Raw genomic sequence first — 55,240 nt, 5'->3', positions numbered from 1 at the left:
GTCCGCGTCGAGGACGGGCCGAAGGGACTTGCGCTCACCGTCGACGTCACGCCGCGCTACTGCGAGGCCGATCCGTTCGAGGGCGGCAAGCAGGCGGTGGCCGAAGCCTGGCGCAACATCACCGCGGTCGGCGGCCGGCCGCTCGCGATCACCGACAATCTCAATTTCGGCAACCCTGAGCGGCCCGAGATCATGGGCCAGTTCGTCGGCTGCCTGAAGGGTATTGCGGAAGCCTGCATTGCACTGGACTTTCCGGTCGTGTCCGGCAACGTCTCGCTCTACAACGAGACCAACGGCCGCGGCATCCTGCCGACGCCCTCGATCGGCGGCGTCGGCGTGCTCGACGACTTCACCAAGTCCGCGACGCTGGCGTTCAAGGCGGCGGGCGAGGCGATCCTGTTGGTCGGCGATACGCAAGGCTGGCTCGGCCAGTCGGTCTATCTGCGCGATGTCTGTGGCCGCGAGGAGGGCGCTCCGCCGCCGGTCGATCTCGCCACCGAGAAGCGCAATGGCGACGTGGTGCGCGGCATGATCCGCGCCGGCACCGCGACCGCGGTACACGACGTCTCCGACGGCGGGCTTTTGATCGCGCTGGCCGAGATGGCGATCGCAAGCGGCATCGGCGCGCAGCTCCTGGCGGCGCCGTCCTCGATCGTGCCGCATGCCTATTGGTATGGCGAGGATCAGGCCCGCTACATCGTCACCGTGCCGGCCGCCGACGCAGGCCTCGTGCTGGCGAAGATGAAGGGCGCCGGCGTGCCCTGCGCACGGATCGGCACCACCGGCGGCGATGCGATTGCGGTTGCGGGCGAGGCGCCGGTGGCGGTCGAAAGCCTGTCCAATGCCTTCGAGCACTGGCTGCCGAACTACATGCACGGCACGGCCGCCTGATCCGGCGGGATCAGGCGCTGCAACGTCGAGCGAATCTCAATAGCGCGATGACCCGTCATCGCGCTATTTCCTTTTGTTCTAGCCGGATCGCGTCAGGTCGCGCCGCGGACCGCGCGCCACGCAAAGATGATGACGCAGGCACCGACGAAGCCGGCAATGAGATAGCTGAGCCATCCTCCGCCGAGCGACACGCCGAGCAGACCCAACAGCCAGTTCGCGAGCGCCGCGCCGACGATGCCGAGGATGATGTTCATGAAGATGCCGGTTCCGGACTTCATGAACATCTCGGCGAGCCAGCCGGCCAATCCGCCGACGATGATGGCGGCGATCCATCCAACTTGAGGGTCGTTCATCTCAGGACTCCTAGGGTCAAGCAGTCCGGCCAGCATACCCGAGAATCACCCGGTGGCATGTGACCAATGGCAGGTTGTGCGCAACTTGTCGGTCGCGGTCCTGCCGTCAGCCTTGCCGCTTGGAGCGCTGTCATTGATCAGCCTGTCGCGGCAGATGTGGGAGTGCCGCCGCGAAGGGAAGCTAGAGCACGTATTTGGCGCCCGGCAGCTTGCGCAGCAGGGTGGTGAGGGCCCAGCTCAGTGCCACGGTGGCGAAGAACGCGATCGCGGCCTTTGCGATCGCCGGCAGCTCCATGTCGAACAGCCAGTATTGCAGCCACAGCACGATCGGATAGTGCACCAGGAACATGCCGTAGGCGTCGCTCTGCATGCGGTCGAGCAGCGTCGGCCCCGGCGCCTTCGATTGTACGAAGTAGGCCAGGATCGCGAACAGGATCGAGGCGCTGAACAGCACGTAGAAGCTGCCGTAGATCGCGAGATACCAGGCGGGCAGCGGATCCGGGTTACCGATGATCCCTCGCTTGATGTAGATCATCACCCACATCATCGCGTAGGGGATCAGCGTGATGCCGGTCCAGAACCAGCGCCGCTCGGTCAACCGTCCATGCGCGCTGAGCACGCCGCTCTCGAAGTTTGCCGCCCCGACGCCCGCACCAACGAAGAAATAGCACGCATACAGCAGCACGCGGCTGGCCTGCACCGAGAACGGTCCGAACTCGAACCAGTAGTTCTGGCCATAGGTGACCAGCATCGGCAGGTAGGCGGCGGCACTGACCACGACCAGGAACAGCCAGAACTTCGAGGGACGTTCAAATCCCTTGATCGACAGACGGTTGATCGGATCGAGCAGACGCGACGACACCCGGTACAGCAGGCTCGCGGTGAGGTCGAAGGTCATCAGGACATAGACGAACCAGATCGGGCCGCTCGGCCACGGCCCGGCCGTCATGGTCTTCCACCAGAATTCGGAGAAGGTCAGATCCGGCGTCGAGCGCAGCGCGATCGCGTAATAGGCGATCGGGATCACGGTGACCGCGCAGACGACGAAGGGCAGGCCGAGCCGCAGCAGCCGGTCGCGCAGGAAGATCAGCCACGGCTTGTTGCCGAGCCCGGGCCAGACGAACAGCCCCGACAGGAAGAAGAACATCGCCATGAAGAAGCTGTCGGTGGCGAGCACCACGCAGTCGAAGCCGATCCACGACGTCGGGTCGGTGTGCCCGAAATGGGTGTAGGGGATCACGGCGTGATGCAGCAGCACGACCAGCGTCAGGAAGGTGCGTGCGCGGTCGAGGGCGACATTGCGCTTGTGGAGCTTCGGTGCTGCCTGGACGTCGACGGCCGGAGCCGCGTGAGCAATCGATTTCATGGTGCCCCCAGCCGGATCTGCAGCCTGATGTTGCAGTCGGGAACTCGATTCAGCAAGGCCAAATCGGCCCGTTTCCGTGGTGTCGAGGTCGGCCATCTCAGCGTTTTTGTTTCGTTTTGGAACCGGGTTCGGGAGCCGGCGTTATCGGCGGACGCGCAAAGCGCGCGCGGTTGGTGGAGCAAGCAATGACATTGCTGAAATGGGCGTTGATCTTCCTGGTCGTCTCGATCATCGCGGGCTTGCTCGGCTTCACCGGCATCTCAGCCGCCTCCGCCGATATCGCGCGCTTCCTGTTCTACGTGTTCGTCGTGATCTTCCTGGTGCTCCTGATCCTCGGGCTCACAGTCTTCAGGGTGTAGGTGCGCGATCGGCTCGCCGAAAATGCCCGGGCCTGGCTCGGGCATTTGCGTGCTTCAGGCGGGGTAAGCCTCGCGGCAGGCGCGGTGGTCTAGGCGACTTCCTCGATCTTCACCTTGTCCGGATAGAAGGCGAGGTGGCCTGTGATCTCGGTCATGGCCGGGAACGGCTCCTCATAGGTCCAGATCGCATTGTCCAGCGTCTTGCCGTTGGCCTTGATGCTGAAATAGCTCGCATCCCCCTTATAGGGGCAATGCGTGGTCCGCTCGGTACGGGTCAAAAGCGCCATGTTGGCGTCCTGCCGGGGGACATATTGCACGGCCGGATAGCTCGCTTCCTTCAGGGTCAGCGCATGGCTGGTCTCGGCGATCACGACGCCGTCGGCGGTGACGCGGACGCGCTTGGCATTTGGCGTGATCGTGATCGGATGGTCGGGGCCGGGGAGCTTCATGATTCTGCGCCTCTTCTGGTCATTTCGGCGTGATGGCTTGTGACCGATTGATGCAGGTTTAAATCGCTGGGAATGGGAATATAGTGTGCGGCAGGATGACCTAGAAGACCTCAGGCGCTAGGTTTTACCTGCATGGCTGCCAAGCCAGCCATGATTCGAACGACCCTGACGGAGGTGGACTGGGATGCCGATGGACGCCCGTGATATCGAATCGATGATCAAGGCAGCGATCCCCGATGCCGAGGTGACGATCCGCGATCTGGCCGGCGACGGCGACCACTACGCGGCCACTGTCATATCCGAGTCATTCCGCGGCAAGTCCCGCGTCCAGCAGCATCAGATCGTCTATCAGTCGCTGAAGGGCCAGATGGGCGGCGTGCTGCATGCGCTGGCGCTGCAGACCGGGGTGCCGGGCGGCTAGGCCCTCAAGGCCGGCGGGCGGGGGCCTCGGGCGATGACAGACAATCCGCGCGGCGCGATGTTTCGCGTCATCGTGCCGAACCAGCACAGCCGCGTCACCAATGCCGAGCTGTTCTTCGACCTCGTCTTCGTCTTCGCCGTCACGCAGCTGTCGCACACGCTGCTGCACCACTTCACCCCGCTGGGCGCGGTGCAGGTCACGCTGCTGTTCCTCGCGGTGTGGTGGGTGTGGGTCTACACCACCTGGGTCACCAACTGGCTCAATCCCGAGCTGACGCCGGTCCGCCTGCTGCTGTTCGTGCTGATGCTGGGCGGGCTGTTGCTGTCGACCTCGATCCCGACCGCCTTCGAGGGGCGCGGGCTGTGGTTCGCCGGGACCTATGCCGCGATGCAGGTCGGCCGCACCGCGTTCTGGCTGCTGGCGACACCGCGGCGCCGAACGGCGGTGCGCCACAATGCGATTCGCATCCTGACCTGGCTGTCCGGCTCGGCCGTGCTGTGGGTTCTCGGCGGCTTCGCCGAGCACGAGACGCGGATGTGGCTCTGGATCGCGGCGCTGGCCATCGAATATGTCGCGCCGGCGCTGCGGTTCTGGACCCCAGGACTGGGCTTCTCCTCGATGGAGGCGTGGTCGGTCGAGGGCGGCCATATGGCCGAGCGCTGTGCCGGCTTCATCATCATTGCGCTCGGCGAGGCGATCGTGGTCGACGGCGCGACCTTTGCCGAGCTGACCTGGACCCCGGAGAATGTCGCAGCCTTCCTCTCGGCGCTGATCGGCAGCATCGCGATGTGGTGGATCTATTTCCACAAGGGCGCCGAGGCCGGCTCGGAGATGATCTCCAAGTCCGACGAGTCCGGCCGCGTGGCGCGGATCGCCTACACCTATCTGCACATGCCGATTGTCGGTGGCATCATCCTGACCGCGGTCGCCGACGAGCTGGTGCTGAAGCACCCTGGCGGCCATACCGATCTCAAGACGATCGTGAGCTCGGTCGGCGGCCCGGCGCTGTTCCTGGTCGGGACCATCCTGTTCAAATATGTGATCCGCAACTTCCTGCAGCTCTCCCACGGCGTCGGCATCGTCGCGCTGGCGATCACAGCGTACTTTGCCCGTGACATGTCGCCGCTGGTGCTCTCGATCGTCACCACCGCGATCATGATCATGGTCGCGGCATGGGAGTCGATCTCGCTGCGGTCGACCGGGGAAGAGGACTAGCGGCGGCCGCTACCCGTGTCCCGCCGTTGCCACGCGGTGCTGCCAATACACGAACAGCGGCGCGCCGATCACTTCGAGCGCGGTGAAGCCCACGAAGGGCAGCGGCGGGGTGCCTACCATCACCATCGACAGCAGCCTGCCGATGCCGCCGAGGAAGATGCCGCCCCAGACCACGCGAAACAGCACACTCTCGCTTTCGATGCGCGGCACCAGCCAGAGCAGAGCGAGGCCGAGGCCGAGCCAGACCCCGCCGAAGAAGCGCAGATTGCTGTCCAGCACCGGCAGCGCCGGCACACCAGACGAGGCATAAAGCGGATCGCTGACGCCGAGCATGGTGATGATGCCCGTCAGGATGGGCACCAGAGCCAGCACCGCTGTCGCAATCTGCAGCGCGCGCCGGGTCATGATCGTGCCCCGTCCTGGTCAGGTGCTAGTCGGCGACCAGCGCGTGCACCGAGAACATCGTGTTGGCGTCGGTCCAGCTGTTGCGCACCTTCCAGCCCGCGCTGCGGGCCAGCGCGGTGAAACGCTCGAGCGAGTATTTGTAGCTGTTCTCGGTGTGAATGCTCTCGCCCGGACGAAACGCGAAGGTGTTGCCGAGGATCCGTACGGTCTGCGCCTTGCGGCTGATCAAATGCATCTCGATGCGATGGCGATCGCGGTTGTAGATCGAGCGATGGGTGAAGCCCGAGAGATCAAAATTGCCTCCGAGCTCGCGGTTGATGCGCACCAGCACATTGAGGTTGAAACGCGCGGTGACGCCGGCCGCATCGTTATAGGCATCGTACAGCACGCGCTCGTCCTTCTCGAGGTCGACGCCGATGATCATCTGCGCGCCGTGGCCGAGGATCTGGCGTGCGCTGCGCAGGAAGGCCAGGGCCTCGCTCGGCTCGAAATTGCCGAGCGTCGAGCCGGGGAAGAAGCCGACCTTCGGCATCGCGGCGACGGCCTCCGGCAACGCGAACGGCGTGGTGAAGTCGGCCGCGACCGGATAGATGCCGAGACCGGGGAAATCCTTGCGCAAGCCGTCGGCTTGCGCTTTCAGGAAATCGCCGGATATGTCGACCGGCACATAGGCTGCGAATTGGCAATGCTCGAGCAGCAGGCGCACCTTGGTGGTGGCGCCGGCGCCGAACTCGACCAGCGCCGCACCGTCCGGGATCGTCGCGGCGATCTCGTCGCCGCGATCGCGCAGGATGCCGAGCTCGGTGCGCGTCGGATAATATTCCGGCAGCACCGTGATCTGCTCGAACAGCTCCGAGCCGGTGGCGTCATAGAAATATTTCGGCGACAGCCGTTTCGGGTGACGGGCGAGGTTGCCGATCACGTCGCCGGCAAATGCCGAGGTCGCTTCGTCGAACGGATACGCTTTGGCCAAAGCGGCGGCATGCACATTCATGATACTCTCCTGAACGCGCTTACCGGCGCGCACTTGATGTCGACAGGATTAGATCAGGCGTAGTCGGCGAGGCGTAACCCCGTGAATTGCCAGCGATGGTGTGGATAGAAGAAGTTGCGGTAGGTGACACGGCTGTGACCTGATGGCGTCGCCAGCGATGAGCCGCGCAGCACCAGCTGGTTGACCATGAACTTGCCGTTGTATTCACCGAGCGCGCCTTCGATCGCGCGGTAGCCCGGGTAGGGTGAATAGGCGCTGCGGGTCCATTGCCAGACGATGCCGTAGGCGTCGTTGAGCAGGCCGGCGCGCGCCGCGACCTCCCATTCCATCTCGGTCGGCAGATGCTTGCCGGCCCAGCGGGCGAAGGCGTCGGCTTCGTAGTAGCTGACGTGGCAGACGGGAGCGCGCGGATCGATGGCTTGCAGGCCGCCGAGCGTCATGATCTTCCACTCGCCGTCGATCTCGCGCCAGTGACCGGGCGCCTGCCAGCCCTCATTGCTCACCGTGCCGAAGCCATCCATCAGCCACAGCGTGGCGGTGGAATAGCCGCCGTCCTTCATGAAGGCGAGCCAGTCGGCATTGGTGACGAGGTTCTTCGCAAGCTTGACCGGACCGACCAGCGCGCGATGCGCGGGCTTCTCATTGTCGAAATGGAAGCTGTCATCGGCGTGCCCCACCGTGTGGATGCCTTCGTTGAGCGTCACCCATTCGTCCGCGCCGCGATGCGACGCCGGGAAGTGCCAGGCCGGATCGTAGGCCGGCGGGATCGGGTTCTGCGCGAACGCGTGCAGGATGTCGGTGTACATCAGCTCCTGATGCTGCTGCTCGTGATTGAGGCCGACCTCGACCAGCGGCACCAGCGCTGCGAGCTTTTCAGGTGCGGCGGTCTGGAAGAACTTCACCACCTCGGCGTCGACATGGCGGCGATAGGCGGTGACTTCGTCGGCGGTCGGGCGGGTCAGATGACCGCGCTGGTGGCGGGCATGCCGGGGGCCGGCGGTGACGTAATAGGAATTGAACAGATAGGCGTAGTCCGGGTGGAACGGCGTGTAGCCTTTGACATGCTCGCCGAGCAGAAACTGCTCGAAGAACCAGGTCGTATGGGCGCGGTGCCACTTGGCGGGGCTCGCATCCGGCATCGACTGGATTAGCTGGTCTTCGGGGGATAGCGGCGCGACCCGGCGCTCGGTCTCGTCGCGGACCGTGCGATAGGCGTCGACCAGGCGCTGGGCAAGCGGCCCGGATTCGGAGGAAAGTGACGGGGAGGCCGCGGAATGGGCTGCGGCCGCGGCAGAGGCTGGTTTCGTCACGAGGGTCTCCGATTCGAGGGAGAGAACGTTGCTTCGGCAATCTGGTTCCTGACGGACAGTTCGTCCTAGATAGGGGCTCCGTTACGGGAAAAAAGCCTCCCCTCCGATGATATTGGGCCCGTCAGATAATCCCGGCGCCTTTTGGGGCCCCGTCCAGCCCCCGCCGCATGCCAGATTTCCGCCATTTTGCTTTGGATGCACAATGGTTTGAGCTACATATATAGCCAGTCACGGGTTAGAAGGGCGGGCCGGCCCGTTAAGGCCTGAGAGCGCCGCCTACGCAAGGAAGCGAAAATGAGCATCGAGCAATTCATCGACAACGAAGTGAAGTCGAACGACGTCGTGCTGTTCATGAAGGGCACGCCGCAATTCCCGCAGTGCGGGTTTTCCGGACAGGTCGTGCAGATCCTCGATCACATCGGTGTCGGCTACAAAGGTCTCAACGTTCTCGAATCCGCCGAGCTGCGCAACGGCATCAAGGTCTATTCGAACTGGCCGACGATCCCGCAGCTCTATGTGAAGGGCGAGTTCGTCGGCGGTTGCGACATCATCCGCGAGATGTTCCAGGCCGGTGAATTGCAGCAGCTGTTTGCCGACAAGGGTATCCCGGTCGACGTGGCTGCCTGACCTTGACCGCGCGCCGGATCGGCAAGGCGCGGCTCGACGTCATCGTTACCGACATCACAACCTTACGCGTTGACGCCATCGTCAACGCGGCCAATTTATCGCTGCTCGGTGGCGGCGGCGTCGATGGCGCGATCCATCGCGCCGCGGGCCCCGAGTTGCTCGCCGAGTGCCGCACGCTCCATGGCTGCGCGACGGGCGATGCCAAGATCACCGGGGGTTATCGGCTTCCCGCAGGGCATGTGATCCACGCGGTTGGCCCGATCTGGCACGGTGGCACCCAGAACGAGGATGCGCTGCTCGCGTCCTGTTATCGTCGCGGCATCGAGCTTTGCCACGCTAACCAACTCGCTTCCATTGCATTTCCCGCCATTTCGACCGGCGTCTATCGCTTCCCGGCAGACCGTGCTGCGGGCATTGCGATCAAGGCCGTGGTCGATGCCCTGGCGGCCGCACCCGGCGTCACGCGGGTGACTTTCTGCTGCTTTTCGGCCCCGAGTGGCGAGCTTCATCAGAAGGTCCTAGACGGCCTCGGGAGCCCTTGTGCCTGATGATACCGCCGCTACACTTCTCCGTGATTTCCGGAGAGGGATAGCTCGAATGCATTCATTTCGTTTGATGTGCGCGGCCGCGGTCGCGGCCGTGGTGCTTGCGGCGCCGGCGTTCTCGCACACCGAGGGCACCTATGAGATCCCGGCGGGTGCACATTTCAACCCAGACAAGCTCGCCAAGATCAGCGAGTTCTTCAAGAACGAGGTCGCGACCGGAAAGATTCCGGGCGCCATCGTCCTGATCCAGCAGCACGGCAAGCCGGTCTATCACGAGGCCTTCGGCGTGCAGGACGTGGTCAGCAAGGTGCCGATCACGGACAAGACCATCTTCCGCCTGGCGTCGATGTCCAAGTCGATCACCGCTGTGGCCTCGATGCAGCTGCTGGAGGAGGGCAAATACAAGCTCGACGATCCCGTCTCGAAATACATTCCCTCCTTTGCCAACATGAAGGTCGGGGTCGAGAAGAAGGCCGAGGACGGTACCAAGACACTCGAGCTGGTGCCGTTGAAGCGACCGATCACGATCCTCGATCTGATGACGCATACGTCCGGCATCACCTACGGCTTCTATGGCGACAGCCTGGTCCGCAAGGCCTACAAGGCGGCCGATATCTATGGCGGCGATTTCGATCTCGCTGAATTCGCCGAGCGGATCGCCAAGTTGCCGCTGCACAACCAGCCAGGCGAGCTCTGGCAATACGGTCATTCCACCGACATCCTGGCGCGCGTGATGGAAGTGGCCACCGGCGAGAAGCTCTCGACGATCGAGCAGGAAAGGCTGCTTGGCCCGCTCGGCATGAAAGACACCGGCTTCTTCGTCACCGATCCCGAGAAGCAGAAGCTGATGGCCGAGCCGATGCCGAACGACAGCGATTTCCGGGTCGGCCGGGTCAACGATCCGACCAAGGTCAAGAAATGGGAATCCGCCAGCGGCGGCATGGTCTCGACCATGGCGGATTATTCGCGCTTCGCCCAGATGCTGCTCAATGGCGGGACGTTCGACGGCAAGACCATCATGAAGCCGGAAACGTTCAAGGAATTGACGACGGATCGCGTCGGCCCGAACTCCGGCGTCGCGCGCGACTTTTTCTATTTCCCTGGCGACGGCTTTGGCTTCGGGCTGGGGATTGCGGTGCGCACCGATCCGGGCACTGCGAAGCCGCCGCCGCCCGGCGATCTCGGCGAGCTGAAATGGGATGGAGCGAGCGGTTGCTATTATGTCATCGATCGCAAGCAGGACTTCTTCTTCGTCCTCCTGGAGCAGACGCCGACCGAGCGCCAGCGCATCCAGCGGACGTTGAAGCAGCTCGTCTATGAAGCGATGGAGAACTGACATGCGTGGGTGCCGCGCATTTGTCGCGGCACTGGTGCTCGCGCTGATCGCAACGAGTGCGAGGGCCGGCTCCGCGGGGCCGGCCGCGCACAGCTTCTCGGCGGAAGGCCTCGCCAAGGTCTCCGACTATGTCAGGAACGAGATCGCGGCCGGAAAGATTCCCGGCGCGATCCTGCTGCTGCAGCAGCACGGCAAGCCGGTCTACTACCAGAATTTCGGAGTTCGCGACCTCGCAACCGAATTCTCGATGAGCGCGGACACCATCTTCCGCCTCTATTCGATGTCGAAGCCGATCACGACTGTTATCGCGATGATGCTGGTGGAGGACGGCAAGCTCGCCCTCAGCGATCCCGTGGCGAAATACATCCCGGCCTTTGCCGATATGAAGGTCGGCGTGGAGAAGCGTGGCGACGAAGGCAAGGCGACGATGATGCTGGAGCCGCTCAAGCGGCCCGTCACCATCGAGGATCTGATGCGCCACACCGCAGGCCTGCCCTACGGCTATTACGGCGGCGGGATCGTGAACAAGGACTATGCCGATGCCGGCCTGTTCGACAACGACCCCGACAATGCCGAGTTCGTGGCGCGGCTTACGGCGCTGCCGCTTGCCGAACAACCCGGCACGCAATGGGATTACGGCCATTCCACCGACGTGCTCGGCCGCATCATCGAGGTGATCACAGGAAAGTCCCTGTTTCAGGTCGAGAAGGAGCGGCTGCTCGGCCCGCTCGGCATGAACGAGACCGCGTTCTACGTCGCCGACCCCGCGAAATGGCCGCTGATCGCCGAGCCGATGCCGACGGATCGCAGGATCAGTCCGGTCGCCGAGATCCGCGACCCGCGCAAGGCGCTGCGCTGGGAATCCGGCGGTGGCGGCATGGTCGGCACCGTCGGTGACTACGCGCGCTTCTCGCAGATGCTGCTGAACGGCGGCAGCTACGAGGGCAAGCGCTATCTGAAGCCGGAGACCATCGCGCTGATGGCGCGGGATGATATCGGTCCGGAAACCGCCGTTGTGCGCGACAAGAACTATTATCCCGGTCCGAACTCCGGCTTCGGCCTCGGCTTCGCGGTTCGTACCTCGGTGCCGTCGAACACGGACTGGCCATTGGGTGAGTATCGCTGGGACGGTGTCGGCGGCACGTTCTTCTTCATCGATCCCGCGGACGATCTGTTCGGGATCTTCATGGTGCAGACGCCATCACAGCGCGGCCGGATCCAGCAGGAGCTGAAGACGCTGATCTACAAGGCGATGGGGCGATAATCCGGGTAAGACTTCCTTTCGTCATTGCGAGGAGCTCGCGACAAAATTGCAAAGCAATTTTGCGCTGAAGCGACGAAGCAATCCATCGTTCCGCGTACACGGGCAGATGGATTGCTTCGCTTCGCTCGCAATGACGAACGGCTATGCCGCGCGAACGATATCCCTGACGTGGCCGATCATCTCCTCGATCATCGCTGCGGTGACGTCGAGATGCGTGCAGGCCCTGATCCGGCCGTCCATCATCGCCAGCGTTACGCCGCGCTTGCGCAGCTCGGCGACCATCTTGTCGCCCGATACGCCGGCGCCGTCAGGCTTGAAGAACACGAGGTTGGTCTCGGGTGCCTGCACCGCGATGCCGTTGATCTGCGACAGCCCGCGCGCCAGCGCCCGCGCGTTGGCGTGATCGTCGGCGAGGCGATCGACGTGATGATCGAGTGCGTAGATGCAGGCGGCGGCGCAGACGCCGGACTGCCGCATCGAGCCGCCGAGCCGCTGTTTCCAGCGCCAGACGTCGTCGATGAAGGCGCGGGTGCCGGCGATGACGCCGCCGATCGGCGCGCCGAGGCCCTTGGAGAAATCGATCCAGGCCGAATCCCAGCCTGCCGTCATGTCGCGCGGCGAGATGCCGGAGGCGACGGTGGCGTTCAGCAGCCGCGCGCCGTCCATGTGGGTCACGAGCCCATGGGCCTTGGCGATGCGCACGACCTCGTCGAGCGCGGCCTTCTTCCAGATCGTGCCGCCGCCGATATTGGCGGTCTGCTCGACGCTGACAAGCACCTGTGGCGGCTGGTAGCGGGTGCGCGGATGCAGCGCGGCGCGGAACGTCTCCGGCGTGAACTGGCCGTCGTCGCCGGCAAGCTGTGTGATCTGGAAGCCGCCCAGCGCCGCATGCGCGCCGCCCTCGCGCGCGACGATATGCGCGGTCGCATGCGCCAGGAGTTCGTCGCCGGGGCGGCAATAGGCCAAGGTCGCGGCGACGTTGCACATCGTGCCTGACGGCATGAAGACGGCCGCTTCCTTGCCGAGCAGATCGGCGACGCGGGCGTTGAGTTCATTGGTGGTCGGATCGTCGCCGACCTGCTCGTCGCCGACCTCCGCTTTGGCCATCGCCTCGCGCATCGCCGGCGTAGGCTTGGTCTGGGTGTCCGACAGCAGGTTGATGCGGACGGCGGGCGCCTTCGGATCGGGCCGGGCAGGGGTGTAGTGCATGATGTCTCTCTCGGTCGGTGCGGCGCGACATTACCCAAACAAAAAGGCCCCGGCAAAACCGGGGCCTTTCGGATCTCGCAACGCTGAACTGATCAGCGCGAATAGAATTCGACGATCAGATGGGGCTCCATCTGCACCGGGAACGGCACGTCGGTGAGGGCCGGGGTGCGGACGAACTTCGCGGTCATCTTGCCGTGATCGACCTCGAGGAAGTCAGGCACGTCGCGCTCGGGCAGCTGGGCGGCTTCCAGCACCGGGGTCAGCTGCTTGGAGGATTCCTTGACCTCGATGGTGTCGCCGATCTTCAGCTTGTAGCTGCCGATGTTGACCTTGCGGCCGTTCACCTTGATGTGGCCGTGGTTGATGAACTGGCGCGCGGCGAACATCGTGGAGACGAACTTGGCACGATAGACCACGGTGTCGAGACGACGCTCGAGCAGGCCGATCAGGTTCTCGCCGGTGTCGCCCTTCAGGCGGCTGGCTTCGACGTAAATGCCGTGGAACTGGCGCTCGGAAATGTTGGCATAGTAGCCCTTGAGCTTCTGCTTGGCGCGGAGCTGCACGCCGAAGTCGGAGAGCTTGCCCTTGCGGCGCTGGCCGTGCTGGCCGGGGCCGTATTCGCGGCGGTTCACAGGGCTCTTCGGGCGGCCCCAGATATTCTGGCCCATGCGGCGATCGATCTTGTACTTCGCCTCACTGCGCTTTGTCATCGCGTCCTCTTTGTATAGCCGTCGCTATCCAGCGCCCGGCGTTTTGTCAGTCTAGGGTTTGAGGAGACGCGCCCTCCTGTGTACCGGCCAAAAGGCCTGTACCGACAGGTCCGCCTCGAAAGCTCGGGGAGAACCACGGGTCGCGAAACGCATCGCGGGCCGAAACCGGCCCGCGAGCAAGGGTGGTCTTAAGGAGAAAGTCCGGTCCTGTCAAACAAAACGCGGGGCATTTCGGGCCGAATCGGCGCCAAAATTGGCCTGTTTTGCCACCTTACAGCCGGTTTCCGGCGGTCCGGACCGGCCGGGCGTCGGCTTGCGGCTCGATCGTGGCCAATTCCGCGGCGATTTCACCGCCCAGCACCTGCTCGAGCCGGGTCATGGTCTGGGCGATCAGGGCGGCATCACAGACCAGATGATCCCAGCGCAGCACCACGTCGACCGTGTGATCCGGCTTGATCACGCCATAGCTCAGCAGGAACGGGCCCGGGCTCAGCGCGTGCAATTCGCCCGGACCATAGGCCGCGACCGAGGTCACGCCAAAGCTGCCGCAGAAATTGGCGCGCTGCCGGCCGAAATTCATTCCGATCGCCCAGGCCAGGCGGCGCAGCGGAAACGGCAGGCGCGTCACGCAAAGCGTTTTGCGGAACGAGGGGATTTCGTGCAGCGGCGCGGTCTTGGCGCGCCGGATCAGCGCGTCGACGTCGGCGAGCGCCATCTCGTCGGCTCCCCGGACGCGCTCGAACAGCACGCAGTCCTCACCTTTCTCAACCCGCGCAATCGCCACCATGCCGACGCTGCACGGCAGCTCGTACAGGCAAGGCCACGGCCATTTGACGTGCAGCGTGCGTAGCGTCGGCTCGGTCTTGGCGACCAGCGCGAACGCCTTGACGAAGATGGCGGCCCAGCCAGGTGCCTGCGCCATGCGTGCGCGCGCCTCGACGACCGCACGAACGTTCAGTGTGCGCGTGAGGGAGACGAACGGCACGCCGGCCGACGCGTGCATGAGATCGGCGACGAGGCGGCGCGGCAATGAGATCTGACGAAATTTACCGCGCATCCGTTCGGTTCATATCCCTGCAAACAGGCAAAAAATCAAAGGCCCGGCGAACTGAAATTGTTGCTCGCCGCACCTGAAGCTCACATGAACCAAATGATCCGAGGTCCATTTGGTTCGACTCACGGCGCTGGTTTTGCCAAGGGCTCTCCGGCCTTGACCACGTAGACCCCAAGCACCTTGAGCGGCTTGTCGCCGGACGTCTTGGCGTCGTGCACCGCACCTTCCGGGATTTGGTAGGAATCGCCCGCCTTTAGCTTCAAAGGCGGCTTGCCGTCGATCAGAAGGTCGAGCTCGCCTTCGAGCACATAGCCGGTTTCGACGCCGGGATGGCTGTGGCGCCCCGACGCACCCCCGGCCGGAACCTCGGCAATCGCCGTGACCGTGTTGTAGCCCGCCGGGAAATCGACCTTCTGCAGCGGGGTTCGCTTGATGCCGCTCTGCTGCGCAACCGCAGCGCCGGCACCGGCAAAGGCAATCAGAGCAAGACCAAGCAGCAATTTCCTGAACATGCATTTCCTCCCAACCAGCGGAAGTCTAGCAGCGCGGAATCGCGGCGAAAAGCACATGATGTGTGATGTAGGCTTCCGACATTGGGATTAGTCCGTTCATCTAACAGCACAGGCTGTCGTGAAATCAGACGCGGCCCTGCTTACGCGAAGCTTACATGCTGTTTAGACAATTGCGGTCCCGAGCCGTTATTCCCCCGCGAGGGCGATAGCCGCGGTCGACGACGATGCGTGGATTTCCTGCTCGATTGTGTGCGCCGCTTTCAGCAGAATCTCGGCGATCTCCTGTTCCCGGCGGGGGCCCAGTCGCACCCGCACCGCCGACAAGGTGATGGCTGCGGCCGGGCGGCCGTCCGGAGTCTTGATCCAGGTCGAGATCGATTTCGTTCCCTGCACCAGTCCGACCTCGCGCAGATTGTAGCCACGACGCCGCGCGGCGGCGATCTGCCCCAGCACCGCCGATGCATTGGTGCGATAAGCCTTGAACCTGACTTCGTTGGCGGCGACGATTTTGCGGGCTTCATTCGGTGGCATCGCGGCGAGAATGGCAACTCCGGCGCTGCTGACCCCAAGCGGGCGTCGCGCGCCGACTTCGATCGATAGCACCTGGATCGGGTAGGAACCGATCCTGCGGTCGACGCACAGCGTGTCATTGCCGGTGCGCACGGTCAGGAACAGCGTGTCGCCGACTTGCTGCAGGGTTTGCCTCAGGATGTCGTCTGCGGCGGCCAGCAGGGGCGAGCGTGATCGACGTGCGAGCGCGAGTTCGCCGACCTGGCCGCCGATCGCGTAACGGCCGGTCTTCTGATGGCGCTCGACAATGCCTTCCTCGATCAGCACGTGGACGATCCGATGCACCGTGGGCCGTGTCATTCCGGTGGCCTGCACGACTTCGGCGAGCGGGACGCCGTTCTCGCGGCCTGCGGCCAGGATGCGCAGCACGGACAGCGCGCGGCGGATCGCCTGGGCGCCCGGCCGCGGTTCCGCCCGGCGTCGGACCGGTCTTGAGGTGGATGTCTTGTCCATAATGTGGACAAGAACCGCATGAATCGGTCGACAGGTAAAGCCCGGAATCGACAGATTGCGGTCTGGTCGGGGCAAACCTTGGCGCCACTCGACGGGTTCTCAAGAACAAGAGGGCGGAAGCGATCCGTCACTGCGGGAGGATAAATGAAATCGCTCTGGATAGCCGTAGCTGCCGTTGCGGCGGCAATAGCCGGTCCGCAATGGCCGTCCCGTGATCCTCGGTCCAAGCAGCTGGATTGAGCGGACGATGCAGATCGATCCATCCGATCTCGGCGCCGAGCGGATCTACCGTCTGATGACCGGCATCGTGGTGCCGCGTCCGATCGCCTGGGTGACGAGCCTGTCGCGCAGCGGCGTGCTCAACCTGGCGCCGTTCAGCGCCTTTACCTTCGTGTCGCAGAAGCCGCCGATGCTTGCCATCAGCGTCGGCCGCAAGGGGGCCGACTACAAGGATACGGCGCACAACATTCTCGATACCGAAGAATATGTGATCCACATCGCCGATGCCCCGCTGATGAACGCCGTGCATGAGAGCTCGGTCGAGCATCCGCCGGAGATCAGCGAGGTGGAGCAGCTCGGGCTGGAGACGGCGCCAAGCGAGCATATCAAGGTCCCACGCCTGACCGCGGCACCGGTCGCGATGGAATGCCGCTTCCGGCAATGCCTCGAATTCGGCGAGACACGCAGCCGGCTCATCGTCGGCGAAGTCGTGATGTTCCATATCCGCGATGGCCTCGTCAGCAACGGCAAGGTCGAGACCGAAGCGCTCGATCCGATCGCCCGCATCGGCGGCCCGCGCTATGCGCGGCTGGGCGAGATCGTCACGTTACGCGCCGTATTCCAGACCCCGAAGTCGCCGGAGTGACCCGCATGACCGCGACGACAACCGACATCTCAATGACCGACCAATCCCCGACCTCCAATCTCAACGGCTATTCGACCGGCGAACGCGCCGCGATCATCTTTTCATGCATGCTCGGCTTTGCGCTCGATCTCTACGACGTGCTGATCATGCCGTTCCTGATGGGCTCGATCCAGGGCTCGCTCAAGATATCGCTCACCCAGGTCGCAAGCGTCACCAGCCTGACGCTGATCGGCTCGGTGATCGGCGGCGCGCTGTTCGGCTGGCTCGGTGACCGCATCGGCCGCAAGCAGGCGCTGCAACTCACGCTCGGCGTGTTCGCCGCCGGATCGATCGCGTCGGCCTTCGCCTGGGACTATACCAGCCTCGCGATCCTCCGCTTCGTCACCGGCGTCGGCCTCGGCGGCGAGTGGGGCGCCGGCATGGTGTTGTTCAACGAAGCCTGGAACAAGGATCGCCGCGGCCTCGGCAGCGCCTTCATCCAGGGCAGTGCGGTGATCGCCAGCGCCGGCGCGTCGATCGTCGGCGTCTGGGCCACGACCTCGTTCAGCACCGAATGGGGCTGGCGCATCGCCCTGCTCACCGGCGGCACGCCGATCATCCTGATGATCTTCATCCGCTTCTTCATGCCGGAATCGAAAGCGTGGCTGCAGTTCGATCGCGCGCGCAAGAGCGGCCTGGTGGAGACCGCGAAGAGCGCCAACAAGAGCACCAACACGCTGCTGCTGATGTTCCAGGGCCGGCTGCTGCCGATCTCGATCATGTGCCTGGTGTGGATGATGGCCTACATGTTCTGCTACTACGGCATCGTCGTGTTTACGCCGACGCTGATGCAGAAGTCGCTCGGCACGCCGCCTGAAGTGGTGCGCAACATCTCGGTCATCGCATCAGTCGTGGGTGGCTGCTCCTACATCTGCATGGGCCTGCTCAACGACGCCTTCGGCCGCCGGTTCGGGGCGCTGCTGCCGGGGCTGTCCTGGGTCGCGACGGCCTGCGGGCTCTATGCGTTCGCGCATGTGAAGTACGCCGGCAACCTGTTCGGCTTCCCGATGTTCTGGGTCTACATCGCCTTCGTGATCGGCAATTCCGCGCTCGGCGTGGTCGGGACCTGGCTGTCCGAGATCTACCCGATCGAGGTGCGCTCGACCGCAGTCTCGGTGATCTACATGGCCGGCCGCGGCATCGGCAGCTTCGCACCGGTGGTGGTGCCATTGGCGGCCACAGCGTTCGGCGGTGAGTTGGCGACGGGCATGTTGATCGTGGCGCCCGCGATCGCCCTGTTCCTCACGATGACCCTGCTGCTGCCCGAGACGCGCGGCCGCGAGCTTGCGGCAGCCGGACGCGCAGCCTGACGATGTCTTGGAAAGGACGACAATGCGATTGTTGAGCTATCTGGCACATGGCGAGCCGCGCTATGGCGCGGCCGTCGAGGGCGGCGTGGTGGATCTGACGAAACGGATCGGCCGCGACTTCGCCGATCTGAAGGCGCTGATCGCGGCCGACGCGCTGGCTGCGGCGCGAAGCGCGATCGCGGCACAACAGCCGGACTACGCCCTCGACGGCGTGACCCTGCTGCCGCCGGTGCTGGCGCCCGAAAAGCTGTGGTGCATCGGCGTCAACTACGCCGAGCGCAACGCCGAATACAAGGATAGCTCGGATCTGCCTAAATATCCGAGCCTGTTCGTCCGCAGCATGTCATCGATGACAGGCTCCGGCCAGCCGATCGAGAAGCCGAAAGTCTCGGAGCAGCTCGACTATGAGGGCGAGCTCGTCATCGTGATCGGGAAGGGCGGTCGGCACATTCGGCGCGAACAGGCCTGGTCGCATATTTTCGGCATCACGCTATGCAACGAGGGCACGGTGCGGGACTGGCTGCGTCACGGCAAGTTCAACGTCACCCAGGGCAAGAATTTCGATCGCTCCGGCAGCCTCGGTCCATGGATCGTCACATCAGACGAGCTCGATCCGCGCGGCCCGCATGACATCGTCACCCGCGTCAATGGCGAGGTGCGGCAGCAGGATACGACGGAACGGCTGATGTTCCCGTTCGATATGCTGATCGCCTATCTCTCAACCTTCGCGACCCTGAAGCCCGGCGACATGATCGTGACGGGCACGCCGACCGGGGCGGGAGCGCGGTTCGATCCGCCGCGTTGGCTCAAGCCCGGCGATGTGGTCGAGGTCGAATCCGCCGGTATCGGCGTGCTGCGCAACACCGTGGTCGCGGAGCGATAGTTCATGCTCGATGCGTCAACGGTCCAACGCCTCGCGGCCAGGCTCGACGAGGCCGAGCGAACCAAGTCACTGGTCGGGATATTTTCACACGAGCATCCCGATCTCAGCATCGAGGATGCCTACGCAATCCAGCGAGCCTGGACGCGCTTGCAACTCGATCGCGGCCGCATCATCAAGGGGCACAAGATCGGCCTGACCTCGAAAGCGATGCAGAACGCGGTCGGCATCGCCGAGCCCGATTACGGCGTGCTGTTCGCCGACATGTTCTATCCCGATGCCGGTCCGATCCCGTTCGATCGCTTCCATGCACCACGGATCGAGGTCGAGCTCGCCTTCGTGCTGAAGGCGCCGCTGCGCGGGACGGACTGCACCATCTTCGACGTGCTGAACGCCACCGATTATGTGACGCCGGCGCTCGAGATCCTGGAGACCCGGATGCACCGCGTCGATCCCGAGACCGGGAAGGGGCGCAAGGTGATGGACACGATCTCGGACAACGCCGCCAACGCGGCGCTGGTGCTCGGCGGCCGGCCGTTCCGTCCGTTGGAGGCCGATCTGCGCTGGATCGGCGCGCTGCTGTTCCGCAATGGCGAGGTCGAGGAGACTGGGCTTGCCGCCGGCGTGCTCAATCATCCGGCGAACGGCATCGCCTGGCTTGCCAATCGCCTGGCGCCACATGACGAGCATCTCGCCGCCGGCGAGGTCGTGCTCGCGGGATCGTTCACCCGCCCGGTCGATATCCGCCGCGGCGACACGATTCATGCCGACTACGGCGCGTTCGGCTCGGTGTCATGCCGGTTCGTCTGATCAGCAGCAAGCCAGAAAGGACCCATTCATGACAGATCACCTCCGACGCCGAAGCATCCATATCGGCGCCTTCAAGCACGCCAATCCGATTCCGAATGCCAGCCGCATCGGCAATCTCGTGATGTCGGGCGTTATCCTCGGTCGCGATCCTGCAACCGGCGCCATGCCCGAGAGCCTGGATGCACAATGCGCCAACATGTTCGCGCACATGAAGGCGACGGTGGAGGCCGCCGGCGGCGCCACAGGCGACATCATCAAGATGACGGTGTGGCTGAAGGATCGCTCGCAACGTGCTCCGGTGAATACGGAATGGCTGAAGATGTTTCCTGACGAGCACTCACGCCCGGCGCGCCACGCGCTGCCGATGGACAACATGGAGGGCGGCGCGCTGGTGCAGTGCGATTTCACCGCCGTCATCGACTAGAAAGAGCATCATGCCGACCTATCTTCCATTCGATCCCAATCCTCGCAAGCCCGCGAAGGCGCCGCCGCCGAAGACCGTGGACAGCCAGTTTCACGTGCTGGGTCCGTTGGACAAATATCCGATCCGGCCCGGTGCTGCCTATCAGATGCCGACCGCGACCTGGGAAGCCGCGCTCCGCGTGCACAAGGCGCTCGGCATCGAGCGCGGCGTGATCGTGCAGACCACGACCTACGGCGCGGACCACGCTGTCGTGCTCGACGCCCTGGCGGCGATGGGCCCGAACTATCGCGGCTGCGCCAATGCGCTGGTGTTCGCCGAGGCCGACGATGCCTACCTTGCAAAGTTGCATGAGGCGGGCGTGCGTGGCGCGCGCTTCAGCTTCCGCCAGGAGCTCGGGGCCGTGCTGTCCGACAAGGATTTCGCGCGGGCGATCGGGCGCATCCGCGAGCTCGGCTGGTATGCGAAAATCCAGCCCGAGAAGGATGGCATCGTGTCGAGCGTCGAGAAGTACCAGTCGCTCGACGTGCCGGTGCTGATCGACCACATGGCGCGTCCTGATCCCGCCGGCGGCAAGGACGATCCCAATCTGCGCAAGATGCTCGAGCTACTGTCGAAGGGCAATTTCTGGGTGATGCTGTCGCTCGGCGAGAAGACCTCGAAGGCCGGTCCGCCCTATGACGACGTGATCCCGATCGCCCGCGCCTATATCGAGGCGGCGCCGGATCGCTGCGTGTGGGCGAGCGACTGGCCGCATCCGGTGTCGGTCAAGCAGCCGCCCAACGACGCCGATCTGATCGAGCTGATGTATCGCTACGCGCCTGACCAGGCGACCCTGGAGAAGATCCTGGTCCACAACCCGGCGAAGCTGTTCGGTTTTCCCGCCTGAGACCAGATCCAACACGTCCTCCCCGTGCGTCTCGCACGGGGAGTTCCCCGATCGCGCAGCGCCTGATCCCGGTGAATGCGGCGGCTATGCCGCGCTGAAACAACGATCAGTCGAAGCCGCGAGCGAGCGCGAGGTCGCTGCGCTCGATGATCGCATTGGCTTGCTCGGGGGGCGAGCGACGCCAACTCGTCCTTCGCTGCATCCAACGCTCGATGCATTCCGGTTTGTGCAGCGCGTTCAATTCGCGCCATCGATCGGCCGTGCCCTGCGACATCGTGCCTCGATTGATTTTGATCGGCGAGGCTGGCTCGCGGAGCGGATCTGCAAACGAGCGCAATTTCCGTTGTTTTTCCGCGAATACGATCATGGTGACGGCATCGGATTGACCTGAATTGCGACATGCTTCGTTAAGACTGCTCGCCCCGGGGTTGAAGTTGGCACAAATTGCACATTACACGCCGGGCGTGTTGCGCTATTCTTTGATCTCAAAGCGAAATAGCTCGCGACGTTCGATGGGACGGATCACGCGCCGCGGGAGCGGCTGCGCGTGTGGACGTGCGCGCGGAAAGGAACGGAGGAGAAAGGGAAGAAGGCCTGACGTGATCAAACGCTGCCGAAACGAGCAGCATCGAAAAATGGAAGGGCGCGATGATGCAATCGAGCACGACGTTCGGCCACCAACTCCCACGATAACGCGCGGACAGGTGCATGGGCATGTTCCGCGCAGAGACCACCTCCGCTGACCCAGAGCCGCACGACGGCAGCCAGACCGATGACATGGTCTGGATTCCCGGCGGCACGTTCCGCATGGGCTCGGATCATCATTATCCCGAGGAAGCGCCATCGCACCGGGCATCGGTCGATGGCTTCTGGATCGACCGCACGCCGGTCACCAACGCCCAATTCCGCGAATTCGTGCGCGACACCGGCCACATCACGGTCGCCGAGCGGCCGCCCGATCCGGCGCAATACCCGGGCGCGCTGCCGCATATGCTGTACGCCGGCTCCCTGGTGTTTTGTCCGCCGCGCCGGGTCACGACGCTGCGCGACTGGAGCCAATGGTGGACCTTCATGCGCGGCGCGAACTGGCGTCGGCCCTACGGCCCGCGCAGCAACATCAATGTGCTCGGCAGCCATCCGGTCGTTCACGTCGCCTATGCCGATGCGCTCGCCTACGCCGAATGGGCCGGCAAGGAATTGCCGACGGAGGCCGAGTGGGAATTCGCCGCGCGCGGCGGTCTCGAAGATGAGGAGTTTGCGTGGGGCAATGCCCTGACGCCGGGCGGCAAGCACATGGCCAACACCTGGCAGGGCAACTTCCCGCTGCAGAATCTCTGCGAGGACGGTTTTGACCGAACCTCGCCGGTGACCGCGTTCCCGCCGAACGGTTATGGCGTCCATGACATGATCGGCAATGTCTGGGAGTGGACCGCCGACTGGTGGTCCGCCCGGCATGAGGCCGATGCCGCAAAACCCTGCTGTATCCCGCAGAACCCGCGCGGCGGCGGCGAGAGCGCGAGCTACGACCCCGCCCAGCCCGCGATCAGGATTCCGCGCAAGGTCCTCAAGGGCGGCTCGCATCTCTGTGCGCCGAACTATTGCCGCCGCTACCGCCCCGCCGCCCGCCACGCCGAGCCGGTCGATACCTCGACCAGCCATGTCGGCTTTCGCTGCGTGGTGCGGTCGCCCATCCCTTCTCAACCACCGCAAACGCCGTCTGAAAAGTAGAGGGAGTGTTGAATGAGTAGCGACAACAACAAGACCGTCGAAACGGAGCAGGTGATCAACCGCAGGAATGTGCTGCTCGGAACCACGTCGATCGTCGCAGCGGCGGCGTTGACCTCTGAAGCTTTGGCGCAGGCGCAAAAGGCGGCGCCTGCGGCGACATCGCCCACGACATCGTCCGACAAGAAGCCGAACATCCTCGTGATCTTCGGCGACGACATCGGCCAGACCAATCTGAGCTGCTATTCGTTCGGCGTCGTCGGCTACAGGACACCGAACATCGATCGTATCGCCAAGGACGGCATGATGTTCACCGATTATTACGGGGAGAACAGCTGCACGGCCGGGCGATCCACCTTCATCACCGGCCAGGCCTGCAAGCGGACCGGCCTTTCCAAGGTCGGCGTTCCCGGTGCGACTGTCGGCTTGCAGGACCGCGACGTGACCATCGCGCAGGCGCTGAAGCCGCTCGGTTATGCCACGGGGCAATTCGGCAAGAACCATCTCGGCGACCGGGATGAATATCTGCCGACCAAGCACGGCTTCGACGAGTTCTTCGGCAACCTCTATCACCTCAACGCCGAGGAAGAGCCGGAGATGCCGACCTTCCCGAAGGAAGATCCGCTGTTCAATCAGCATCCGCGCGGCGTGCTGAAATGCAGCGCCGACGGCAAGATCGAGGATACCGGACCGCTGACGCGAAAGCGGATGGAAACGATCGACGATGAGACATCGGATGCCTGCGTCGATTTCATTCAACGCCAGGCCAAGGCGAACAAGCCGTTCTTCTGCTGGATGAACTTCACGCGGATGCATTTGTTCACGCATGTGCGCCCGTCGATGACCGGCCAAAGCGGCATGCCCGGCAACTTCTACGCCGATGGCATGATCGAGCACGACGGCGACGTCGGCAAGATCCTCAAGGCGCTGGATGACCTCGGCATCACCGAGAATACCATCGTGATCTACTCGACCGACAACGGCCCCAATCGCTGGACCTGGCCGGACGCGGCCACGTCGCCATTCCGGAACGAGAAGGACTCGAACTTCGAAGGCGCGTTTCGTGTTCCGGCCTTGATCCGTTGGCCGGGCAAGATCAAGCCAGGCTCGGTTTCCAACGACATGTTCTCCGGTCTGGACTGGTTTCCGACGCTTCTTGCAGCGGCCGGCGACACCGACATCAAGGAGCGGTTGCTGAAGGGCACGCCGATCGGTGGTAAGACCTTCAAGGTCCACCTCGATGGCTACAATCAGCTCCCCTATGTGACAGGGCAGCAGCCGAAGAGCGCACGAAACTGGTTCGCCTATTTCAACGACGATGGTGTGCTCGTCGCCTATCGTCTCGACGACTGGAAGGCCGTCTTTGTCGAGATGAAGCATCCAGGTGGCTTCGCCGTCTGGCAGGAGCCATTCACTCCGCTGCGGGTCCCCAAGCTCTATCACCTGCGCATGGATCCCTACGAGCAGGCCGACATCGTCTCGGATCAGTACTTCGATTGGCTCGCCAGGAACGACTTCAAGGTGGCGCAGCTGACGACTCACGCCGCGGTCTTTCTGCAGACCTTCATCGAGTATCCGCCGAGCCAGGAGCAGGCGAGCTTCTCGATCGACCAGATATCGCGCGAGGTCGAAGCGAAGATCAAGGCGAACGCTGCCAAGGCCGGCGCCAAGTAACACGGCCCGCCGCCCCGCTGTTGCGCGCGGTGTGACACGACAAGGCCGGGAGGCATCGGCACAAACGACGCCTCCCGAGCAAACATAAGCGGGATTTGATGGTCAGCTCCGGTTCCATTGCGTTGCGGTCTTCGCCGATGAACGAGAACACAACAGCTTCGTCGGCCCGGAATGCCGTGCTCGATCTCAAGGCGCGCATTGGCAAATCTGTGCTTGGTCAGGAGCACCTGGTCGAGAGCATGCTGATCGGGTTGCTGGCCAACGGCAATCTCCTGATCGAAAGCCTGCCGGGGCTTGCCAAGACGCGCGCAGTGAAGACGCTGGCGAAGAACCTTGCAGCGGACCTGTCGCGCGTACAGTTCACGCCGGACCTGTTGCCGTCGGACGTGACCGGCGCGGAAATCTATCTGCAAACCGAGAAGGGCGGCCAGTTTCAGTTTCAGAAGGGGCCGATCTTCGCCAACCTCGTGCTGGCCGACGAGATCAATCGTGCGCCGGCCAAGGTGCAGTCGGCGCTGCTGGAGGCGATGGAGGAGCGTCAGGTCACCGTCGCCGGCAAGACTTACAAGATGCCGGATCTGTTCATGGTGCTCGCGACCGAGAACCCGATCGAGCAGGAGGGCACCTACCCGCTGCCCGAAGCGCAGCTCGACCGCTTCCTGATGCATGTCGTGATCACCTATCCCGATGAGGCGACGGAAGCGGAGATCATCAAGCTCAATCGTGCTGAGAATGCGCAGAGGCCGGAAGCCGGCACCATCGAGCCGCCGCCGGTGCCGCAGCAGGCCATTCTCAACGCGCGCGGCGAGATCGACGGCATCTTCGTCTCCGACCTTGCGGAGAAATACATCGTCGACCTGATCTATGCGACGCGGTTTCCCGGCCGCTACGGCGAACCCCTGGGTAAGTGGATCCAGATCGGCGCCAGCCCGCGCGGCAGCCTTGCCATTGACCGCTGCGCGCGGGCGCGGGCGTGGCTCGATGGGCAGGATTTCGTCACGCCCGACCACGTGCGATCAGTCGTGCACGACTGCCTGCGGCACCGGCTGATCCTGAGTTACGAGGCGGTATCGCAGGGCATTGGCCCTGATCAGGTGATCGACAAGATCATCGAACTTGTCGCGGCTGCGTGAGGGTTGCTATGACCGAGACATCAGCCAAAATGTCCGGTGTCTATGTCGGGCTCGACGATCTGATCGCGCTTGAATATCGCAGCCGCAAGGTTTCATTTCTGCCGCGTCAGCCGGTGCACAGCCTGTTGTCGGGCCGGTTCGCCTCGCGCATGCGCGGTCGCGGGCTGAACTTCGAGGAGATCAGGGACTATCGCCCCGGCGACGACGTCAGGGAGATCGACTGGAAGGTGACCGCGCGGCTGCAGAAGCCGCATGTGCGGGTCTTCAACGAGGAGCGCGACCGCCAGGCCCTGCTGGTGGTCGATCAGCGGCTGTCGATGTTCTTCGGCAGCCGGCGCGCCATGAAGTCGGTGACCGCGGCCGAGGCCGCCGCGATCGGCGCCTGGCGTGTGCTCGGCGTCGGCGACCGGATCGGCGCGATCGTGTTCAATGACGGCGATGTCGTCGAGCTGGCGGCGCGGCGCAGTCGCGCGACGGTGCTGCAGATCTTGTCCAGCATCGTCGTACAGAACCAGGCGCTCGGCGTCGGGCGCGGCATCGTCACTGCGCCGGAGAAGCTCAACCAGGCGCTCGAATGCGCCGTGCGGCGGGCGATGCATGACGCGACCGTAATCGTCATCAGCGACTTCGACGGCGCCGATGACGCGACGCGCCGGATGATCGGGGTGATGAACCGTCACAATGACGTGGTCGCCGTGCTGGTCCACGATCCCCTGCAGAGCGACTTGCCGGCCTCGAGCCGGATGACCGTCACCGATGGCGAGCTGCAGATTCAGCTCGAAGTCGGCCGCGACAGCGTCCGCCGGAGTATCGCGCAGGCATCTCAGGAGCGGCTGCAGGGCGTCTTCGCGTGGACGCGGGAGCTTGGCGTCCCGGTGCTGCCGTTGAGCACATCAGAGGAAACGGCGCCGCAACTCCGGCGTCTGCTGGGCGGGCTGCCGGCCCGGCACGGACGCGGTGGTGGTCATGCCAAGGCGGAGGTGGCCCTTGGCTGAAACCCGCCCCCTCATCGCGGATCCCGTGGCGGGCCTCATCGATATCCCGCTGCCGCAACCGGTGAGCCTGCTTCCCGCGACCTGGGCGGCGCGGATCGTGATTGTGCTGCTTGCGGCCGGCATCGTTGTCGCGGCATGGCATCTGCTGCGGCATGTCCGCGCCAACCGCTACCGGCGTGTGGCACTCGCCGAGCTTGACCGGCTGCAGCAGACCTCTGCCGCCATTCCCGGCGGAATGGCGGCGGGCCTTGCGCTGCTGGTGCGACGCACGGCGCTCGACGCCTTTCCGCGCGAAACCATCGCGCCACTTGCCGGCGCGCACTGGCTTGCGTTCCTCGATCGCAGCTATGGCGGCGATGAATTCTCGCAAGGCGCGGGCCGGCTGCTCACAACCGCACCTTACGGGCGAACGACGGCCGATGCCGGCGAGCTCAGGTCGCTGCAGGATCTGGTGCGACGCTGGATCAGGGGGCACCATGTTTGAGCTCGCATGGCCCTGGATGCTCGCGATCCTGCCGCTGCCGATCCTGGTGTGGTGGCTGCTGCCGCCGTATCGCGCACGGCAGGCCTCGGTGATGGTTCCGTTCTTCGACCGCCTCGCGGCCGCAACCGGCCAGACGCCGCAACGCGGCGCGGTCGTGCTGCAGCGGCGGCGCATCCAGATGGTGACGGCTGCCGTGATCTGGGTGCTGGTCGTCGCGGCGCTGGCGCGGCCGCAATGGGTCGGCGATCCCGTCACGCGTGAAGTATCCGCGCGGGATCTGATGCTCGCGGTGGACATCTCCGGATCGATGGACCAGCGCGATTTCCGCGCTGGCGATGGCGCCATGCTGACGCGGCTCGACGGCGTCAAGCGCGTGATCACGGATTTCATCGCGCGGCGGCGCGGCGACCGCGTCGCGCTGGTGCTGTTCGGCACCAAGGCCTATGTCCAGGTGCCGTTCACGCAGGATCTGCAGACCGCAACCACATTGTTGGCGCAGACCGAGGTCGGCATGGCCGGCCAGCAGACCGCGATCGGCGACACCATCGGGCTTGCGATCAAGACCTTCCAGGCCAGCACGGCGCGCGAGAGGCTTCTGGTCCTGCTCACCGACGGCAATGATACCGCGAGCCGCGTCCCTCCGGAGCATGCCGCCGACATCGCCCGTCAGGACGGCGTCGTGATCGACACGATCGGCGTCGGCGATCCCGCAGCGACCGGCGAGAACCGTGTCGATCTCGGCGCGCTGCGGTCGGTTGCCGAGACGACGGGCGGTCATTTCTTCCGCGCCGAGGACGCTGCGCAGTTGCAGGCGGTCTACGCAGACATCGACCGTCTCACGCCGGCCAAGCTCGATACGTTGTCATGGCGGCCGAAGCTGCCGCTATTCCAATGGCCGCTGGGTGCCGCGGTGACGCTGTCGCTGCTGTTGTGGCTCGGTCTGTCGCTGCAAAGCGGGCTCGGACGGAGCGGAGCGCTCGGTCATGCATGACGCGGCCGCGATCCCGTTCCATCTGCTGCGGCCGCTTTGGCTGCTCGCCCTGATTCCAGTCGCTGCCGTATTCGCCTGGGTGCGCTGGCGGCAGAGCCCCCAGGCGCAATGGGGCGGGGTGATCGCGCCGCATCTGCTCGATCATCTCATCGTGCAACCCGGCGCGGGACGCGGCGTCAGCCCGCTCTATCTGGTCGCTGCCGGGCTGTCGCTCGGCATCGTCGCGCTATCGGGGCCGACCTGGCGGCGCGAACTGCCGCCCTTCGTCGAGGACAAGGCGCCGCTGATGATCGCGTTGTCGCTCGACAATTCGATGGGGGAAACCGACATCGCGCCGACGCGACTCGAACGCGCCAAGCAGAAGATCAGGGATCTGCTCGCTGCGCGTGCCGGCGCGCGAACCGGGCTGATCGCCTACGCAGGCACCGCGCATCTGGTGATGCCGCTGACCGACGATCGTGCGGTCATAGAACCCTTCCTCGCGGCACTTGTGCCCGGCCTGATGCCGTCAGCCGGGAAGAATGCGGCCGCGGCCGCGAGGCTCGCCGCGGAGGCGCTCGCGACCGACACGGTGCCTGGGACGATCCTGCTGGTCTCGGACGATCCCGCCGACGCGGCTGGCGCGGTTCGTCAGGCCGCCGGCCGGAACGGCCTGGTCAAGCTGAGCGTCACGCCGGAGCACAAGGGCGCGACGCTCGGGTTCCATCCGGACGTCGTCCAGGTCAGTATCGACGATGCCGATATTGCGGCGCTCGAACGCCGGATCGAAACCTCTTATCAGGCGGCCGAAAGCATCAAGTTCGGCATGCAATGGCGCGACGAGGGCTTTTGGCTGCTGCTGCCGATTGCATTGCTCAGCGTGCTCTGGTTCCGGCGCGGCACGACGGTGGCCTGGGTTGTCGCCTTCGTCGTGCTGTCGCACCTGTCGTCCGCCAAAGCGGAAGAGCCACGCCGCTTTGCCGATCTGTGGCTGACGCCGGACCAGCAGGGCCGGATCGCTTTCGACCGCGGCGACTACGCGACCGCGGCCAAACACTTCTCCGATCCGATGTGGCGGGGTATCGCCGCCTATCGTGCCTTCGACTTCATTGCTGCCGCCGAAGAATTCGCGCGCGTCGATACGCTCGAAGGACATTTCGCGCTGGGCAACGCCCAGGCGCAGAACCACGCCTATGAGAAGGCGATCGCCGCCTATGATGAGGTCCTGAAAGCCGCGCCCGGCCACGTCGCCGCAACGACCAATCGCGCCATCGTGTTGGCGGCGCTCAAGGCGCAGGAGGAGAAGCGAAAGAAGCAGGAGCAGGACGACAGCGCGCCGCCGGACGAGAAGGCCGACGAGATGCGCGTCGACCCGACCCAGAAGGGTGGCAAGAAGATCCTGGTGACGCCGGCGGATCTGACCACACCCGGCGCTGCCGAAGCCTGGATGCGTCAGGTCCAGACTACCCCGGCCGATTTCCTCAAGCTGAAATTTGCCATCCAGGATGCAGCGCAGCCCGCGGGAGCAAAGCCATGAGGCGCCCGCTCGCGATCGCAACCCTGATGTTCAGCCTGGTCGCACCCTGCGCGACGCTCGCCCAGCAAAGCGCGCCGGAGCCGATCGTGCGGGTGACGCTCGATCCGCCGCGCGTCGTGGTGGGGCAGGCGGCCACGCTGCGGATCGAGGTGCTGGCGCCGAACTACATGACGGCGCCACCTGAGTTGCCGGGCTTCCAGGTGCGCAATGCCGTGACCCGCCAGTTGCGCAGCGCCAATGAGAGCGAGGAGCGCGACGGCCTCACCTATGCCGGTGTCCGGTTCGAATTTGCCATCCATCCGCAGGAGCCGGGCAGCTACGCGATCTCTGGTCAAACCATCACCATCAAATACGCAGCCGAGCCGCCGGCGACACGCGAGGCCACGCTTGCGCTGCCGCGGATCGCATTCGAAGCGTTCATTCCGGACGCGGCATCGGCCCTGCAGCCATTCCTGGCGGCGCGCAATCTGTCGATCGAGCAGACCGTCAGCCGTTCGTCGGATCAGCTCAAGACCGGGGACGCTGTCACGCGTACGGTGACCGTCAAAGCCGAAGGCATTCCGGCGATGCTGCTGCCTCCGGTGAAGTTCGCCACGCTCGACGGGCTCAAACTCTATCCCGCGCAGCCGTCGCTTCAGGACAAGACCGAGGGGCGCCCCGAGGTCTTGTCGTCAGTGCGCGTCGACAGCGCGGTCTACATGCTCGAGAAGGCCGGCGATTATGTGCTGCCGCCGGTCGACCTGCACTGGTGGAACATCGATGCGCAAAGGATCGATATCGCGCATGTCGATGCGGTGACGCTGCATGTTGCGGTAAATCCGGCAGCACGTGGTGCATCGTCGACCGATACGTCCCGCGTAGGCGGCTCGTGGGGGGCCTTGCGCGATGTCATCGTCGATCATTGGCAGGCGGCCACGCTCGCGCTGCTGGCGCTCGCCGGGCTCGGCTGGCTGATGCCGCTGATGGTGCGGGCGATCGTGGCCCGTCATCGCCGGCATCGCGCGGCCTATCTGCGGTCGGAGACTTTCGCGTTCAGGGCGCTGCGGCGCGCCGCGCGCAAGGGCGACGCCAGGGCCGTCTACTTCGCGCTGCTCGACTGGCTGCAGCGGTTCGAACCGGTCGCGCCGCAGCACACAGTCGAGGCCTTCAGGACCGCCGCCCATGATGCTGCGCTCAATGACGAGATCGGCGCGGTCGAGCGCGCACTGTTCTCGCCGTCCCCCGGCGCCGCGGGCTGGTCACCGGGTCAGTTGCTGCGCCGTGTCGGCGGCGCCCGGCGCCGCATCCGGCGCGACGCGGCACGCGCTGCGCGGCGGAGGGGCCCGGGGCAACTCAATCCCGCGGATGACCGTGTGGTGTCGCGCAACCGGCAGAGGAGGCCTGCGCGATGAGCCGCGATCTAGGCATCCTTGCCGTCTCGAAGCGAACACTTCTGATTGCGTTGCTCGCGCTGCCGCTCAGCGCACTCGGGCCGGCCCGGGTGTTGAGCCAGACCAACCCGTTGCCATCCTGGAACGACGGCGCCGCGAAAACGGCGATCGTCGATTTCGTCGCGCGCGTCACGACGCAAAGTGGTGCGGACTTCGTGCCGCCGGCCGAGCGGATCGCCACTTTCGACAATGACGGCACGCTGTGGACCGAGCAGCCGTACTATTTCCAGCTCGCCTTTGCGCTCGATCGGGTCAGGGCGATGGCGCCGGAGCACCCGGACTGGAAGACGCGGCAACCGTTCAGGGCGCTGCTGGAAGGCGATAGCAAGGCGCTTGCCGCTACCGGCGAGAAGGGCCTGCTTCAGATCATGGCGGCGACGCATGCCGGCATGACCACCGATGCGTTCGCAGCCTCCGTGCGTGACTGGTTCGCGACCGCAAGGCATCCGCGGTTCAACCGCTCCTACGACAGCTTGGTCTACCAGCCGATGCTGGAGCTGCTCGCCTATCTCAGGGCCAACGGTTTCAAGACCTTCGTCGTGTCCGGCGGCGGTGTCGAGTTCATGCGGCCGTGGATGGAGCGGGTCTACGGCATTCCGCCGGAGCAGGTGGTCGGCTCGTCAGGCGTGGTGAAATTCCAGGTCGGCGCCGACGGCAAGCCAGTGCTGATGAAGGAGGCCAAGGTCGAGTTCATCGATGACGGCCCGGGCAAGCCGGTCGGAATCAACCGCTTCATTGGCCGTCGCCCGATCTTCGCCTTCGGCAACTCGGACGGCGATCTGCAGATGCTGCAATGGACCGCCGCGGGTCCGGGCGCGCGCTTCGCCGGCATCGTGCATCACACCGATGAGGTTCGCGAGTACGCCTACGACCGCCAGTCGAAGATCGGCAAGCTCGACAAGGCGCTCGATGCAGCCGCTGCCGGCGGTTGGACCGTGGTCGACATGAAGCAGGACTGGAAGGAGGTCTTTCCGTCATTGAGCAGCGAACTGTCGACCAGCGTAGCAGGCGAGAAAGCAAGGCAGGACCGGAAATGATTGGAAGTGAGAGGGCGGAGCGAAATCCACGTGGCATCCTTGGCGCGATCGTTGGTCTCGCGCTCGCGTCGCTGGCGCATGTGTCGCTGGCCAATGGGCAGGATCCCAAGCCGAAATATTCCGCGAAGGTCCCGCCCTCGATCACGACACCCGACACGGTGAAGACGCGGATCGGGACCCTGAAATTCTTCGACGGCCTGCCTGACGACGCGACGGTCAGGAAGGCCTACGACCAGCTCGACTTCTCGCGCGCGATCGAGGCGTTCCTGGCCGGAATTCCGGCGGCGTCGGTTCACGCGATGTGCACCGGCCTCAACGGGATCGGCGTCAAGCCGAACCAAGGCATGGGCCTCACCGAAGATCTCATGGACGCCCGCTCGCTGTTCCTGACGCCGAATTCGACCACGGTCTACAGCTTCATGTGCATCGATGTGAAGGACGGCCCGGTCGTCGTCGAGATTCCATCCGGCGTGCTGGGGCCGGTGGACGATGCCTTCTTCCGGTTCGTCACCGACGTCGGCCTGACCGGTCCCGACCAGGGCAAGGGCGGCAAATATCTGTTCGTACCGCCGGGCTATACAGGTGCGCTGCCCAGCGACGGCTATTTCGTCACGAAGACTCCGACCTACAGCAACCTGATCTTCTTCCGCGCCTTCGTGCGGAACAACGACATCCCGGCTACGGTCAAGCACGTCAAGGATCATGCCCGCGTCTATCCATTGTCGGCGGCAGCCAATCCGCCGGTGACCAGTTTCGTGAATTCGTCCGGCAAGCAGTTCAACACGATCCACTCCAACGACTTCACGTTCTACGAGGAGATCAACGAGGTCATCCAGCACGAGCCAGGCGATGCGTTCGATCCGGAGATCGTCGGGCTGTTCGCCGCCATCGGCATCAAGAAGGGCAAGCCATTCGCGCCGGATGCGCGCATGAAGGCGATCCTGGTCGACGGTGTTGCGGTCGGCAACGCGGCGGCCCGTTCGATTCTGTTCGCGCCGCGCGATCCGCGGGTGAAGTATTTCAGCGACCGTCAATGGGGCAACGGCTTCGTCGGCGGCAGTTATCAGTTCCTCGACAATGGCGAGCGCATGCTGGATGCGCGCACGCTGTTCCACTACGCGGCGACCGGCATCACGCCGGCGATGGCTGCGGCAAAGCCGGGCTCCGGTTCGGCCTACGCATTCACCAGCCGGGATGCCCGCGGGCAATTTCTCGACGGCGGCAAGACATACAAGGTCACGCTGCCGGCGCCGATTCCGGCCGGGCAATTCTGGTCGTTCACGGTCTACGACGCCCAGACACGTTCGATGCTGGAGACCGACCAGAAGCTCGCTGGGCTCGACAGCACGGAGAAAAGCGTCAAGCCGAATGCAGACGGGTCCTACACGGTCTGGTTCGGGCCGAAAGCGCCGGCCGGCCATGAGAGCAACTGGATACAGACCCGGCCGGGCAAGAGCTGGCAGGTGATCCTGCGGCTCTACGCGCCGTTGCAGGCCTGGTTCGACCACAGTTGGAAGCCTGATGATGTGGAGGCCGTGCGATGACGCAGCATCGGCGGTCGAACGGCGGGAGGGGCGGATGAGCGGCTACGACATCTTCGCCTGGATCGTGCTCGTCATCGTGGTCGCCAGCGCAATCGGCGTGTTCTGCATCGCGGGCTGGCTGCCCGGGCACATCGCGAAATCCCGCAATCATCCCTATGCGCAGGCGGTGATGGTCGCCGGCTGGATCACCCTGATCTGCGGCTTCGCGCTGTGGCCGATCGCGTTCGTCTGGGCCTATGTGGACGTGCCCGCGCGGCGCCGGGCGGGAGATGCGTGATGGGTGTCGCGATCTTCAACACCTATCTGGTGCTGCTGTTCCTGCTGGTGCATTTCAAGGTCGTGCGATTCAACCTGTTTTGGAAGGCGTCGCCCTTCATCGTGCTGGTGCTGTTGCTGTTCGGCCTGCTGGTGCCGATGGGGTGGGGCGCGCCGCAGGGCTCCGCGCTGGTTGTCCGCAACGCGGTGTCGATCGTGCCCGATGTCGCCGGGGAGGTGACCGAGGTGCCTGTTGCCGCCAACGCGCCGCTGAAGGCCGGCGACGTTCTCTTCAAGATCGATCCCACGCCTTACGACGCGCAGGTCAAGGCGATCACGGCGCAGCTTAAGCTGTCGAAGACGCGGCTGGCGCAGATGACGACGCTCTACGAGCGCGACGCCGGGCGTGGCTTCGACGTCGAGCAGCGGCAATCTGAGGTCGACCAGCTCAGCGGCCAGCTCGAGGCCGCGCAATGGAACAGTGACAAGACGACGGTGCGCGCGCCGGCCGACGGCTACGTCACCAACGTCGCGCTGCGCAAGGGTGCGCGGGTGGCGAACCTGCCGCTGTCGCCGGTGATGGCGTTCATCGACACCTCGAATACGATCATCGGCGTCGAGATCAACCAGATCGATGCGCGCTACGTCGCGCCGGGGCAGGAGGTCGAGGCGACCTTCAAGTTCGCGCCCGGGCAGATTTATTCTGGCAAGGTCGAAAGCGTGTTGCAGGCGGTGGCGTCCGGCCAGGCCACGACCTCGGGCACCGCCGTCGCGCCGAAGGCGATCGAGACGGTGCCGTTCGTCGTGCGCGTCAGGCTCGACGATGCCGCCTTCGCCAGCCGTCTGCCGGCCGGCTCGACCGGAACGGCCGCGATCTACACCGACCACCTCAAGCCCACGCACGTCGTGCGCCGCGTGATCCTGCGCCAGCTCGCGATCGTCAACTACGTCAACCCGTTCTGAGGGATGCCATGAAGCGATGCACGGCTGTGTTATGGATTTCGATGCTGACGATCCCGCCGGCGCTCGCGCAAGCGCCAGTGCCCGTCACGGTCGACAATTTTGCGCGGGCCGAATCCGATCTCTATGCCGGCAACCTCGCCAAGGGCGTCGGCCTCGGAAAGCTCAACCATCGCCGCGAGCCGGCCAGCATCGACAACCAGTCGGTGATCCGGCTCAACCGGGACACGCTCTATACATCGGGTGTGTTCGACCTCGACGCGGGACCAGTGACGATCACGATGCCCGACCCGGGCAACCGTTTCATGTCGATGCAGGTGATCAGCGAGGATCATTACGTGCCTGCCGTCTATTACGGTGCCGGCAAGCGCACGCTGACCCGCGACAATGTCGGCACGCGCTACGTGGTGGTGGGAATTCGGACGCTGGTGGATCCGAACGATCCGAAAGATCTTGAGCAAGTGCACGCGTTGCAGGATGCCATCAAGGTCGGCCAGAAGGGCACCGGTAAGCTCGAGCTCCCGAATTGGGACCCCGCCAGCCAGAAGGCTATTCGCGAGGCGCTTCTTGCGCTGAACGATTATACCGGCGGCTTCGCGCATGCCTTCGGGCCGAAGGGGCAGGTCGATCCCGTCAGGCATCTGATCGGCACCGCCGCCGGCTGGGGCGGCAATCCCGACAAGGACGCCACCTATCTCAGCGTCACGCCGACCGGGAATGACGGTACGACGGTCTACAAGCTGACGGTCCGCGACGTCCCCGTCGACGCGTTCTGGTCGATCAGCGTCTACAACGCCAAGGGATATTTCGAGAAGAACCCGTACGACGCTTACACGCTGAACAACATCACCGGCAAGAAGGGCCCCGACGGCTCGATTGCGGTTCAGTTCGGCGGCTGCGACGGCAAGATTCCCAACTGCCTGCCGATCACCAAGGGTTGGAACTACACGGTCCGGCTCTACCGGCCGCGTGCTGAAATCCTGAGCGGCAAATGGAAATTCCCGGAGGCGCAGGCGGCGAACTGAAGCGCCTGCGAATCCGCTACGATGTCTCGAACGAAGTGGGGAGGTCAGGATGAGGATGGTCAGGAATCACAAGCGTGCCGTACTCGGCATAATCAGCGTGCTCGCAGTATCGGCAGTGCCGCGCACGGCGTTGGCCGACGCCGGTGGATTGAGCTTCTGGCTACCCGGCTCGTTCGCCAGCCTGACGGCGGCACCAGCCATGCCGGGCTGGGCGTATGAGACGATCTATATCCACCTGGATCAGAGCGCCAACGCGAGCAAGAATTTCGTCATCGGCAACCGCGTGCCCGGATCGGTGGTGGCCGGTCTCAACGCCCATGCGGACGTTCTCGTGGAGGGCTTCACCTACACCTGGGCGCAGTCGGTGCTGGGCGGACAGGCGGCCATCACCTTCCTCGCCGCGCCCGGAAATATCGGTGTCGGCGTCGACGCGACGCTGACCGGGCCGCGCGGCAACACGCTCTCGGGCACAGCAACCGACAACCGCACGACGGTGTCGGACGTGTTCTATCAGGGCACCCTGAAATGGAATCAGGGCGTCAACAACGAGATGGTCTACATCTTCGGCAACATCCCGAGCGGGACTTACGACAGCAGCCGCCTCGCCAATCTCAGCTTCGGATTCACCGCGATCGACGTCGGCGGCGCCTACACCTATCTCAATCCGGCATCCGGCCAGGAGTTCTCGGTGCTGGCGGGCGTCACCTACAATGGCATGAACAAGGATCTTCAGTACCAGAACGGTATCGATTTCCATGTCGATTGGGGAATGTCGAAGTTCGTCGAAAAGAATGTGCATGTCGGTGTCGCCGGCTACTATTTTCAGCAGATCACCGGCGACAGCGGCGCCGGCGCCAAGCTCGGCGATTTCAAGGGACGTGTCGCCGGCATCGGCCCGCAGGTCGGATTCATCTTTCCGGTCGCCGAGGGCTATCAGGGCTATCTCAACCTGAGAGGCTACAAGGATTTCGCCGCCGAGAATCGTGCGGAGGGGTGGTCCACCTGGGTGACGTTCCAGCTCTCGCCGGCCGCGCCCACCACCACACCGACGAAGCCGATCGTTCGGAAGTATTAGGAGGAGGCGAACGACAAGCCCGATGAGTGACGTGCGTGCGACCCACCGGAGGCCGGTTCGGATCGGCTTCCGCACCTCCATCATCACGGTGTTCATTGCCGCCGTGCTGGTGGTCGGGCTGACGCTGGTCTATCTCAGCTTCCGCCGGGTCTCCTCGATCACGCAGATGGCCGCGAGCACCTTCATCGACAAGGTAGGCCAACTCGGCGCCGACCGCATCGACGCGCAGTTCAAGAATGTCCGCGACAGCCTCGAGATCCTGGCCGGGCTTCCGGCGATCCAGGAGGCCGACATCGCCGACAACACCAGGCTCTACGGTCTGCTGGCCTCGATGCTGCGCAACAATCCGCAGATCTTCAATCTCTATGTCGGCTACGAAGACGGCTCGTTCCTGGAGATGGACGTCATCGATCGCGCCAAGCCGCAATTCCGCAGCAGCCTGAATGTCGATGCCGATGCGGTCTACCGCGTCGTCGTGATCGCCCGCACCGGGCCCGCCGCAGCGGCGCCGGTCACGCTGTTCCTCTCGGAAAACCTGATCCAGGTCTCGGAAGTGGCGGGGCCGGAAAGCTACGACCCGCGGCAGCGTCCCTGGTATGTCGAGGCCTTCAAGGATCGCAAGACGTTGCTCACCGGACCCTATGTCTTCTATGCGACCGGCGAACCCGGCTACACGCTGCGCACGCCGCTGAGGGAGGGCCGCCGCGGGGTAGTCGCCGCCGATCTGCTGCTCAACCGGCTCGAGGAGATGCTGAGCCGGCAGAAGCTCGGCAAATCCGGGCTGGCCTTCCTGTTCAACGACGCCGACCGCATCGTCGGCCATCCCGAGATGCGCGATCTGATGGCCGAGCACAGCGACGCGCTGCCGGGGATCGACGCGATCAAGCTTCCCGGCCTGCCTGCTGCGATCCAGTCCTGGCGAAATGATGGGGGCGCCCAGCAATTCTTCACCGACGGGGATGGAAGGACGCTGGTCGCGGCCTTTCATCGCATCGAGACCGCAGGCCCGGCCAATATCCGCCTCGCGGTGATCGCTCCGCTCGATGAATTCTTTGCCAAGATCATCTCGGAGCGGCGCGCGCTGTTTGCCATCGCGCTCGCGTTCGTGATCGCGATGCTGCCCTTTGCGTTCTGGCTCGGCTCGCTGCTCGCCCGGTCGCTGCGCGAGCTGGCGCGCCAGACCGACGAGATCCAGCACTTCCAGCTTGCCGACCGGCCGCGGTTGCAATCGGCGATCGACGAGATCGACGAGCTGGGCCGTTCGGTGTTCACGATGCGCACCGTGGTGCGCAACTTCTCCAGCTTCATTCCGCAGCCGATCGTGCGTCAGCTGATGGAGTCCGGCGCCTCGCTGCAACTCGGCGGCGTCAGGCGCGAGGTCACGGTGCTCTTCACCGATGTCGCTGACTTCACCGCGAAGACGGAGAAGGCGGATCCGTCGCAGGTCATGATCTTCACCTCGCGCTATTTCGCCGCGATGTCGGAGGCGATCATGCAGCACCATGGCACGATCGATAAATTCATCGGCGACGCCGTGATGGCGCTGTGGAACGCGCCCGATGAGGACCCGGAGCACGTCATTCATGCCTGCGAGGCCGTGCTGGATTGCCTGCACCGCAACGCAGAACTGAACCGGGCGTTCCGGAGCGAGGGCTGGCCGGCCTACGCCACGCGGTTCGGCCTGCATCTTGGGGACGCCGTGGTCGGCAATGTCGGCTCCGCCGACCGCATGAACTACACCGCGCTCGGTGCCACCATCAATCTGGCCTCGCGGCTCGAAGGCCTCAACAAGAATTACGGCACGCAGGTGCTGGTCAGCGCAGCCGTGCGGGTGCGTGCCGAACACAAATTCGCGTTCCGTAGCGTCGACCAGATCCGGCCGAAGGGCTTTGCCGAAGCGATCACGGTCTACGAGCTCTGCGGCGAACGCGGCGATACGGAGCTGTCGTTCTGCGCGCGCTGGGAAGCCGTCTACAATTCGATCCGGTACGCGGAGCCGACCACGGCGTTGCTGCGCATTGCCGATTTCCTCGCCGAATATCCCTGGGATGGCGTCGCGCAATACCACGCCGAACGGCTGCGCAGTGCCGTTCAGCAACCGCTGCTCGATCTCTCGGTGCATTGAGATGCAGGTCGATGCGTCGTCCAGCAAGACCAGTCGGCGGCGTCTGCTCGTCGGAGCCGCGCTGGGGGCTGCCGCGCTCGCTTCACCCGCGATCGCCCGGGAGCGGGTCCGGCTGCGGCTCGGCTATCTCCATGTCGTCGCTGTCGACGGCCAGATTCTCACCGGCCTCGACCGCGGCTCGTTCGACCGGGAAGGGATCGACTTCGACCTGGTCGAGTTCAACACCGGCCTCGAGGTCGTGGAGGCGATGGCGGCCGGCAAGCTCGACGTGCTGTCGGCCGGTGCCGTCATCTCGAGCCTGCTGCCGCGCGGCGGTTACACCGCGTTCCTTGTCAACGATATCGAGATCGCGACCGCTCAGCTCTGGGTGCGGCCCGACAAGGGCGTGCGGACCTTCGCCGATCTTCGCGGCAAGCGCATTGCGACCACCAGGATGAGCACGGCACACATCTTTCTTGACCGCGCGTTGCGCGCCAACGGCCTGGCTCCGACCGATGTCGAGATCGCGAACAGCAACATGTCCGCGGCGGTGAACGCATTCATCGCGGGTGACGTGCCTGCCGTCGCGCTCTGGGTCCCGTTCAATATCGCGGTGCGCGACAAGGCGCCCGGCGCCATCAAGCTGGTGGACGCATCCGCCTACTATCCGCAATCCGCCGTTGTCGGTGGCTGGGTCGCCCGGCAGGCGTATTTTGCCGCCAACCGCGACGTGTTCGGGCGGATCATTCGTGGCTGAGCCGATGCCAACGACCACATGCTTCGCAACGGCAAGGCGGTGGCCGAAGCGTTGCAGAAGAAGCACTATCCGCAGGCGATGGTCGCCGATATCGAGGAGGCGCTCGCAGCGCAGAAGATGTTCTCGTCGCGGGAGTGGAAACGGCTGTATGCCGACGGCAGCGTGGCCAAATGGCTGCAGCAGGTTAGCGACTTCTTCGCGACCGAGGGTCCGGTCGCGGCCGCAACGCCGGCCACGCAATATTTTGATCCGAGCCTCTATCTCGCAACGGTCTAGGTCGCTTGGCTGACCGGCCTGGATGGTTGACGACGCCTACCGCCTGATCCCGGCGAACGCCGCCGCGATACCGCGCTGGAACAGCGACCAGTCGAAGCCGAGCGCGAGCGCGAGGTAGCCGCGGTCGATCATCGCATTGGCTTGGTCTGCGGTGCGCGCAACGCCGCCGATCGGCACGCCGCTCTTCATGATGCCTTGCTCGGCACGCTGCATCAAAGCGACCACCTCGGGATCGTCGGGCAGGCCGCGCTTGTTGATCGAGGTGGCGAGATCGCCGGGGCCGATCACCGCGAGGTCGATGCCGGGCGTTGCCATGATCTCGTCGATCCGGTTCACGGCATCGACATGCTCGATCGTGATCATGCAGATCATGTCGTCGTCGGCGGTCGCCATATAGTCGTTCATCGAGACGCCCCAGCGAAACGGCGCGTGGAACGGGCCCCAGAGCCGGTCGCCCTGCGGCGGGTAGCGCACGCTGCGCACCGCCTTCTCGGCATCGCCGCGGTCGAGGATCATCGGGAAGTTGATGCCGAGCGCGCCGATGTCCATCGGTGCCTTGGCCAGGTGCGGCTCGTTGGCGGCAATCCGCACCATCGGCACACAGGGCGTGCCCGAAGTGGCGACGATCATCGCATGCGCGGTGCCGAGGTCGATCGGGCCGTGCTCGAGATCGACGATGATCCAGTCCAGCGACTGCGCCATGATCTGCACGGTCTGGATGCTCGGTATGGTCGCGATCGCGCCGAAGGTCGGGCGCTTGTCGCGCCATTGTTTTCGCAATCGATTGAGCGGCGTCAGCGGGGCTGCGGTCACGTGCGGTCCTCCTGCGAAGCAAGGACAAAAACTAGCAGCACCGCGTGACTGCGAAAAGCATCAGGCCGGGACGCGGCCACCGAAGAATGGCGTCAGCGCCGCGGTGAGCGCATGCGGCCGCTTCGAGGTGAAGATCATCTCGGCGCCGGCTTCATCGCTCTCCGTGCCCGCAGGGCCGAGCAGATCGGCGACGCGGCGGGCGATCGCGGGCGCCGGATCGATCCAGTCGACCGGCCACGGTGCGAGCCTCGACAGCCGTTCCAGCAGCAGCGGATAATGCGTGCAGGCCAGCACGACGGTGTCGGTGCGGCCGGGGTCATCAGCGCCGTCGCCGACGAAGCAGGGTGCGAGCTCGGCCGCGATATCCTCGTCGCGCACGCTCGTGCCGCTGAGGGCTGCTTCCGCCAGCGAGGCGAGCTCGCCGGAGCCGACCAGCGTCACCTCGCAGCCCTGCGCGAAGTCCGAGATCAGCTTGCGGGTATATTCCCGCTTCACGGTGCCCCTGGTGCCGAGCACCGAGACGCGGCGGGTTTTCGACGAGGCGCAGGCCGGCTTGATCGCCGGCACGGTGCCGACGAAGGGCAGGCGGTAGGCATCGCGCAAATGCGACATGACGAGGGTGGACGCCGTGTTGCAGGCGATCACGACGAGGTCGGGCGCGTGGGCATCGATCAGATCGCCGACCAGCGGCACCACGCGGGCGATGATCTCGTCCTCGCTGTGGTGGCCATAGGGGAAGAAGGCGTCGTCGGCGACGTACACATAGTGTGCGTCGGGCCGGGCGCGGACGATCTCGCGCAGCACGGTGAGGCCGCCAAGGCCGGAATCGAACACGAGGATGGTCGGGGGGGTGGACACGCCGAAATTCTATCCGAAGCAGGGTTACCATTCAGTTGTCTTTGCCTGCCCGGCCTTTGGGGCCGACAAAAGGCGGTGAAGGCGGGAATTTCATATGGCCTTGGCCAATACGTGCAAGTATCACGTGCAAGCTATTGCTGCGACGTGCGAAATCCAAACAGGGCCAATCCACCATGATCCGCAATACCGCCGCGAGCTGGGGCTCGCTCGCCCGCGCCTTCCACTGGGTGCTGGGCATCACCATCATCGGCATGCTGGCCTATGGCTGGTGGATGAACCACATCCCGGCGCGGGCGGACAAGTTCTTCTACCGGTCGATCCACGCCGATATCGGCTATCTGGTGCTGCTGCTGACGGTGCTGCGGCTGCTCTGGCGCAGCGTCAATCCGACCCCGGCGCTGCCGGCCGAGATGCCCGCCTGGCAGCGGATCGCCGCCCGCGTCAACCACGGTGCGCTCTATGCCGTCACCATCCTGGTCGCGATGCTGGGTTGGGCCCATTCCGGCTCGCGCGCCCAGGACTATTCGAGCTTCTTCGGCCTGTTCCACGTGCCGCAGATCACCTCGCCCGACAAGGCGGCGGCGGATGCTTATGAGGGGCGCCACATCTTCTTCGCCTATGTGCTGCTGGCGCTGATCGTGCTGCACCTCGCCGCGGTCGCCTACCACCACTTCGTCAAGCGCGACCGCGTCGCCGCGCGGATGGTCGCGGCAAGCGAGGCCGACGGCACCCGTTAGGCGGGGGCGGGACACTGCAAAAGGGGTCGCCGGCGCGGGAGCAACCGCGCTACCCTGCGAGGAACAGGGGCGGCCGTCCCGGCCGGAACGCGCGTGGACAGTCCTGCACTCGATCAAGCGAACTGGCGGATGCCGGACGAGGGCGCGCCGCATGCCGCGACCTGGATGGCCTTCGGCGCCAGCGCGGCGATCTGGGGCGGCAAGCTGCTTCCGGTGGCGCGGGACAATCTCGCCACCATCGCAAAGACCATCGCGGCCTATGAACGCGTCAACATGCTGGTCCGCGAGGAGGACCGCGAGATTGCCGCGCGGCTGTGCGGCCCCTCGGTCAGCCTCGTCATTCGACCGGTCGATGATATCTGGATGCGCGACACCGGACCGGTGTTCGTGAAGGACCCGTCGGGGCAGCTCGGCGCGGTCGGTTTCAATTTCAACGGCTGGGGCAACAAGCAGCGCCATGCGCTCGATGCCGGGGTCGCGGAATACGTGGCCCGGGCTGCGACGGCGGCGTTCATCAAGGCCCGACTGGTGCTGGAAGGCGGCGGTATCGAAGTCGACGGCGAGGGGACCGCCATCATCACCGAGAGCTGCGTCCTGAACCCAAATCGCAACCCGGATGTGTCAAAGGAGCAATGCGAGGCCGAATTGTCTCGCCTGCTCGGGCTGGAAAAGATCATCTGGCTGCCCGGCATTGCCGGCAAGGACATCACCGACGGGCATACCGACTTCTATGCGCGATTTGCGAGCCCGGGCGTCGTCGTGGCGGGCCTCGAACAGGACACGTCGTCGTTCGATCACGCCGTCACGAAACGGCACCTCGAGATCCTGCGCGGCGCTGTCGATGCGAAGGGCCGGCGTTTGGAGGTCGTGATGCTGCAGGGGCCGTCGACGGTGCGTCCGAAGCACGGCAGCAAGGATTTCGCCGCCGGCTACATCAATTTCTACGTCTGCAACGGTGCCGTCATCACACCGGAGTTCGGCGACGCGACCGCGGACGGTAATGCGCGCGACAAACTGCGCGACCTGTATCCGGACCGGGAAATCATCCAGCTCAACATCGATGGCATCGCCGCCGGTGGCGGCGGCATTCACTGCACCACGCAGCAGCAGCCGCGCTAGTGACGGCCCGGCCGCGAACGGATCGCGGCCGAGCTCGCGGGCGGCGCTAGCCCGCCGGCATCTGCTTCTCGACCAGCCGCACCCAATAGGAGGCGCCGTGGCCGAGGATGTTGTCGTTGAACTTGTAGGCGGGGTGGTGGCACATCGGGCCGTCGCCCATGCCGAGGAAGACGAACGCGCCGGGACGCGCCTCCAGCATGAAGGCAAAATCCTCGGCGCCCATCACCGGCACCAGATTGTCGTTGACGCGGTCGGCGCCGACCACATCGCGGGCGACCTCGGCGGCGACGCCGGCTTCGCGCGCGTGGTTCAGCGTCACCGGATACATCCGTCCATAATCCGTCTCGGCCGATCCGCCATAGGCCTTGGCGATGCTGGAGGCGACCTCGCCGATCCGGCGCTCGACCATATCGCGCACGCCGGGATCCAGCGTGCGCACGGTGCCGCCCAGCGTCACGGTCTCCGGGATCACGTTGAACGCGGCGCCGGCCTCGAACATGGTGATCGAGATCACCGCCGATTTCAGCGGATCGAGATTGCGCGACACGATCGACTGCAGCGCATTGATGATCTGGGCGCCAATCAGGACGCTGTCGATCGCCTCATGCGGCGCGGCGCCGGCGTGGCCGCCCTTGCCGTGTACGGTGATCTTCAGCGTATCCGACGAGGCCAGCATCGGGCCCGGCGTGGTCGCGAAATAGCCCTCGGGCAGGCCGGGCATGTTGTGCAGACCGTAGACCTCTTGGATGCCCCAGCGGGTCATCAGCCCGTCGTCGACCATCGCCTTGCCGCCGGCGCCGCCTTCCTCGGCGGGCTGGAAGATCACGACCGCGGTGCCGTCGAAATTGCGCGTCTCGGTGAGGTATTTCGCGGCGCCCAGCAGCATCGCGGTGTGGCCGTCATGGCCGCAGGCGTGCATCTTGCCGGGGACCTTGGAGGCGTAGGCGACGCCCGAGGCCTCCACGATCGGTAGCGCATCCATGTCGGCGCGCAGCCCGATGGTCTTGCCTGACGTCGATTTGCGGCCGCGGATCACGCCGACCACGCCGGTGCGCCCGATCCCGGTCACCACCTCGTCGCAGCCGAACTCGCGCAGTCTGTCGGCGACGATGCCGGCGGTGCGGTGCACCTCGTAGAGCAGTTCGGGATTCTCGTGGAAGTCATGGCGCCAGGCGGCCATTTCATCCGAGAGGGCGGCAACGCGATTGACGATGGGCATGGGGAGCGTCCGTTTCTTGTGATTGCGCAGGGCGGATCAGCGTAGCGTAACCCGCCCTGATGTCACGCGAAAGGGCACCATTCCGGGTTGCGAGGCTTACAAATTTGCCAGCCCGCATTCGACGGCGAGGCGGACCAGCTGGGCGTCGGTCCGCATGCCGGTCTTGGCCTTGATCAGATAATGGTAGTTCTGAACGGTCTTGGTGCTGAGATTGAGGTTGGCGGCGATCTGCTCCTTGGTGTGGCCGGCCGCGAGCTGCCTCAAAATCTCGATCTCGCGCTCGCCGAGCTGGTCGAGGGCCGATTGGGTCGGCACCAGGCTTTCGAGCGCGAGCACCCGGGCGACGTCGTCGCTCATCGCATGCTCGCCGCGCGCCACCGAGCGGATCGCCGCGATCAATTCGGCCGGTTCGCTGCCTTTGGTGACGAAGCCAGAGGCGCCGGCGCTGAACGCCGCCTTCACCTGGGCCGCCTCGCTGTGCATGCTGAAGACGAGGATGCGGGCATCGGCGTCGCGCGCGCGAATGTTACGGATCGCCTCCAGCCCGCTCGCGCCGGGCATCGAGATGTCCATCACGACCACATCAGGCTGGTGCGATTTGAACGCGCGATAGGCATTGGCGGCGTTGTCGGCCTCGGCGACGACGCGGAAATCGTCCTGATGTTCGAGCACGCGCCGATAGCCTTGGCGGACCACGGGATGGTCGTCCACCAGCAGGATCGAGATGCCCGGAATCTTTGGCATCGTCGTCACGGTTGCCATCCTCGCGGTAGTCATCTCAGGCGGCGAGCGGGATCGTGGCAGCGACGCTGACGCCGCGGCTGGCGCGCGCGATCGACAGCGAGCCGCCGAGCGCGGCGACGCGCTCGCTGACGCCGGTGAGGCCGAAGCCCGCCGATTGCGCCACTTTGGCGGCATCGCCGCCGCCGTCATCCTCGACCCGCACCAGCAGTGCATTCTCGGTTCCGGTCCGCCGCTCGATCCGCAACACGATCTCGCGCGCCGCGCTGTGGCGCAGCGCATTGGTCAGGCACTCCTGCGCGACGCGATAGGCGGTGGCTGCGACCGTGCCGCTGATGTCGGCGAGATCGCCCTGCAAATCGAGCTGGATCATCGGCTGCGCCGTGCGCGATCGCCAGCTGTCGACCAGATCGACCAGGCTGGCCTCCAGCCCGAGCTCCTCGGCCGGCGGATGGCGCAAGCGGTTCAGCGTATCGCGCAGGCAGGCCATGATGCGGCGCGTCGCCTGCGAGATCATGCGTGCATCCTGCGCAATCTCGGTGCCGGCGGCGTATTTGTCGCCGGAACTGGCCTCGATCGTGTTGGCGAAGGCGAGGATCGCGGTGAGGTTCTGGCCGAACTCGTCGTGCAACTCGCGCGCCAGCGTGCGGCGTTCGTCGCTGCGAATTTCCAGCAACCGCCTGGTCAGCACCGTGCGCTCCTCCTCGGCCTGCGCGAGGCGGTCGCCGAGATCACCGACGGCGCGTCCGATCATCGCGAGCTCCATCGAGCGGACGCGCGGCAGCGGGGTCCGGTACTCGCCGTCGGCCATCCGCCGCAGCGCCGAGACGATCGAACGCGCGGGCGCAAGCGTATGTGCGATCGCAAGCGAGGCGAGCAGCGCGATTGCGAGCGCCATCAGCAATGCGACATGGATGTTGTCCAGGATGTGCTGCCAGGCGAGCGCGATCGCAGCGGCCGGATCGGCGGTGGCGCGGACGGTTCCCGCGGTGGCGGCGCGGGCGCTGATCGGCCGCTCGACGGCGGCGTGATCGCCGAGCACCATCTGGACGATGCCGGCGAACCAGCGCGGCGGCGCCTTGCCGATCCCCTTGCTCTGGCCGCACAGCGGCTTCTCGAAGGCGCCGGCCGGTTCGAACTGCACGCAGATTCCGGGTGCGATCAGGCCCATGGTTTCGATGGTGCGCCAGTCCGGCGCCGGCAGCAATTGCTCGCGCATCCGGTTGCTGCGTAGCAGCAATTCGCGCCAGTACAGCGCCTCGAGCGATTGTGACACCCGCTCGGCGGACGCCTCGGTGGCGCGATCGACGCTGCGATAGGCGTCGACCGTGGCCCAGACGGTCGCCGCGCCAAGGCACAGCGCGACGATGACGAGCAGGCGGGCGACCAGTTGAAGCACGAGGCGCATGCGATCACTCCACGGCGATCAGACGAGAGCATGATGCTAACAGCAGCGGTATTCCCCGCCAATCGCAAGCATGCCAAGCTATGCAGGTCGGGAAATTTGCCCGACCAAATCTGGGCAGATGTCTTTGGACGGCGCCGGCCGGCTCTGCTCTAACGGCGGATGGGGCCCGCGCGGAGCCTCATGGAACAGTCGGCACAGGGAGCTCACGCAGCATGGACGCCAAGGTCGAAGCTGCGGCCGCATCGGCCGACACGGATACGGCGGAGCGCAGCGTCCTGCTGCTCTGGATGATCTTCACCGGCCTGTCGATCTTCGCCGCCTTCCTGCTGTGGCGCTACGGGCTGATCCGGCTCATGGTCAGTTCCGACCGCACCTACATTTCCAGCGTCATCGCGGTGCTCTACATTCTCACCTGCGTCCATTGCTTCTGGCGGACGCGCGCGATCGCGCGGGAAGGCGAGGTGGCGCGGTCCTGCCGCGCGATCCTCGCCGCGCCTGACGGCGCCAAGGTTCTTGCATCAGATGCGCGCGGCCTGCCGCGCGGCCTCGTCACCGATCACATCAAGAGCCTGGTGCAGAAGGCTGACGCGCAGGCCAAGGGCCGGATCGACCAGACCCTGCTGCTGCGGACGCTGGCCGATCGCCTGCGCGGGTCCAACGGGTTCGGCGCCTTCGTCTCCGATACGCTGATGAAGCTCGGCCTGCTTGGCACCATCATCGGCTTCATCATCATGCTGGCGCCGATCGCCTCGCTCGATGCCGCCGACAAGGTCGCGATGAAATCCTCGATGGGCCTGATGAGCGACGGCATGGCGGTCGCGATGTATACGACGCTGGCCGGGCTGATCGGATCGATCCTGGTCCGGATCCAGTACTACATGCTGGATTCCGCGACCCAGCGGGTGTTTTCCGATGCCGTGGTGCTGACCGAGACGCATGTCACGCCGGCCCTGGAACATCGCCTCGGAACGACGCCATGATGGACGAGTTCGGGCTCTATCCGCGGGAGGAGCCGTTCGATCCGCTCGGCGTGATGCTGTTCAAGGCGCTGCAGGTGGTCGCGTTCCTGTTCTTCCTCGCGCTGCTGGCGGTATCGCCGGACTCCAAGGAAGGCAAGATCGAATCCAAGGCGGAGTTCATCATCACGATGGACTGGCCGGACAACCATCCCGACGATCTCGACCTGTTCGTGCAGGACCCCGCCGGCAACATTGCCTGGTACCGGCATCGCGAGGCCGGCTTCCTGACGCTCGACCGCGACGATCGCGGCGGCGCCAACGACTTCATCGTGGTCAACGGCAAGAAGATTGCCTCGCCGATCCGCGAGGAGATCGTCACCTTGCGCGGCGTCGTCGCCGGCGAATACACCGTCAACGTCTCGCATTTCCAGGCCACCACCGGCGAGCCGGTGCAGGCCAATGTCAAGGTGCAGAAGCTCAATCCGACGGCGCAGGTGATCTTCGACGACAAGCTGACGGTCGATCACACCGGCGACGAGAAGACCGCGGTGCGGTTTCGTCTCGACGCCGAGGGCAAGGTGATCAACGTCGACCGGCGGCCGAAATCGCTGCTCGAGACCTTCCGCAGCAACTGGCGCAACGGCGCCGACCTCGATCCGAAAACCGGCGTTCCGAGAACCGGCGTCAGGGTGCTCCGCAATGATTAGCTTGCAGTCGGTCATCCTCACCATTGCGGTCGCTTACGCAGTGATCGGTGCGCTGCTGCTGATCGTGCTGGTCTATGCGCGCCTGCACTGGTCGATGAAGGCTGTCGTCATCGTCGTGACCAGCGTCTTCTATTTCGTCAGCTTCGGCGGCATGCGCGGCCTGCTCGGCTGGGCCTCCGCGGAGAAGCTGCCGGCCAACTTCAAGCTGCTGTCCACGCGGATCGTGGAGCCGCATACGTTGGAGGGCGATCCGGGCTCGATCTATCTCTGGGTTGAAGAGCTTGACGAAGACAACCGGCCGAGCGCCGTGCCGCGTGCCTTCCGCATTCCCTACAGCGATGCCATGGCGGAACAGACTCACACGGCCGACAGCGAGATCAAGGCCGGCCACCCGCAGGGCGGGCGGGCGGCGGATTTCGGTGGCGGCGACGGGACCCTCACGGACTTCGTCAGGGAGTACATCACCCCGAAGACGATCGTGGAGACCACCGGCGGCGACTCCACCACGGGGACATTCGTGGCCCCGCCGGCCGGCGCGCAGGGATCGGTCTTCACGCCGCTGCCACCGCCACGGATGCCGCCCAAGGACGAGCAGCAATAGGAGGCCCTGTCCCGCCTGAAGGGTGGCACAAAAATAGGGATCGCCAATAATCAGTCAGCTGAGTGGACAGTAGTCATCCGGAATTCCTCAATCCCCTGAACCGTGTAATCTGGTTCCCAACCGGGGCTAGATTTTATCCCGAAGCCATTTTTCCCGGCAAAGGGGCCGCTGCGTGAGGCGGCCCCTTTCGATTCCGACGTGCCTGTTCCGGGGCCGTAACGCGGCCTCAGAGCACCGTCATGAAGGCGATCGCGAGTACCATCAGCCAGCCGACGATGACCAGCGACACCACCGCGCCCGCGGTGATCTTGGCGATCTCCTTGAAGGTCATTGGACGATCCATGCAGGCCTCTCCCGGGGTAGCTGAAGGGAGACATGGGCACGGACCGGCGGATCGTCCGGCCGCTCACGGAACGGTGTAGCGGGTCGAGCCGCGGGCCCGGTGGGCCGGCCCGACCGCATAGCTGTCATCTCGCAAAGTCTGTCTGACAGATATTGAAATCTGTCAGCGAGATGGTGTATATACTCAGCAGCCCAAAGGGAGGAGGGCGCCCAGCGGCTGTTCAGGCGTTTTGGCCGGGACAACCGGACTTCAATTTGATTACCTCGAAGGACTACCTCCATGACGATAGAAATCTTCCAATTGACCGCCCAGATTCAACAGTGGCTCAATCTTCGCGTCGCCCGCCATTTGGCTGCCCAGGCTGCCAAGTTCACCCGCGGGCAGGACGGCGATAACCAGACGGTAAACGCATGAACGAGGCGGTGGTTTTGACACCCGAGCGGATCCTTGAGGCAACTGAGGATGTCTTGAGGCGCTACGGGCTGACCAAGGCCACCGTTGTCGACGTTGCGCGTGCGCTGGATGTCAGCCACGGCAGCGTCTACCGCCATTTCCCCAGCAAGGCCTCGCTGCGCGACGCAGTCGCCAAACGCTGGCTGGACCGCGCCAACGAGCCGCTGTGCAAGCTCGCAGCGGGCGACGGCCCGGCGCCGGAACGGCTGGAGCAATGGCTGCGCACCGCCTTCACGATCAAGCAGAAGAAGGTCTGCGATGATCCCGAGATGTTCGCGACCTACCTGGCGCTGGCGCAGGGCGCGCGCGAGGTGGTGGAAGCCTACAAGGACAAGCAGGTCGATCTGATCGCAAAGATCCTGTCCGACGGTGTCGCGCAGGGGGAATTCGAGATCGACAACGTCAAGGCGACGGCACGTGCGGTGTTCGATGCGACCGTCCGCTACCATCACCCGGCGCATGCCGAGGAATGGGCCAAGCCCGAATGCCCGTCCCGGATCGACGCGCTGCTGGCGCTGCTGTTGCGGGGCGTGCGGGTGTGCAAGCACTAGCCGAACTTTCTTCCGACATCCTCTGATTGCCTGATGCCTTCGGCCCGATTGCGAGCCGGGGGCCGCGTGTGCTTGATATCGGTCCGGGATCAGTCACGCGGACCACGATGCGGCTTGCAATCTTTGCCGATATTCATGCCAACCGGCAGGCCTTCGCCGCCTGCCTTGATGCTGCGCGCACGCGCGGTGCCGAGCGGCTGATCTGCCTCGGCGACATCGTCGGCTACGGCGCCGATCCCGAATGGGCCGTCGATACGGTGATGGACCTGGTCGGCAAGGGCGCGATTGCGGTGCGCGGCAATCATGACAATGCGATCGGCGTTCCCAGCGACAGCATGAACGCCGATGCGCAGGCTGCCATCGACTGGACCCGCGGCCGGCTCAGCGGCGAGCAGAAGCAGTTCCTCGCCGAGCTCCCGATGTCGCGACAGGAGGACAACAGGCTCTACGTGCACTCCGAGGCTTCGGAGCCCACGAAATGGCGCTATGTTCGCGACACCGCGGACGCCGCCCGTAGCATGATGGCGACCGAATTGCAGATCACCTTCTGCGGCCACATCCATCGCCCCGGCCTCTATTCGATGTCCTCGACCGCGAAGATGACGAGCTTCGTTCCGACCGCGGGCATAGCTGTGCAATTGCTGCCAGGGCGGCGCTGGCTTGCGGTGCTGGGCTCGGTCGGCCAGCCGCGCGACGGCGATCCGGCGGCGTCGTTTGCGATGTTCGACACGGTCAGCCGCGAGATCACCTATCATCGCGTGCCCTACGACGTCGCGACCGCCGCTGCGCGGATCAAGGCCAACGGCCTGCCGCTGTGGCTGGCCGACCGCCTGCCGCTCGGCAGGTGACGCCGGTGGCGGCGCTGACGATGCAGCCTGGCGCCGAACTTGATGGCTTCACCATCGGTGAGCGCGTCCACCGCGGCGGCATGGCGACGCTATGGACCGTCACCCATCCCGGCATCAATGTGCCGCTGTTGATGAAGGTGCCGCTGACCTCGGAGGGCGAGGATCCGGCCGCGATCGTCAGCTTCGAGATGGAGCAGATGATCCTGCCGCGGCTGTCGGGGCCGCACGTGCCGGCCTGTTTCGGCACCGGCGATTTCGAGCGCCAGGCCTATGTGGTGATGGAGCGCATCCAAGGTCAAACGCTCTACAAGCGGCTCGACGACCTGCCGCTGCCGTATGACGAGGTGAGGGTGATCGGCGGAAAGGTCGCGACTGCGCTCGCCAGCCTGCACCGGCAGAACGTCATCCATCACGACATCAAGCCGAGCAGCGTCATGTTCCGCGAGCGCGGCGAGGCTGTGCTGATCGATTACGGCCTCTCGCACCATCAGCATCTGCCCGACCTGCTGCAGGAGGAGTTTCGTCTGCCTTACGGCACCGCGCCATACATGGCGCCGGAGCGCCTGCTCGGCGTGCGCGACGATCCGCGCAGCGATGTGTTTTCGCTCGGCGTGCTGCTGTATTTCTTCACCACCGGCGTCCGCCCGTTCGGCGAGAGCGAGACGCTGCGCGGGATGCGGCGGCGGCTGTGGCGTGATCCCACTCCGCCGCGCGAGCTCAGGCCGGACTATCCGCCGTGGCTGCAGGAGATCGTGCTGCGCTGTCTGGAGATCGATCCGGCCGCGCGCTATCCGACCGCGGCCCAGCTTGCGTTCGATCTCGGCCACCCCGAACAGGTCAAGCTGACGGCGCGGGCGCAGCGGCTCAAGCGCGATCCGCTCATGACCGTCTGGCGCCGCCGCTTCAATCTCGGCGCGGCGCCGCCGCAGCCGAAGTCCAACGTCGCGGTGCAGCTCGCATCGAGTCCGATCGTCGCGGTCGCGCTCGACATCGGCGAGGGCACGGAGGCGCTGAACGAGACCATCCGCACGATCGCTGAGCAGGTGCTGTCGACCTCGCCATCGGCGCGGCTCGCCTGCGTCAACGTGCTGAAGCTCAATCGGCTGGCGATCGACCGTAGCCATGACGAGCAGGGCCAGAACAAGCATGTCGACCGCCTGGTGGCGCTCCAGCATTGGGCGCGGCCGTTCAAGCTTGGCGACAACAGGCTGACCGTACATGTGCTGGAGGCGATCGATCCGGCGGCGGCGATCCTGGAATTCGCCGCGGTCAATCTGGTCGATCACATCATCATCGGCGCGCGGCAGAATTCGATGCGGCGCGCGCTGCTCGGCAGCGTGTCCGCCAAGGTCGCCGCCGAAGCGCCGTGCACGGTGACGGTGGTGCGGCCGTCGCGGCTGATGCCGGCGACGGAGGCGGGCGATGAGGCGGCGAATGCCGCGGTCACGCCGCCCGCAGTATTTTAGCTCCGCCGGATCATCAGATCGCTTCGCCGCGCGCCTCTGCCGCGGCGTGGCGGATCGCGGCGATGTTGGTCTTGTAGGCCTCGACCGTGCCGCCCTTGAACACGGCGGAGCCCGCAACAAAGGCATTGGCGCCGGCGGCGGCGAGCTGGCCCGCGACGTCGGGCGCAACGCCGCCATCGACCTCGATGTCGATCGGCCGGCCTGCGACCATCGCCCTGACGTCGGAGACCTTGCCGATCGCCGAGCGGATGAAGGCCTGGCCGCCGAAGCCGGGATTGACCGACATGACCAGCACGAGGTCGATCAGGTCGAGCACGTATTCGATCGCGCTCGCCGGCGTTGCCGGATTGAGCGAGACGCCGGCCTTCTTGCCGAGCGCACGGATCGCCTGCAGCGAGCGATGCAAATGCGGGCCGGCCTCGGCATGAACTGTGATGTGGTCGCAGCCCGCCTTGGCGAAGGCTTCCAGATAGGGATCGCAGGGCGAGATCATCAGATGGGCGTCGAACACCTTCTTGGTGTGCGGCCGCATCGCCTTGATGACGTCGGGGCCGTAGGAGATGTTGGGGACAAAATGTCCGTCCATCACGTCGAGATGGATCCAGTCGGCGCCGGCCTGGTCGACGGCGCGGACCTCCTCGCCGAGCTTTGAGAAATCCGACGCCAGGATCGACGGAGCGATAACGAGGGGACGCGGGGTGAATGACTGAGTCATGTCAGCAGTTCCGGAAGACGAGCAGGGGGCGACGGGTGACCCCGCCTAACATGCGCAGGCGTGGCGGGCAATGCGAGCGGACCGGACGGCGGGGCCGGAAAATTCTGCCGCCGGCGGCAGCTCTTGCCGGGTACGCGGAACCGGTCTCGATACGTCAAGGCCTGGTTTCATTGGGTTTTTGCCATGGCACGCCGCTTGCTGCGCATTGCCAAGCGTTTGAGCCGCCAGGCGCGGCCCTGTTGGAGTATTGCCATGTTATTTGCAATTGGCGCTGCGTCGTCGGCCATTGATCTCCTGAGCTCGCTGATGTCGTCGAAGTCGACGACCCAGACCGGCAGCTCCAGTCAGGCAAGCCAGTCGAGTGGCCTGTTCGATCTTTCGACCACGGCATCGACCTCGACCGGCAGCAGCACCAGCGCCGGATCGAGCTCGAGCACACCGCAGATCTCGCCGCTGACGATGAGCGCGCTGCTCGATGCGCAAAGCCAGTCGGCTTCGACGGGCACGGGTTCGACAAGCTCAACCCCGACCAGCCGGTCGGCCGCGCTGCAGGACTTGTTCTCGCAGATCGACGCCGACGGCAACGGCCAGATCACCAAGACCGAATTCGAGAACGCGCTCGGCGCCGGCGGCACCAACACCGCGCAGGCTGACGCCGTGTTCGCCAAGCTCGATACCAATGGCGACGGCACTGTCAGCCTCGACGAGATGTCGAAGGGGCTGCAGGGCCACAAGGGCGGCGGCCATCATCATCACATGGCGAGCGGCTCGACCGACGGATCCGGCTCCAGCAGCGGCTCGGGTGGATCGGGCTCCGATCCCTTGATGCAGGCGCTCGACGGCGCCACCTCGACGTCGGTGACCAACAGCGACGGCTCGACCACCACGACGACGACCTATGCCGACGGCTCCAAGGTGGCGATGACGACGCCGGCCTCGGCGTCCAGCACCAGCAGCACGTCCTCGTCTTCGTCCTCCGCCGGCAGCAACGCGACCTCGTCGTATAATTTCATCGAGCAGCTGATCCAGCGCCAATCGCAGGCGATCTCCGCCCAAGCCTCGTCGAGCGTGTCGGTCAGCGCTTAGCCGAACCGGTCCCGCCAGCTCGGCAGCGCGCCGGGGAAGGGCAGCGCGGTCGCTGAATGGACGCCGCGGGCGATCGCGCGCGCCACCGTGTTGGCCGCGATCGCGCCGAGCTTGGTCAACCCGAACAGCGGATCGACCGGCCTGGCGCCGGTCGCGGCGGCAAACACCACATCGCCATCGAGCGGGGCGTGCACCGGATAAATCGCGCGCGCCATGCCGGTCTGCGCGATCATCGCCAGCCGCCGCGCCTGCGGTTTTGTCAGTTGCGCATCCGTCACCACCACGACCAGCGTGGTGTTCTCGGCGGCGGTGGCGTCCGCGCCACCCTTCAGCCGCGGCTTGAGCATGTCCGGTGTGAACGCCGGCGGCAGGCCGCGT

General features: G+C 65.0%; 60 protein-coding genes (2 of these 60 only partly in view). 41 read left to right on the top strand and 19 right to left on the bottom strand.

Translation table 11 applies throughout. The annotated features are described in order from the left end of the window. Positions 1-891: the 3' portion of a phosphoribosylformylglycinamidine synthase subunit PurL gene (gene purL / locus JQ616_RS14845; protein WP_212016309.1), read on the top strand. 1,320 nt of this gene lie to the left of the window's left edge; only the last 891 of its 2,211 coding nucleotides appear in the window; the start codon falls outside the window, past its left edge; the stop codon is at positions 889-891. 92 nt (positions 892-983) lie between these two features. On the opposite strand, the gene JQ616_RS14840 is transcribed toward purL, so the two are convergent. Together JQ616_RS14840 and JQ616_RS14835 are read right to left on the bottom strand one after the other, a co-directional pair. Continuing rightward, positions 984-1,244 (bottom strand): GlsB/YeaQ/YmgE family stress response membrane protein, encoded by a 261-nt coding sequence (locus tag JQ616_RS14840; RefSeq protein ID WP_212015439.1) that lies wholly within the window; start codon positions 1,242-1,244, stop codon positions 984-986. A gap of 181 nt (positions 1,245-1,425) precedes the next feature. Continuing rightward, positions 1,426-2,610 (bottom strand): acyltransferase family protein, encoded by a 1,185-nt coding sequence (locus tag JQ616_RS14835; RefSeq protein WP_212015438.1) that lies wholly within the window; start codon positions 2,608-2,610, stop codon positions 1,426-1,428. A gap of 185 nt (positions 2,611-2,795) precedes the next feature. Here JQ616_RS14835 and JQ616_RS14830 point away from each other — a divergent pair, with 185 nt between their 5' ends. Next, the gene (locus JQ616_RS14830) at positions 2,796-2,969 is read left to right on the top strand and encodes a DUF1328 domain-containing protein (protein WP_212015437.1); all 174 of its coding nucleotides are present in this window, start codon (positions 2,796-2,798) and stop codon (positions 2,967-2,969) included. An 89-nt stretch (positions 2,970-3,058) separates the two neighbouring features. Here the strand turns inward: JQ616_RS14830 and JQ616_RS14825 are convergent, their stop codons facing one another. Beyond that, on the bottom strand, positions 3,059-3,418 hold the full coding sequence (locus JQ616_RS14825; RefSeq protein WP_212015436.1) for a DUF427 domain-containing protein: 360 nt from the start codon (positions 3,416-3,418) through the stop codon (positions 3,059-3,061). A gap of 184 nt (positions 3,419-3,602) precedes the next feature. Between JQ616_RS14825 and JQ616_RS14820 the strand changes: the two genes are divergently transcribed. Both JQ616_RS14820 and JQ616_RS14815 read left to right on the top strand, forming a co-directional pair. After that, positions 3,603-3,839, top strand: coding sequence for a BolA family protein (locus tag JQ616_RS14820; RefSeq protein WP_212015434.1), 237 nt, complete (start codon positions 3,603-3,605; stop codon positions 3,837-3,839). A gap of 33 nt (positions 3,840-3,872) precedes the next feature. Then, entirely contained in the window at positions 3,873-5,054 is a 1,182-nt protein-coding gene (locus JQ616_RS14815; protein ID WP_212015432.1) for a low temperature requirement protein A, read from the top strand. 9 nt (positions 5,055-5,063) lie between these two features. Here JQ616_RS14815 and JQ616_RS14810 read toward each other — a convergent pair whose 3' ends face one another. Genes JQ616_RS14810 through egtB form a run of 3 tightly spaced genes read right to left on the bottom strand, consistent with a single transcriptional unit; the run spans position 5,064 to position 7,763 of the window. Further along, the gene (locus JQ616_RS14810; protein WP_212015430.1) at positions 5,064-5,459 is read right to left on the bottom strand and encodes a DUF4345 domain-containing protein; all 396 of its coding nucleotides are present in this window, start codon (positions 5,457-5,459) and stop codon (positions 5,064-5,066) included. A gap of 25 nt (positions 5,460-5,484) precedes the next feature. Then, entirely contained in the window at positions 5,485-6,453 is a 969-nt protein-coding gene (gene egtD, locus JQ616_RS14805; RefSeq protein ID WP_212015428.1) for an L-histidine N(alpha)-methyltransferase, read from the bottom strand. A gap of 53 nt (positions 6,454-6,506) precedes the next feature. Next, positions 6,507-7,763 (bottom strand): ergothioneine biosynthesis protein EgtB, encoded by a 1,257-nt coding sequence (egtB, locus tag JQ616_RS14800; protein WP_212015426.1) that lies wholly within the window; start codon positions 7,761-7,763, stop codon positions 6,507-6,509. 294 nt (positions 7,764-8,057) lie between these two features. Between egtB and grxD the strand changes: the two genes are divergently transcribed. From grxD to JQ616_RS14780, 4 genes are read left to right on the top strand one after another with little or no spacing between them, the layout of a single operon-like run. Beyond that, entirely contained in the window at positions 8,058-8,390 is a 333-nt protein-coding gene (grxD, locus tag JQ616_RS14795; RefSeq protein WP_016843475.1) for a Grx4 family monothiol glutaredoxin, read from the top strand. Continuing rightward, positions 8,387-8,938 (top strand): O-acetyl-ADP-ribose deacetylase, encoded by a 552-nt coding sequence (locus tag JQ616_RS14790; RefSeq protein WP_212016308.1) that lies wholly within the window; start codon positions 8,387-8,389, stop codon positions 8,936-8,938. Before grxD ends, JQ616_RS14790 begins: the two co-directional genes overlap by 4 nt. A gap of 49 nt (positions 8,939-8,987) precedes the next feature. Continuing rightward, complete coding sequence (locus JQ616_RS14785; RefSeq protein ID WP_212015424.1) at positions 8,988-10,271, top strand: serine hydrolase domain-containing protein; 1,284 nt, start codon at positions 8,988-8,990, stop codon at positions 10,269-10,271. 1 nt (position 10,272) lies between these two features. Further along, the gene (locus JQ616_RS14780; RefSeq protein ID WP_212015422.1) at positions 10,273-11,535 is read left to right on the top strand and encodes a serine hydrolase domain-containing protein; all 1,263 of its coding nucleotides are present in this window, start codon (positions 10,273-10,275) and stop codon (positions 11,533-11,535) included. A 141-nt stretch (positions 11,536-11,676) separates the two neighbouring features. Here the strand turns inward: JQ616_RS14780 and JQ616_RS14775 are convergent, their stop codons facing one another. The 5 genes from JQ616_RS14775 to JQ616_RS14755 form a co-directional block, all read right to left on the bottom strand. Next, the gene (locus JQ616_RS14775) at positions 11,677-12,744 is read right to left on the bottom strand and encodes a threonine aldolase family protein (RefSeq protein ID WP_212015420.1); all 1,068 of its coding nucleotides are present in this window, start codon (positions 12,742-12,744) and stop codon (positions 11,677-11,679) included. 92 nt (positions 12,745-12,836) lie between these two features. Then, a complete protein-coding gene (rpsD, locus tag JQ616_RS14770; RefSeq protein ID WP_212015419.1) occupies positions 12,837-13,454 on the bottom strand; it encodes a 30S ribosomal protein S4 in 618 nt (205 codons plus the stop codon). A gap of 271 nt (positions 13,455-13,725) precedes the next feature. Further along, on the bottom strand, positions 13,726-14,511 hold the full coding sequence (locus tag JQ616_RS14765) for an acyltransferase (RefSeq protein WP_212015418.1): 786 nt from the start codon (positions 14,509-14,511) through the stop codon (positions 13,726-13,728). 119 nt (positions 14,512-14,630) lie between these two features. Continuing rightward, complete coding sequence (locus JQ616_RS14760) at positions 14,631-15,020, bottom strand: cupin domain-containing protein (RefSeq protein ID WP_212015417.1); 390 nt, start codon at positions 15,018-15,020, stop codon at positions 14,631-14,633. A gap of 186 nt (positions 15,021-15,206) precedes the next feature. Beyond that, on the bottom strand, positions 15,207-16,043 hold the full coding sequence (locus JQ616_RS14755) for an IclR family transcriptional regulator (RefSeq protein ID WP_212015416.1): 837 nt from the start codon (positions 16,041-16,043) through the stop codon (positions 15,207-15,209). 247 nt (positions 16,044-16,290) lie between these two features. On the opposite strand from JQ616_RS14755, the gene JQ616_RS14750 reads away from it, so the two are divergent. Genes JQ616_RS14750 through JQ616_RS14725 form a run of 6 tightly spaced genes read left to right on the top strand, consistent with a single transcriptional unit; the run spans position 16,291 to position 21,257 of the window. Next, positions 16,291-16,908 carry a flavin reductase family protein gene (locus JQ616_RS14750; protein WP_212015415.1) on the top strand — a complete coding sequence of 206 codons (618 nt, stop codon included), beginning with the start codon at positions 16,291-16,293 and terminating at the stop codon, positions 16,906-16,908. A 5-nt stretch (positions 16,909-16,913) separates the two neighbouring features. Beyond that, positions 16,914-18,257 carry an MFS transporter gene (locus tag JQ616_RS14745; protein ID WP_212015414.1) on the top strand — a complete coding sequence of 448 codons (1,344 nt, stop codon included), beginning with the start codon at positions 16,914-16,916 and terminating at the stop codon, positions 18,255-18,257. A gap of 22 nt (positions 18,258-18,279) precedes the next feature. Continuing rightward, positions 18,280-19,140, top strand: coding sequence for a fumarylacetoacetate hydrolase family protein (locus JQ616_RS14740; protein WP_212015412.1), 861 nt, complete (start codon positions 18,280-18,282; stop codon positions 19,138-19,140). A gap of 3 nt (positions 19,141-19,143) precedes the next feature. Beyond that, positions 19,144-19,947, top strand: coding sequence for a 2-oxo-hept-4-ene-1,7-dioate hydratase (hpaH, locus tag JQ616_RS14735; protein WP_212015411.1), 804 nt, complete (start codon positions 19,144-19,146; stop codon positions 19,945-19,947). Between the two features lie 28 nt (positions 19,948-19,975). After that, positions 19,976-20,371, top strand: coding sequence for a RidA family protein (locus JQ616_RS14730; RefSeq protein WP_212015410.1), 396 nt, complete (start codon positions 19,976-19,978; stop codon positions 20,369-20,371). Positions 20,372-20,381: 10 nt separating this feature from the next. Beyond that, positions 20,382-21,257: an amidohydrolase family protein gene (locus tag JQ616_RS14725; RefSeq protein ID WP_212015409.1), complete on the top strand. Its 876-nt coding sequence runs from the start codon at positions 20,382-20,384 to the stop codon at positions 21,255-21,257. Positions 21,258-21,363: 106 nt separating this feature from the next. On the opposite strand, the gene JQ616_RS14720 is transcribed toward JQ616_RS14725, so the two are convergent. Beyond that, on the bottom strand, positions 21,364-21,624 hold the full coding sequence (locus JQ616_RS14720; RefSeq protein WP_212015408.1) for a hypothetical protein: 261 nt from the start codon (positions 21,622-21,624) through the stop codon (positions 21,364-21,366). A gap of 347 nt (positions 21,625-21,971) precedes the next feature. Here JQ616_RS14720 and JQ616_RS14715 point away from each other — a divergent pair, with 347 nt between their 5' ends. The 17 genes from JQ616_RS14715 (at position 21,972) to JQ616_RS39785 (ending at position 40,238) form a co-directional block, all read left to right on the top strand. Next, entirely contained in the window at positions 21,972-22,985 is a 1,014-nt protein-coding gene (locus tag JQ616_RS14715) for a formylglycine-generating enzyme family protein (protein ID WP_212015407.1), read from the top strand. A 12-nt stretch (positions 22,986-22,997) separates the two neighbouring features. Beyond that, complete coding sequence (locus JQ616_RS14710; RefSeq protein ID WP_212015406.1) at positions 22,998-24,656, top strand: arylsulfatase; 1,659 nt, start codon at positions 22,998-23,000, stop codon at positions 24,654-24,656. 137 nt (positions 24,657-24,793) lie between these two features. Next, entirely contained in the window at positions 24,794-25,789 is a 996-nt protein-coding gene (locus JQ616_RS14705; protein ID WP_212015404.1) for an AAA family ATPase, read from the top strand. Positions 25,790-25,797: 8 nt separating this feature from the next. Further along, complete coding sequence (locus JQ616_RS14700) at positions 25,798-26,784, top strand: DUF58 domain-containing protein (protein ID WP_212015402.1); 987 nt, start codon at positions 25,798-25,800, stop codon at positions 26,782-26,784. Next, entirely contained in the window at positions 26,777-27,268 is a 492-nt protein-coding gene (locus tag JQ616_RS14695) for a DUF4381 domain-containing protein (protein ID WP_212015399.1), read from the top strand. Before JQ616_RS14700 ends, JQ616_RS14695 begins: the two co-directional genes overlap by 8 nt. Further along, positions 27,261-28,259 carry a VWA domain-containing protein gene (locus tag JQ616_RS14690; protein WP_212015397.1) on the top strand — a complete coding sequence of 333 codons (999 nt, stop codon included), beginning with the start codon at positions 27,261-27,263 and terminating at the stop codon, positions 28,257-28,259. The genes JQ616_RS14695 and JQ616_RS14690 overlap by 8 nt, the downstream gene beginning before the upstream one ends. After that, positions 28,252-29,775 (top strand): VWA domain-containing protein, encoded by a 1,524-nt coding sequence (locus JQ616_RS14685; RefSeq protein WP_212015395.1) that lies wholly within the window; start codon positions 28,252-28,254, stop codon positions 29,773-29,775. The genes JQ616_RS14690 and JQ616_RS14685 overlap by 8 nt, the downstream gene beginning before the upstream one ends. Then, a complete protein-coding gene (locus JQ616_RS14680) occupies positions 29,772-31,166 on the top strand; it encodes a BatD family protein (protein WP_212015394.1) in 1,395 nt (464 codons plus the stop codon). The genes JQ616_RS14685 and JQ616_RS14680 overlap by 4 nt, the downstream gene beginning before the upstream one ends. Next, on the top strand, positions 31,163-32,242 hold the full coding sequence (locus JQ616_RS14675) for an HAD family hydrolase (RefSeq protein WP_212015392.1): 1,080 nt from the start codon (positions 31,163-31,165) through the stop codon (positions 32,240-32,242). Before JQ616_RS14680 ends, JQ616_RS14675 begins: the two co-directional genes overlap by 4 nt. Further along, positions 32,239-33,786 carry a DUF1254 domain-containing protein gene (locus JQ616_RS14670; protein WP_212015390.1) on the top strand — a complete coding sequence of 516 codons (1,548 nt, stop codon included), beginning with the start codon at positions 32,239-32,241 and terminating at the stop codon, positions 33,784-33,786. The genes JQ616_RS14675 and JQ616_RS14670 overlap by 4 nt, the downstream gene beginning before the upstream one ends. Positions 33,787-33,820: 34 nt before the next feature. After that, positions 33,821-34,063 carry a DUF3302 domain-containing protein gene (locus JQ616_RS14665; protein WP_212015389.1) on the top strand — a complete coding sequence of 81 codons (243 nt, stop codon included), beginning with the start codon at positions 33,821-33,823 and terminating at the stop codon, positions 34,061-34,063. After that, positions 34,063-35,004: an HlyD family secretion protein gene (locus JQ616_RS14660; RefSeq protein WP_212015388.1), complete on the top strand. Its 942-nt coding sequence runs from the start codon at positions 34,063-34,065 to the stop codon at positions 35,002-35,004. Before JQ616_RS14665 ends, JQ616_RS14660 begins: the two co-directional genes overlap by 1 nt. 41 nt (positions 35,005-35,045) lie before the next feature. Continuing rightward, positions 35,046-36,026 (top strand): DUF1254 domain-containing protein, encoded by a 981-nt coding sequence (locus tag JQ616_RS14655; protein WP_249136791.1) that lies wholly within the window; start codon positions 35,046-35,048, stop codon positions 36,024-36,026. Positions 36,027-36,075: 49 nt separating this feature from the next. Next, the gene (locus JQ616_RS14650) at positions 36,076-37,101 is read left to right on the top strand and encodes a SphA family protein (RefSeq protein ID WP_212015386.1); all 1,026 of its coding nucleotides are present in this window, start codon (positions 36,076-36,078) and stop codon (positions 37,099-37,101) included. A 22-nt stretch (positions 37,102-37,123) separates the two neighbouring features. Further along, positions 37,124-39,226, top strand: coding sequence for a cache domain-containing protein (locus tag JQ616_RS14645; RefSeq protein WP_212015385.1), 2,103 nt, complete (start codon positions 37,124-37,126; stop codon positions 39,224-39,226). A gap of 1 nt (position 39,227) precedes the next feature. Next, complete coding sequence (locus JQ616_RS14640; RefSeq protein WP_349629999.1) at positions 39,228-39,962, top strand: ABC transporter substrate-binding protein; 735 nt, start codon at positions 39,228-39,230, stop codon at positions 39,960-39,962. 18 nt (positions 39,963-39,980) lie between these two features. Further along, positions 39,981-40,238 (top strand): hypothetical protein, encoded by a 258-nt coding sequence (locus JQ616_RS39785; RefSeq protein WP_349629998.1) that lies wholly within the window; start codon positions 39,981-39,983, stop codon positions 40,236-40,238. Between the two features lie 36 nt (positions 40,239-40,274). Here the strand turns inward: JQ616_RS39785 and JQ616_RS14635 are convergent, their stop codons facing one another. Then, complete coding sequence (locus tag JQ616_RS14635; protein WP_212015384.1) at positions 40,275-41,051, bottom strand: HpcH/HpaI aldolase family protein; 777 nt, start codon at positions 41,049-41,051, stop codon at positions 40,275-40,277. Positions 41,052-41,111: 60 nt separating this feature from the next. Then, on the bottom strand, positions 41,112-41,909 hold the full coding sequence (murI, locus tag JQ616_RS14630) for a glutamate racemase (protein WP_212015383.1): 798 nt from the start codon (positions 41,907-41,909) through the stop codon (positions 41,112-41,114). 173 nt (positions 41,910-42,082) lie between these two features. Between murI and JQ616_RS14625 the strand changes: the two genes are divergently transcribed. Together JQ616_RS14625 and JQ616_RS14620 are read left to right on the top strand one after the other, a co-directional pair. Next, positions 42,083-42,646: a cytochrome b gene (locus tag JQ616_RS14625; RefSeq protein ID WP_212015381.1), complete on the top strand. Its 564-nt coding sequence runs from the start codon at positions 42,083-42,085 to the stop codon at positions 42,644-42,646. A 93-nt stretch (positions 42,647-42,739) separates the two neighbouring features. After that, the gene (locus JQ616_RS14620) at positions 42,740-43,765 is read left to right on the top strand and encodes an agmatine deiminase family protein (RefSeq protein WP_349629997.1); all 1,026 of its coding nucleotides are present in this window, start codon (positions 42,740-42,742) and stop codon (positions 43,763-43,765) included. A gap of 46 nt (positions 43,766-43,811) precedes the next feature. Here the strand turns inward: JQ616_RS14620 and JQ616_RS14615 are convergent, their stop codons facing one another. The 3 genes from JQ616_RS14615 to JQ616_RS14605 form a co-directional block, all read right to left on the bottom strand. Further along, a complete protein-coding gene (locus tag JQ616_RS14615; protein ID WP_212015379.1) occupies positions 43,812-44,984 on the bottom strand; it encodes a M20 aminoacylase family protein in 1,173 nt (390 codons plus the stop codon). 96 nt (positions 44,985-45,080) lie between these two features. Beyond that, the gene (locus JQ616_RS14610; protein WP_212016306.1) at positions 45,081-45,728 is read right to left on the bottom strand and encodes a response regulator; all 648 of its coding nucleotides are present in this window, start codon (positions 45,726-45,728) and stop codon (positions 45,081-45,083) included. A 34-nt stretch (positions 45,729-45,762) separates the two neighbouring features. After that, on the bottom strand, positions 45,763-47,133 hold the full coding sequence (locus JQ616_RS14605) for a histidine kinase (RefSeq protein ID WP_212015378.1): 1,371 nt from the start codon (positions 47,131-47,133) through the stop codon (positions 45,763-45,765). A gap of 212 nt (positions 47,134-47,345) precedes the next feature. Here JQ616_RS14605 and JQ616_RS14600 point away from each other — a divergent pair, with 212 nt between their 5' ends. The 7 genes from JQ616_RS14600 to JQ616_RS14575 all read left to right on the top strand — a co-directional run bounded on the left by JQ616_RS14600 (position 47,346) and on the right by JQ616_RS14575 (position 53,061). Next, positions 47,346-48,113 (top strand): MotA/TolQ/ExbB proton channel family protein, encoded by a 768-nt coding sequence (locus JQ616_RS14600; RefSeq protein ID WP_212015377.1) that lies wholly within the window; start codon positions 47,346-47,348, stop codon positions 48,111-48,113. Further along, positions 48,110-48,799 carry a hypothetical protein gene (locus JQ616_RS14595; RefSeq protein ID WP_212015376.1) on the top strand — a complete coding sequence of 230 codons (690 nt, stop codon included), beginning with the start codon at positions 48,110-48,112 and terminating at the stop codon, positions 48,797-48,799. Before JQ616_RS14600 ends, JQ616_RS14595 begins: the two co-directional genes overlap by 4 nt. Further along, positions 48,792-49,400 (top strand): hypothetical protein, encoded by a 609-nt coding sequence (locus JQ616_RS14590; protein ID WP_212015375.1) that lies wholly within the window; start codon positions 48,792-48,794, stop codon positions 49,398-49,400. The genes JQ616_RS14595 and JQ616_RS14590 overlap by 8 nt, the downstream gene beginning before the upstream one ends. A gap of 622 nt (positions 49,401-50,022) precedes the next feature. Next, positions 50,023-50,157 carry a hypothetical protein gene (locus JQ616_RS39645; protein WP_279705295.1) on the top strand — a complete coding sequence of 45 codons (135 nt, stop codon included), beginning with the start codon at positions 50,023-50,025 and terminating at the stop codon, positions 50,155-50,157. Next, positions 50,154-50,747 carry a TetR family transcriptional regulator gene (locus tag JQ616_RS14585; RefSeq protein WP_212015374.1) on the top strand — a complete coding sequence of 198 codons (594 nt, stop codon included), beginning with the start codon at positions 50,154-50,156 and terminating at the stop codon, positions 50,745-50,747. Before JQ616_RS39645 ends, JQ616_RS14585 begins: the two co-directional genes overlap by 4 nt. A gap of 107 nt (positions 50,748-50,854) precedes the next feature. Further along, a complete protein-coding gene (locus JQ616_RS14580; RefSeq protein WP_212015373.1) occupies positions 50,855-51,595 on the top strand; it encodes a metallophosphoesterase family protein in 741 nt (246 codons plus the stop codon). A 20-nt stretch (positions 51,596-51,615) separates the two neighbouring features. Beyond that, on the top strand, positions 51,616-53,061 hold the full coding sequence (locus tag JQ616_RS14575) for a serine/threonine protein kinase (protein ID WP_212016305.1): 1,446 nt from the start codon (positions 51,616-51,618) through the stop codon (positions 53,059-53,061). A 13-nt stretch (positions 53,062-53,074) separates the two neighbouring features. Here the strand turns inward: JQ616_RS14575 and rpe are convergent, their stop codons facing one another. After that, complete coding sequence (gene rpe, locus JQ616_RS14570; RefSeq protein WP_212015372.1) at positions 53,075-53,776, bottom strand: ribulose-phosphate 3-epimerase; 702 nt, start codon at positions 53,774-53,776, stop codon at positions 53,075-53,077. Positions 53,777-54,028: 252 nt separating this feature from the next. Here rpe and JQ616_RS14565 point away from each other — a divergent pair, with 252 nt between their 5' ends. Beyond that, entirely contained in the window at positions 54,029-54,862 is an 834-nt protein-coding gene (locus JQ616_RS14565; protein ID WP_212015371.1) for an EF-hand domain-containing protein, read from the top strand. Here the strand turns inward: JQ616_RS14565 and JQ616_RS14560 are convergent. Then, positions 54,859-55,240 carry the 3' portion of a P1 family peptidase gene (locus JQ616_RS14560; RefSeq protein ID WP_212015369.1) on the bottom strand. Its footprint extends 614 nt past the window's final position, so the window shows 382 of its 996 coding nt (coding positions 615-996); the start codon falls outside the window, past its right edge — the gene reads right to left on this strand; it ends in the stop codon at positions 54,859-54,861. The two genes, JQ616_RS14565 and JQ616_RS14560, sit on opposite strands and share 4 nt — an antisense overlap.

Origin of the sequence: Bradyrhizobium tropiciagri, from assembly GCF_018130545.1 — a bacterium.
GTDB classification, from domain to species: domain Bacteria; phylum Pseudomonadota; class Alphaproteobacteria; order Rhizobiales; family Xanthobacteraceae; genus Bradyrhizobium; species Bradyrhizobium tropiciagri_A.
Note: the sequence above shows the minus strand (reverse complement) of the source record. Positions and strands in the feature narration are given on the sequence as shown.

Coding starts and splice junctions, on each gene's coding strand:
- JQ616_RS14750 (WP_212015415.1), top strand. CDS start 16,291: ATGCAGATCGATCCATCCGATCTCGGCGCCGAGCGGATCTACCGTCTG.
- JQ616_RS14830 (WP_212015437.1), top strand. CDS start 2,796: ATGACATTGCTGAAATGGGCGTTGATCTTCCTGGTCGTCTCGATCATC.
- JQ616_RS14810 (WP_212015430.1), bottom strand. CDS start 5,459: ATGACCCGGCGCGCGCTGCAGATTGCGACAGCGGTGCTGGCTCTGGTG.
- JQ616_RS14720 (WP_212015408.1), bottom strand. CDS start 21,624: ATGATCGTATTCGCGGAAAAACAACGGAAATTGCGCTCGTTTGCAGAT.
- JQ616_RS14705 (WP_212015404.1), top strand. CDS start 24,794: ATGAACGAGAACACAACAGCTTCGTCGGCCCGGAATGCCGTGCTCGAT.
- JQ616_RS14605 (WP_212015378.1), bottom strand. CDS start 47,133: ATGCGCCTCGTGCTTCAACTGGTCGCCCGCCTGCTCGTCATCGTCGCG.
- JQ616_RS14660 (WP_212015388.1), top strand. CDS start 34,063: ATGGGTGTCGCGATCTTCAACACCTATCTGGTGCTGCTGTTCCTGCTG.
- JQ616_RS14835 (WP_212015438.1), bottom strand. CDS start 2,610: ATGAAATCGATTGCTCACGCGGCTCCGGCCGTCGACGTCCAGGCAGCA.
- JQ616_RS14725 (WP_212015409.1), top strand. CDS start 20,382: ATGCCGACCTATCTTCCATTCGATCCCAATCCTCGCAAGCCCGCGAAG.
- rpe (WP_212015372.1), bottom strand. CDS start 53,776: ATGACTCAGTCATTCACCCCGCGTCCCCTCGTTATCGCTCCGTCGATC.
- JQ616_RS14565 (WP_212015371.1), top strand. CDS start 54,029: ATGTTATTTGCAATTGGCGCTGCGTCGTCGGCCATTGATCTCCTGAGC.
- JQ616_RS14645 (WP_212015385.1), top strand. CDS start 37,124: ATGAGTGACGTGCGTGCGACCCACCGGAGGCCGGTTCGGATCGGCTTC.
- JQ616_RS14740 (WP_212015412.1), top strand. CDS start 18,280: ATGCGATTGTTGAGCTATCTGGCACATGGCGAGCCGCGCTATGGCGCG.
- JQ616_RS14580 (WP_212015373.1), top strand. CDS start 50,855: ATGCGGCTTGCAATCTTTGCCGATATTCATGCCAACCGGCAGGCCTTC.
- JQ616_RS14730 (WP_212015410.1), top strand. CDS start 19,976: ATGACAGATCACCTCCGACGCCGAAGCATCCATATCGGCGCCTTCAAG.
- JQ616_RS14690 (WP_212015397.1), top strand. CDS start 27,261: ATGTTTGAGCTCGCATGGCCCTGGATGCTCGCGATCCTGCCGCTGCCG.
- JQ616_RS14610 (WP_212016306.1), bottom strand. CDS start 45,728: ATGCCAAAGATTCCGGGCATCTCGATCCTGCTGGTGGACGACCATCCC.
- JQ616_RS14825 (WP_212015436.1), bottom strand. CDS start 3,418: ATGAAGCTCCCCGGCCCCGACCATCCGATCACGATCACGCCAAATGCC.
- JQ616_RS14670 (WP_212015390.1), top strand. CDS start 32,239: ATGATTGGAAGTGAGAGGGCGGAGCGAAATCCACGTGGCATCCTTGGC.
- JQ616_RS14780 (WP_212015422.1), top strand. CDS start 10,273: ATGCGTGGGTGCCGCGCATTTGTCGCGGCACTGGTGCTCGCGCTGATC.
- JQ616_RS14590 (WP_212015375.1), top strand. CDS start 48,792: ATGATTAGCTTGCAGTCGGTCATCCTCACCATTGCGGTCGCTTACGCA.
- JQ616_RS14665 (WP_212015389.1), top strand. CDS start 33,821: ATGAGCGGCTACGACATCTTCGCCTGGATCGTGCTCGTCATCGTGGTC.
- JQ616_RS14585 (WP_212015374.1), top strand. CDS start 50,154: ATGAACGAGGCGGTGGTTTTGACACCCGAGCGGATCCTTGAGGCAACT.
- JQ616_RS14640 (WP_349629999.1), top strand. CDS start 39,228: ATGCAGGTCGATGCGTCGTCCAGCAAGACCAGTCGGCGGCGTCTGCTC.
- hpaH (WP_212015411.1), top strand. CDS start 19,144: ATGCTCGATGCGTCAACGGTCCAACGCCTCGCGGCCAGGCTCGACGAG.
- JQ616_RS14755 (WP_212015416.1), bottom strand. CDS start 16,043: ATGGACAAGACATCCACCTCAAGACCGGTCCGACGCCGGGCGGAACCG.
- JQ616_RS14595 (WP_212015376.1), top strand. CDS start 48,110: ATGATGGACGAGTTCGGGCTCTATCCGCGGGAGGAGCCGTTCGATCCG.
- JQ616_RS14745 (WP_212015414.1), top strand. CDS start 16,914: ATGACCGCGACGACAACCGACATCTCAATGACCGACCAATCCCCGACC.
- grxD (WP_016843475.1), top strand. CDS start 8,058: ATGAGCATCGAGCAATTCATCGACAACGAAGTGAAGTCGAACGACGTC.
- JQ616_RS14760 (WP_212015417.1), bottom strand. CDS start 15,020: ATGTTCAGGAAATTGCTGCTTGGTCTTGCTCTGATTGCCTTTGCCGGT.
- JQ616_RS14615 (WP_212015379.1), bottom strand. CDS start 44,984: ATGCCCATCGTCAATCGCGTTGCCGCCCTCTCGGATGAAATGGCCGCC.
- JQ616_RS14710 (WP_212015406.1), top strand. CDS start 22,998: ATGAGTAGCGACAACAACAAGACCGTCGAAACGGAGCAGGTGATCAAC.
- JQ616_RS14625 (WP_212015381.1), top strand. CDS start 42,083: ATGATCCGCAATACCGCCGCGAGCTGGGGCTCGCTCGCCCGCGCCTTC.
- JQ616_RS14765 (WP_212015418.1), bottom strand. CDS start 14,511: ATGCGCGGTAAATTTCGTCAGATCTCATTGCCGCGCCGCCTCGTCGCC.
- JQ616_RS14785 (WP_212015424.1), top strand. CDS start 8,988: ATGCATTCATTTCGTTTGATGTGCGCGGCCGCGGTCGCGGCCGTGGTG.
- JQ616_RS14840 (WP_212015439.1), bottom strand. CDS start 1,244: ATGAACGACCCTCAAGTTGGATGGATCGCCGCCATCATCGTCGGCGGA.
- JQ616_RS14775 (WP_212015420.1), bottom strand. CDS start 12,744: ATGCACTACACCCCTGCCCGGCCCGATCCGAAGGCGCCCGCCGTCCGC.
- JQ616_RS14600 (WP_212015377.1), top strand. CDS start 47,346: ATGGACGCCAAGGTCGAAGCTGCGGCCGCATCGGCCGACACGGATACG.
- JQ616_RS39645 (WP_279705295.1), top strand. CDS start 50,023: ATGACGATAGAAATCTTCCAATTGACCGCCCAGATTCAACAGTGGCTC.
- egtD (WP_212015428.1), bottom strand. CDS start 6,453: ATGAATGTGCATGCCGCCGCTTTGGCCAAAGCGTATCCGTTCGACGAA.
- JQ616_RS14815 (WP_212015432.1), top strand. CDS start 3,873: ATGACAGACAATCCGCGCGGCGCGATGTTTCGCGTCATCGTGCCGAAC.
- JQ616_RS14655 (WP_249136791.1), top strand. CDS start 35,046: ATGCTGACGATCCCGCCGGCGCTCGCGCAAGCGCCAGTGCCCGTCACG.
- JQ616_RS14575 (WP_212016305.1), top strand. CDS start 51,616: ATGCAGCCTGGCGCCGAACTTGATGGCTTCACCATCGGTGAGCGCGTC.
- JQ616_RS14675 (WP_212015392.1), top strand. CDS start 31,163: ATGAGCCGCGATCTAGGCATCCTTGCCGTCTCGAAGCGAACACTTCTG.
- JQ616_RS14650 (WP_212015386.1), top strand. CDS start 36,076: ATGAGGATGGTCAGGAATCACAAGCGTGCCGTACTCGGCATAATCAGC.
- JQ616_RS14685 (WP_212015395.1), top strand. CDS start 28,252: ATGCATGACGCGGCCGCGATCCCGTTCCATCTGCTGCGGCCGCTTTGG.
- rpsD (WP_212015419.1), bottom strand. CDS start 13,454: ATGACAAAGCGCAGTGAGGCGAAGTACAAGATCGATCGCCGCATGGGC.
- JQ616_RS14820 (WP_212015434.1), top strand. CDS start 3,603: ATGCCGATGGACGCCCGTGATATCGAATCGATGATCAAGGCAGCGATC.
- JQ616_RS39785 (WP_349629998.1), top strand. CDS start 39,981: ATGCTTCGCAACGGCAAGGCGGTGGCCGAAGCGTTGCAGAAGAAGCAC.
- JQ616_RS14680 (WP_212015394.1), top strand. CDS start 29,772: ATGAGGCGCCCGCTCGCGATCGCAACCCTGATGTTCAGCCTGGTCGCA.
- JQ616_RS14700 (WP_212015402.1), top strand. CDS start 25,798: ATGACCGAGACATCAGCCAAAATGTCCGGTGTCTATGTCGGGCTCGAC.
- JQ616_RS14715 (WP_212015407.1), top strand. CDS start 21,972: ATGTTCCGCGCAGAGACCACCTCCGCTGACCCAGAGCCGCACGACGGC.